This is a genomic window from Dyadobacter sp. CY261, from assembly GCF_021440085.1.
Taxonomy (GTDB): domain Bacteria; phylum Bacteroidota; class Bacteroidia; order Cytophagales; family Spirosomataceae; genus Dyadobacter.
On the sequence record NZ_JAKCPW010000025.1, the window covers coordinates 1 to 40,955 of the forward strand.

The following is a 40,955-nucleotide window of genomic DNA, read 5'->3' on the forward strand; positions in this document are numbered from 1 at the left end:
TTTATACTACCGCCGTCTTGCAAGGGACACCCTTGACCCTGGGATTAAATATGGACAAAACAGATAAGAAAGCATCCATCCGGATTGACCTGCTGCAAAGCGTTAAAGACCGGATTATAGAGAAACAGCGTCAGGCTGGTTTTAAGAGCTATTCAGAGTACATGCTGTTCATGAGCTTGGGTGATGCACCCAGACGTAAAGCCCCCACTCCTGAGCGTGTGGCGTTGATTAAAGCACTATCCAACCTGGGACATATTCTGACAGAGCTGAAAGCCCGTCCAGAGGATACCAGCGCGATTGAGACACAGGTGACGTTTATAGCAAACAAGATCCACGAAGAATTCGGCTATGATAGTTAAAGGAAAGTCACGGGGTGATGCTGTCCAGTTGGCTAACTACCTATTGGATAAACGGGATAATGACCAAGTTCGCTTATTGGGTATTCGCGGAACTGCTACACCTAATGACTTAAAGCGTTCCCTGATTGAGATGGAGCTGACCGTTGAGCTAACCGATGGTAAGCTTGGTTTACATCATGGTCAGATTGCCCCTCGTGCCCATGAATCCCTTACAATGACAGACGATGATTGGTGGAAATGCGTTGAAATCTATGCAAAACACAACGATTTAGAAGGGCAGAAAGTTGCCGTAGAATTACACCAAAAGAACGGGGCATGGCACGCTCACACAGTCTTTGAAAGATATGATCATACGACTGGAAGCTTACGGCGGGATAGCTATAATTATTACTCCAACAATCAAGCCAGGGCTGAGATGGAAAAGCACTTTGGCCATGAACCAACACCTTGGCGGCGGGATAAAACACACGAGGTCGATCATAAGAAAACACTGTCAGAGATTTGGGACTTTTCTAAGAATGGCATTGAGTTCATAGAGCATGCCGAAGCCTTAGGATACGAGGTTGCAAAGGGTCTGGATCGTCGGCCTTATAAGGTGATCACCCCTGACCGCAAGAGCCTGGATCTAGTCAAGCAGCTGGAAGGTGCGAAGACAGCGGATGTGCGCCGGCAGATTGGAGATATTGACCTCCAAACCGAGGCCGAAGCTCTCCGGAAGGTTGCTGTTGAAAAAAGGGATGAGATCGATAGAAAGCGTCAGGAATTTATCGATAACTTTAAGAGCAACGAGGATAGACATCCAGAAAAAAAGCCTTCCAGTGATCTCGACGATATTGCAGCCGAGATGGAAAGGCTACTGAAAGAAGCCCGTGAAAGGGAAGGTCGGGATCGCAGATATAGATACTAATGGACTGGGATAATCAGGACTTTAAGGATGAATTAACTCGCCAGATCGACGCTATGAAAGCGGAATTCGATTGGCTCAGGATGCGCCATCCATTCTCCGAAAAAACTGCTGAAATGTATTACAGCCTGTATAACAGCTATCAGGAAAAGGCATTCAGAGACCCCGAGGATATTGAAACATCCAACCCCATTGAAGAAGAAGTCGCCCAAGAGGCTGAGAAGATATTTAATACCCTAAAAAGTTCCGTCATTATGGATACAATTGATGAAATCCGGAAACGCCAGGAGGAAGAAATTGGCGAAATGCTAGAGGAGCAATATAAAATCTGGCAAGATTTAAGAGCCACTCATAATGGTACTGTTCCAGACGATGTAGCAGATGAATACAGAAAGGCTTCCCGCTTAGAAACCTTTGCTCTTGAAGAACGACATGTTGAAGAACGCGAGGCTATCCCATTTTACGGAAAGGTTTTAGCGACAGAAAGAGCCCTGGTAACAGCAATGAGAGGAGTACATGATAGTATTGAGATGCATATTCAAACAACAAAAGATGCCCTGGAAGACCAGGAGGAGATTGACGATATGCAGGATGAATTAGAGAGACTGCTCCAGGCATCTAGGAACCGCGGGTTAAGCCCAACCCAAAAACCTTCTTAGTGAGGTTTGGTTGTCGCAGGTCTCTGCCATTTTTATTTTGTTTCAGATAAGGGGTTTTAGCTAATCTCGCAGGTTTTCCCATTCCGCGTACCTCAAGGATTATATCATCAAAACCTCCTACTTCATCTGGGCGCAAAAGTGGCTTTTCTATATACCTTGGAGATCCGTCGGAATTATTACCGATAAATACTGTGGTAATCGGCATACGCTCAGATACATATTTTCGTGTCATGTTGTCATCGTTTGCAAACCAGTGCTTTACCTGGCAGTTTGCGACGATACTTTCCCATGCCTCATAGATATGACTGAGTGACTTTAGATCCTGAACAACTGCCCATATTGTTGCGTATTGCGCACCTATTGTAAAAAAATCTTCCGCTTCACTCAGATATCCAAGTCTTACAAACTCATCCAGTAGCACTATTACCCTTCTTTTGTGGTAATAGCTTTCCATCAATTCCCTGAGCATCGTTCCAAAAAATATTCGCAACCACGGTGCGTTTTTTTTGATTGCTTTGGTGGGCATACACAGGAATATTGCCACTTTCTGTTCACTTAGACCCGTTAAATCGAAGTCAGAGCCTGATAAGGATTGTGATAGCCTCTTTCTGCCAAACATTGTCATGGCTGTCTGGGCTGTTCTGGCAATTGAACCCCATGTGTCGGTTCCTTTCTGTCCAGCTACTGAAAGAGCATATCTTGCTATGACACCATCAAAGGATTTGTTGGCCACCATCTTTCTCAATAGCTTCTCTAGCTCATCTCCCGTTGCCAAAGAATAGAAATAAAGTGTCCTAAAGGTTATTGGGTCTTCTGTCTGCGTTATAAGATGCCTCAGATAGTTAAGAAGCAAATCCCTTCCCGCTTCGTCAAAAAACTTGTTTTTATGTTCAGAAAGCGGGATTAACGAATAAGCGATTGTATCCAGGATTTCATCGATATCGTCGTCAAGAGGGTCGAGATTTTCCAGTGGGTTAAATCTAGCTTGCCCAAATTCCTCTAAATCACGTATATCATAAGGATTTATACAGTGCACTTTATACCCTGCTGACCTTAAATATGCGCCCGAAATTCTAATATTTTCACCCTTGGGATCAAGCACGACGAATGAAGGCGCATTTCTGTCGCGGAGCTTATCATCAGTTAAAGCGGCATTAATAATATAAAATCCCTTCCCGCTTCTTGTTGGTGCGCATGTTAATATATGGCCCTCACCGTCCCAGATGTGGCCATTTCCAATATTGATACCTGCCATTATTTAAGAGATTTTTTTATTTCGTCATCACCTGCCCAACCCTTATCATTATGCGCTTCCTGGATTTGCTTCTTGGCTTTCTGATCGTCCAGATACCACTTCACTGAAGCTTCTGCGTTGGTGTACATTCCGATTAAACCAAAGCAAAGCGTTATTGGAATCCCCCAAGCCCAATACTCGAATAATCGGTGATAAAAGCTGTAATAATTGTATTTTCTTGAGATGTAGCCAAATGTCTCGTAAAAATACTTACCGAGTGGCCATGCCAATATGAAGAATACTATTACAAAAAAAATTACAGGAATTCTGGTTTTGACAGAGACCCGAGCCAGCCAAATACCACCAAAATAAGCGATTAAACCAATCAGGCCGAGATTAATAAAAATAAATATCAAGTAATTAATAAATGGTCTACTGAGATCCATAGAGATAGGTTTTGCATGTATCCTAAATTACTATTTTGGCTTGGTTCTACAATGAGATGGTAGGTAACTTTTGGAGAACTTATCCAACGGCTTTAAGTGGGGTATGGCGTGTCTGCCGTGATTTCTCGGTGTTTTTACCGTGTTTGTGCCGTGCACATCCCGTGCATTCTCCGTGAAAGCCCGTTCTGGCCCGATTTTTACAGTTTCATTTACAATTTTATTTACAATTTTTTTGTTAATATTGCAGACAACCGAAAAAGCTAATAGAGATGAAGACCAAAGAAGACGAAAAAACTTTTTCCAGCACCCCGCTAGTATTTGGCGCAGGGACTGGCCTTGTTTTGGGCGCAATCACTGGTCCTATTGGTGCTGCAATCGGATCAATTGGTGGGGCAATTTTTGGTGTTTGGTATGACAGTACTGGTAGACTTGTTACTTCCAATAAGAAGAAAAAAATCAGAAAAAGCAAAACTTTCTTCCACCAACACTAGCCACTGCATAATCTGCTGATGATGGATTTCTCAATCGGGTTCCTTAAGGGGCCTATATTTCCCATAGGTATGGCACTTTTGGGCGCATTCGCCTATGCGATATTTACTTGGATCAGATTTGGCTTCAACAGGATCAATGAGAAAGAATTCATATTGATGATGTTTGATATTGGCGCTCTCATCTCAGCGGTAAAAATTATCTTCTTATCCATAGATGACACGGTGCCACTGGACACTTTTTTTGACAGGACTTATTTAGCTGTAGCAGGTGGGGTGACTGTTGTTATAGTTATAAAAGATATAATCTCTAAATTTTAACGTTGCATCTCTGTTCACGAGTTAGGTCATGCTGTAATATTTGCCGCTTGGTTTCGGTTGTATCGTCCTGATGTGCAGTGATATATCTCGTCCACTGACAACCGGTGTCAACGATCCGTGTCTGAGCGCATCCACCCACCAGAACGCAAGCCAGCGTCAACATTAGCATTAGAAAGATTACGTGTTTCATTCTCAACCTTCTCCCGCAGGGATTGTGATTTAATGGCTTCCTTGGCTCCTGTGACAGCCTGAGCAGCTTGTTCAGAAGCCTTTCCTGCCGATTGGCCACGGTGGTAACCCACCTGATAGCTAATAAGAATGGCAAGAATTCCACCAAAAAAGTAAAGTAATAGCTTTAAAAAATGAGGCATAATTCCCTCTCTTTTTCTCTGCGTTTAACCAGCCCCGGCAGCTTAACACCACGGGCATAGACCCATTTTGGCAGCTCATTACAAGCACCGATTGTATCACCGGCATTCAGTTTTTTAAGCAGTGTCGAGCGACGGAAATTTTCAATACCGACGTTGTACGTAAAGCTGATCAGGGCAGCCTCACGAGGATGAGCCATTGGCACCTTCACCACCTTATGAACCGCATCAGCATATATTTTCAACTCAGTCTCGAGGAGTTTTTGACATTCTTCCTTGCTCTTATATTGTCCCAGGTGAACACGGGATGTACTGCCATAGCAGATTGTTGGAATGCCTACCGGGTCCAAATAGGCATATTGGCGTAATCCCTCAAAATTGGCTACCAAACCAGTTGCCAAAGCAATAGAGACAGAACTGCCAATTAACCTACTTTTTATAGACACATAACCATCCTTTAATTGTCTGAATTACACGTGGTAACAGTAGTATAGTCTGTAATCCCGTGTAAAGTATAGCTATTATTGCAGCCCATTCATTAAGCGTTATGCCCCAAATTGTGACCAGCGTAGCCCCCATTGTCGCCCTAGCGACTTCGACCTTGGTATTTACAGCTTCCATATCCATTCTACACCGATTTCTTAAACTACCGTTTGAAAGTTGTTTGATATTACAATATGACCGGAAGAATTAGGGTGCAGGCCATCTGGTAATAAATGTGAAGCGGGATTTATGGTCGCATGATTATCAACCTTGACAATGTTTAATCCGTCTGTCGTGAATTCAGAGATCAGATCGTCAATAATGACATTGTATTGATCCACAATTGCATCACTTGAACCGCTGGCTGTATAACCAGCTACTGACTGACGGATTACATTACTCAGGGCTATTTTAGGAGTGGATACCTGGTCAGATCCAGCTACATAGTCCACAAAGAGCGTCTTTCCGTTTGGTGAGACAACCTTAATATTTACTGTATGGGAACCGGGTGCAAGACCATCAAACCGTGAGCAACCCATAGCCCACTGAGCGCCGTTCATGGTATTCACAGGAGCGGTGTTTCCATCGGACGATATTGTTCCAACAAGAACCCCATCAACACGAACTTCAGCCTGACTAACAGATCCTACGTGGTTCTGAATGATGTAGCCAATATAGATACTTTCACCTGAAACTGTAAATTCAGCCGTTGAATTCTGTGTCTGTGAAAACTTGCCATATGCATTTACGCTTGTGTTACTCCAGGAGCCGGTGTAGACCACGCCAGGATCACGAGCTTTAACTTTTGTAGGTAAAACCAACCAGGCAATACAAGCACGCAATAAATTCTTGAAATGAGCCTGCTTAGCAATAGCACCTTTATAAGTGCGGTGGTCATTGGCACCAATCATCATGGCATAGACCGTAGACGGGTCAGGAACAACGGCAGATCCACCACTAACCCCATGAATGAGGTTAGACATATCGCCAGCCATATCACCATTTCGAGCAGAGTTTATAGGTGTCATAAGACCAACCCAACCCTGACCAGATGGTACGCCATACCCGTTAGGTATACTGTCCCCGAACGTTTTTAACATTATAATTCCTCTCTAATTTCTATTTTAAAGTTCATATGAAATACTGACAGAGCCTCCATCAAAAGTGTCTGCTCCAGCCTGGGTTGTTAAACGAACACGATCCAATACAGATGATAATGCTTTTGATCCTGCGGTATAATAAACAAATGCGGCATTAGAACCGCCCAACAAACCACATGCAGTCCATGTATTTGTCGAAGCATCTAATAAATTAAAGACAATAGATCCACTAACAATATTTGCAGCGGTACCACCACCAAATCCAAATCCAGTCGTAAAAGGTCCGTTTGCTGAAGTTTGAAATCCAGAGCCGAGATAACCAGTTGTCTCTACACCACCACTATCTCCAAGCTGTAAATATAAACTACTCGAACCGTTGGTTGAAACGCTGTTCAGCATCATAGTAATACGCTTAACACCAGGGGGAATGCTATTAAAATCAACACTCGTACCGGAAGTGGTTGCAATCGGTGTTCGTAAGGTTATACCACCCACAGTTTTATAGGTTCCATCATCTGCAAGGAAGTTTGTGCCACCACCTGCCGCAGTTGGTGTGACACCATTAACGGACTTATTTGTAAGAGCTTGCGCCCCTGTTAATGTGGCTACTACGGTTGTATCAACATTCCAAATGTTACCACCACCAGATACGATGATATCACCTTTATCACCATCACTGATAGCTGGGCCCTGTACACCACGCTCACCAGATAAAGCGATTGTCCAGCTTGCTTGTGTACCAGATCCGCCAATGGTAATCACATTAACATTTAGTGCGCCTGTTCCACTATTGTATGACGTGACCTGTCCCCACATGTAATTTGCAGGTGAAACAGAGTAAGCAACCGTTATAAACTCACCTACAACAAAGTTCTTACCGGTCTGTGTCGTAAAGGATTTAGCACCAGTTCCAATTGTTACGCTAGTTGTGGATGTTCCAATAAAGCTGGCCGCTTGATTAGCGGCAGTTACAGCACTAGCAGCAGCGGCAACCTCACTGGCAGCAGCATTCACCGCGCTCAGGTTAGCAGCGTCAGCGAAACCTTCAGCAGCAGCCGCAGACGATGCAGCAGCACCAACCAGCGTAGATGGCGCAAATACCATGATGTTATTTGTACCAGTGGCAGGAGCAGCAATGAAGGTTAAGGACGTACCGCTAAGTGTATACGTATTCGGGTTCTGGATCTCGAAGCCCTTACCAATGGTCGTTCCGGTCAGGATAGGATTTTTAAACACAAGAACCGCATTACTGACCGCGCCAGGGGAGACAGTCAGTGTTAATGTCGTACCGCTAATCGTAAAATCAGTAACCGGACGCTTGATATCATAACCCTTAGCACCGTCCAGCACGTACACGCTGATTGCAGCCGGATCGGTGCCTAAGTTCTGGGCAACCGTGAATACCGTTTGAGCTGCAATACTGTTGAATGACTGGAAAAACGGCGTGTTTCCGACTGTATTGCTACCCCCTTGGTCAATAAAGACCATGATAGAGTTTTCATCCGTACCAAGATCAGTAGAAAGGGTAAATACTGTCTGAGATCCGTTACCAGAAAATGACTGGAAATATGAGTTACTAGCAGCAGCCGTGGCATTGAAGCTGGTCACATTATCCACTGTGCGAATGATGTTGTCAGCGCTATCGGTAATAACAAACTTGTAAGATCCTGAAATCCAGATAACCGCCCGGCCAGCCGCATCCAAAATGATCGGGTTAGGCAATTGAACCGTTTCAGTGCTATCCGTAAAGGCCGCTTTTGGGTCAGACGTGCCAGCGGCGTAAGTAAATACCTTACCGCCCGTTAAAGGGAGGCCATCAGCGTCTTGAAATTCCAGATATGGAGGGGTCATTAAAACGGCCATTATTTACCTCTTTTCAATAGTTTTTGAGCTTCAGCAGGTGGAAGCTTCATGATATCTTCAATGGATATTCCTGTATCATCGGCTATCATACGGGCGACTTTTGCAGCTTTGCCAACTTGCATTTTTGTAGCAGCGCCACGGGAGGCCATAGATCCAGCCTGAGCCAGTGCAGCAGCCCCTAAACCACCACCGGAAGCACCAGCAATGACAGGAATTAATCGGCTGCCAAGAGTTCTTAGAGTGTCAGTAATGATACCGCTATCGGCAGCTTTATTAATTGCCTTACGTTGTTCAGGAGTAAAACCACGCATACGCTTCTCATTCAGGGCAAGATTTCTAAAACCTGTTTTAATCGCAGTTGCTGGGTTATCTGTCATTTCCGCACGGGCAATAATCTTTTCAATATCACGTAATTTGGCCTGAGCAGACCATAAACGACGACCTTCTTTTAGGCTCTCAAAACCTTCTTTGCCACCAGCAATCATTGTTTCATCAGCACTATCAACGAGGTTTCTAAGCGTGTCCTGAATATCCAGCACCTTGCGGCCCTCTTTGGTTAATCGGCCAGCGTCCATTAGATCATCAACCTTGTTACCCAGGAACTCATCAATGGCCTGCAGGTTTTGAAGGGTCAGTGGCTTATCCTGAATGATCTGGTTAAGCTCACTGATAATCTTGGTTGATGGATTATTTTTAGCCAGGGCAATGCCGATCTCATCTTTTGGCAAGATATCAGAAAGGCTTTGTGTGAATTTATTAGTGAAATTAGGTGTCAGGATACCACCAACATCATCGGCCAGCTTGTATGCTTCCGATGATTTAGCCTTAATCATATCAGAGGTAATGGATGGTTTGGATTTTAAAGAACCAGCCGCAGCACCAACAGCAGGAACAGCGGCACCAACCACACCACCAAGAATGCTGCCGAGTTTGGCACCCTCGATGCGTTCTCCGTCATTGGCTGACCCTGCACCCACAACAGAACCGGATAGGGCACCAGTAACTGCACCCTTACCAATACGCGCTGCTGTGCTACCAGTCCGAATAAGATTGCCAACCGATTGTCCGGCTTTTGTTGTTGCACCTGCACCACCTGTTATCAGCCCACCAGCAAGGTTCGACGCGATTGACGTACCGGGGTTCTGGTCAAATTCCGCCCCTAACTGTTCTTTTGAGGACTGTCTGGCCTGATTATACAGATCGCCAAAGCTCTCGTCAACGAAAGGAGATACTGCACCAGCGGCCAGTGCGTCAGCAGCTTCATCAGCGAAACCGAAGGTTGCACCCTGCAATGCCTGATCGAAAACAGTACGGCCAATGCCAACCTCTTTTTGTGGTTGCTCACTGACCGCAAACTTCTCCCAAGGCTTCATTATTGAACCTTTTTCCAGTTGGATTGCTTGCCAGGATGTCCACCAGTGAACATATAGCCATCGACTAACGAACCTGGTTTAGGAGCTGATGAAGAAGAAGGGGAAGCTTGTTTTGTACCTGGTAATAACGGCATATCAGGAAGAACAGCAGCTATTGGATTGGTTGTATACTTGGAATTGATTGCACGGATTGCCGCAATGGCCGCGCGTTTGTCATCAGCCGGAACGGATGGATCAGACAGCTTTGCCGCCTGTTTACGGTATAACTCAACATCTTTATCAGATTGCGGCCCTTCCATTCGTGGGATATTAGAGATCAAACGACCTTCCAAAACACTTAATGCGGCATTGGCCTGTGTTGATTTATCGCTCTTACCAAAGATCTTCTTACCAGCAGCAACACCTGCGCCGATTGTACTACCAGTGGCATCATTCAATAATGGATCAGCTTCATCCAGGATACTCATAACGTCATTAGCCTGAACGCCCTTTTTATTTTGGACGGAACCAGCTTCGGCAGCTAATTGAGCCTGTTTTTCAAGACCAGCAATCTGAGGATTAGCGATAAGATCCACATTTTTAACGGCTAACTGTTTGGCACCAGCAACATCACCAGCAATAGATCCGACTGCATCACCATAACCACCCATAGCCATAGGATTACCATTAGCATCTTGAACAACACCACGGTCAAACAGCTTGGCAGATTGAACAATATCATTCAGTCGTTGCGTATCACCGGAAGCACGGGCTTTGGCAATCTCATTAGCAATTTGAACAGCCGCAGGAGTTTGACCCATTGACCGTTGTTGCAGCATTTGGCGGCGTAAAGCATGTTCTTCCGCTTCACGGTTGAAATCCGCTACCGTCTTAGCCTTGTGAAATACGTTATAATCCATTGGCATTGTTATTACCCAAAGACTGGTTGTTGTTTGTTGTAAATCGGTTGGCCTTTAGCGTCATAGCCAATGATCTCAGAGGCACCCGCACCGGATAAACCAGATAACAGACCGTTTAAGACGTTGGATTGAGCCACCCCGGCATTAGCTTGGGCATTACCCACATTGTCGTACACGCCAGTCATGGCACCGGCAGCAGATTGACCAGAGTTACCCAGGCTACCCAACTGACCATTTTGTTGCGCCCAGCGTGTGTAAGCATCGTTGTAGTACTGATTAGCCAGACCCTGACCATAGTCCTGAGAGGCTTTCAGAGCTTCACCAGAGAACATCTTGCCCTTAGCACCCAATGAGCGGTCAATGGCATTCTGACCTTGATTGAGCGAGAACTGGTAAGAAGGGTCATTCTGGTAATCACCAATATCAAAGCCAGCAGTTAGGCGATCAGACAAGCTTTGTTGAGCGTTTGCACCATTCTCCATAAACGGAGCCAAAGCAGCCTCAGATCGTTGTTGCTGAGCCAGTAAATCTTCTTCCGCTTGCTCTTGTGCTAGATAGCTATTAGCAGCACCACCGACCGTTGCGGCTGTATTCAATGCACTACCACCACCAAGGCTTAAAGAGCTACCGATACCATTAAGGCCACGGGTTAGTGAACCCAGTGCACCTGAACCTTGCGTGGCTGGCCCCATACCGCCCGCACCTAATCGGGAAGCATCACCGAGGCCAATTCCATCCAGTCCACCGCTTGTCAGCATACTACCGCCAGCACCGGCCAGACCACCTAAAAGAGCGCCTTTTAATCCACCAGATCCACCACCGGAAAGCGCGCCACCAATTCCCTTTGATGCAGCACTCAGGCCAGCACCAGATAAGCCGGTCGCATTAGCGATTGTATTTGATCCAAAACCAGCACCAACGGCACCACCAAGGCCACCCATTAAAGCACCCTTTAAGCCACCACCGGACAAAAGACCACTACCAGCGCCAATGGCACCAGCGGCTAAGGGACCGATACCAGGGATAAAACCAGCAGCAATCGGGGCAACGGTTCCAACAACTCGTCTAATAGCTCTACTCATTCTTCATACTCCATACTGTGTGTTCCGGCGCATATCCAAAACGGCGCAGGAGATTACCAATTCTTTCATTTTTGACCGCATAGCTGATTTCATTCACACCCATGCTAAAAAGCCTTTTTTGTGCATAAGCGAACATTTCACGACCAATCTTGCCGCGATATTCTTTATCCAGGTAAAGAGCTGTGTTCGATGCCTCGATCAAATGCTTATGGTTCGGATTTCCACCAATCGTAAAGACGGAGTAACCAACCAAATAGCCATCATCCTTAATTACCACCGCGAAGCATTGGCCAGCCATGCTAGATGCCATGTAATAATTCCAGTCAACATTAGCGTCGCCATAATATTCAACCTCTTGCTCATGGGATGTGACCTTTTCAGCTATTTGAAGCATCACATCATGGAAAGGAATAAAATCAAATTCGATCATACGGCTTCCACCAATCCAACAATGGTTAATGGAACCGTAACGGCAGACCAGCCAGCCGGGTAAATACGGTTTGTATCAACATCAAACTGACCGACATTACCGCCCAAGAGGCCAGAAACAATCATGTTGGCACCACTGGCCTGAGCTTTTAATGGGAAGTTATCAATGTAAGTTGTACCAGCGGTCGAGCTTGTAGACTGGCCAGGTGTAGGCGTGATCGTAACGGAATAATATGCAATCTTGCTCGATAATTGATAAAACTTGCCCGTGATCGTAGGCGGCGCTGTCTGGGTCAGATTGACGAAATTAGGTGTCCAGTTCTGTCCCTGGTCGCCAGTATAGATATTATTGAAAAATAAGATCCACGGCAGAGATGGTAACTGACCTTCCAGATCCTCTAAAATAGGCTGCGTGATCGGAGGGGCTGAGAGCTTCGTCATTCGAGCCAGCTCCCTGTAATCGTAACCTTGACAGGATCAGTAATGCGGATTTTAAAGGTCATTTGCTGGGCAATACCTAGTCGTCTGAACGATACTTTTGTCAGATACTGGCCAACCTTCCCAAGGGATGTTGTGAACCAATTCGACCACGTTCTTGCGCTATCACGACTAAGCTGCAACATAATCACCGGATCAACGCCCTGCCCACTTTGGAGGCCAACGCCTGTCTCACAGCCGATTACCAGAGTATTATACCTTATTCTTTTCAATTCATCAAGTAGATGTGTGTAGGTTCTCTCACGGCATAATGGCTCACCATCATCACTGTAATAATCGAGTGATTGCTCGTAAATCTTGCCATCGACACGGCTACCGACTAGGTGCTTATTGAAAGCAAACATATAGCAACAGCCCAAATGCTGCTCAAACAAACCCTGTTCATTCAGGTAAGCCCGTTCATGCCAGAGCTGGGTTGTCAGGTCATAGACAAGAGACGTTTCAAGGCTGCCACCTGTAATCACATAGAAGAAATGACCATCTTCCTGATAAGTATAAGCCCTTAATTGAGTGTAATCCGTAACAGATTGCAGCTTGATCTCAATGGGCGTGGTCGAAATACGCTTAGGTGTAAAGCCGTTGGCCCGGTAGACGATACCAACACCGTTCTTGTCCTGTCCTACCCAAACAATCGAGTTATCAATGGCAACTGCCGTATGGGGCGACATGATACCGACTTCCATCTTGGCACCAGAAATACGCTCAAATGGGAAGGCTGATGCACCTGTATTGGTGTAAACCTCAGAAGTACGGGCACCCAAGAGCCAGAGCTGGCCAAGAGCTGTTTGGACACGTAGCAGGTCATCCGGAGAGCTTTCAGCCGTGGCAAAGTCAAGCGCACCCCAATTCAAACCGTCATACAGGGCAGAGATGTAGAACTGACCGCTATTGTTCTTATTCCCAATGAAATAACCATCTAAAAAGGTAATCGTTGCAATCTTTGGCAAATCCGGATCAGTAACCTTGGCAAAGGCATTTGTCGCATAGGTCAGGATATAGATTGACCGGCCATCACAAATAGCCAACTGAAAGCCGTTTTCTTCGATGGAGACAATGCCGGCGTTAAAATCGAGGGTTCCACGGTCAGTTCCTGTACCATCACCATTAAGCTCGTAAAGCTTGGCACCACTGACAAAGAACGCACGGCCATTGGCAGCCGCGAACTCGCCACGGATCGGGCCAGATCCTACATTACCAAACAGTTTTAACCCTGGTGTGCTGTATAGTGAAACCTTCTCACTGGTGTACTCGTCAGGCACAGGAAAAAGGTTGACGGAACGTTGTGCGTCAAACGGCAAGGATCTTTGCTGGTAAGATGGTCCGGCTAACTGGATTTTCATTGATAGTAGCCACTCCAAATATTGAAGCCCTGGCCAACATTGTACGGACTGTCCATGCTACGCGCCTTTGTAACAGCACGAGCAACCAAGGCTTTGGCATCACGGGCAAGCTCTAACAGCTCAGGGGATACCTGTTGGCCGTAATCAGGGGCTAATTCGATAGCCAGGTTATAGATAATCATACGCTCCCAACCAGGCGGCAGATCAACTTCATCATCCAGCTCAAATTGGGTTAATGAGGCTTCCATCAAGAGGGTTAATTTATCGGCGGCGGCAGGGATAGGCCATAAACGGATCGTGCCAACCGGATAATTGTTATCGTAGTTCAGCATGGTTGGAACGCCTTGCTGGTTTGGGAGCGACTGGCTTTCTATAAATATCTCGTCAGAGACAATATTGATCGGAGAAAACACATCACCCGTAGAACTCATGGCATCGAGGATCTGGATCGGGCGCGGTGTGTTAAAGTTCTGGCCTGTGCCGATTGTATAAGCCCCTTGACCGGCCACCAGATTGAAGGTTTGCCGGTTACGGACATAGATCATCAGGCTTTCATTCGACCATGACAGCAATAGGGCATTTAACTGGTCGAGTGCATCATTTGTCTCATCAGCTTCCGGCTCCTGGTTACGTGTGATAACCCCGAGCTTTTGCATGGATTTCTTGATTATGTTACGTGCAGTAGCCATTTTATGCCCATATTCTTACAGGATGTTCAGGAAAAACTTCATAAGACACAAAATTGTCTGGTAGATCCCCCAGCCAATTCACATGCCACCCATCCAGAGTGATAGCTGGTTCTATAATTATCTCACCATTATACTTTGCGGGGATAGTAATTTGGCCAATAACGTCAATTGAATAGCCCTCACCACTACAAATAATACCTTCTTCATTTTTATAAGGCGTAAGAGCTTTATCCATTACCTGTTTTGTGGGGAAGCGGATGTAATGGCTCATGATGTTATGCTCATTAATTCGGAGTTAGAGCGCTGATATGGCCAATAGGCGAATTTGCGTATCCATATATTGGCATTCGCGCCACCACTTATATCAAATCCCAAGGTAACTCTCGCCACATTTGGCGGTGTTCCGTTGCTATCTACAACAGGAGTAGATCCGTTACGACTTCCGGCAAAATTGTTTAAACCATAAACATAACCCACCTTATACGTCGTCAACGTATTCACAGGCGTTGCGGTTATTGCAGCGACTGTCGCAGCAGCGGTAGCTGTCGCGGTCAAGGTTTGACCTGTACCAAGGTTAAGGAGGCGCATAACATGCCTGTTACTTGCAGTATTATCATCAAATCCAATAAGGGCAACGTGTGGACTTTGTGTTACACACGGATCAAATGTCTTCCCTTCAATCAGGATAGTGCCCTCGCTTTGATTATACCACGAGGAAATAGAGCTGCTTAATGCAATGTCCGCAGCTCTAATCACTTGAGAAGCGCCAGTCACAATCACTGATGTTGGGCAGGTTCCAACTTCTAACTGAGTATTGCCCATATACCAGTTGGCATTCGACAAGCGGAGGGTCGAGTTGTCTGCGTTAGACGAGATAATATAAGACCGGGCTGTCGTGTCAGAACCGTTTAAAATACCAGTAATGGAAATGCGGTATATGCCCGTTGCACTACAATACACGACGGAAGACGCTATTAGGGTTCCTGCACCCATCACAGAGGTTGTACCCCATGCCCCTGTGTCGAGATTAAACCATCCTCTAAATCCGTCTGCCCCACTAATCGAGCTGACCTGTATGCGCAGCCAGGAACCAGTAGTAGATTTTTTCACGTCAGCAGAAATAGTGAGAATTGCCCCTGCGCCAATTGTAACATCCTGTTGGACAAAAGCTGTACCGAGGTTTCCAATCTGGATTAAATCCATATCCTGAAGGCCACTAGCACCAATTCCCGCAGCTGTTGTAATGGTTGTGTCGGGTTTAGACCAGATAGCGTCATTAAAGTTATTGGACTGTAGGAACAGATTAGTCTTCTGCTGCTCCATCAGATAACCTTCAGGAGCCAATGTATTTGGATTGTAATCAAGACGTGGTTCATTTACGGCGGCTGTGACACGCAATCCAGAGGAATTGTAATACGTAGCTGTAGTGGAACGTGTCATCGGAATAGGTGAGCCAATCAGAGGTGACAGACTATTTGTGAAATCATAAGCCAGGGATGAGCCAGGGAATGTCCCGGCCATTTGAGCTTGCCAAAAAGCTAGTTTTGACTTATGAAGCATGAATTAATTCCAGAATACTGTAATAGACGGGGCACCCGAACAGGCTATATAACAGCCGTTTTTTAGCATGGCAGGAAATGCGTAATTAACGCCGGTAACTGGCGTAAAGGCGCTAACCACTACTGTACCAGCCGCACTTGTTCCGTCATAGATTGTCACCGTACCAACCGAAGACGCGCAAAAGATACCGCCTAAACGGACGGGATCAGCGCTAATCAACGTATTGGCATTAATGACGGTATATTTAAAAAGTTCATTGTCATTGCTTGACATGATAAATCTCCAAAGTGAGAAGAAAGGGCGGGGTTAGCCGCCCCCTCAATAGTTTACGAGAAGATACGGGTTGCCCACTCTGGACGTACAGCTGCGAAGCCGTACAGAACATCCAGACGCATAACCATCTTATCGGTCAACGGCAGGTAGTCACGGATCACACGAACGGTGATACCATCGACTGTTTCCTGAGCAATCATATCCAGACCATCAGGCTTGACCAGTGGCACGGATGCGAAGCGGAAGGCAGACTTGTGGAAGGTTACGTTGTTGGTGTAACCAGTAGAAGCAGCACCGACCAATGTCACAGCAGCACCAGGAGCAGGCAGAGCACTAATGTTCTGCAATGTCAGAGATGTAGCTGAGTAGAACGCAGGGCTAACCTGTACAGCGGTGTAAGCACCAGCAGCAGCCGTGTTATTAGCACGAACAACAAACTGTTGGAGCTGGTTTGTCACAACCTTAGTGATTGGGTGTACCTGGAAGACGTTAGCGATAGTAAACACGTCACCAACAACCAGCGTCTGAGTACCTGTACCAGTCAGGTTGATTGTGCTTGCACCTTCAGTTGGTGCGCCCGTTACTGTAATGGCACCGGTTGCAGTACCACGGGTGTGGACTGGCAGCAGGTTGTTTTCCAGGAACGTGTAGCCATCGGATTCACCCATATAACCACGTTTGTACTGCTTGCTGATTTCTTCCGAGGATTGGAACAAACCCTTACGAGCATTAACGGCAGAACGCATGGCGCTGGATTCCAGTAATGCTTTCAGTTCGTTATCGCTTGGGACAAGGTTTTTCATCAGCTTCTCACGGTTGGAGAGCATCAGATCGGTGTCGTACAGGGTTGAGCCAGGTGTACCGGTGGTATTGTAAACGCTGTTCTTAACATCTTGCAGAACTTCGCTTTCAATACCCTGAGCCAAACCAGACATGGCAGGTTCAAGGATACGCTTAGCCCATGACTTCAAGCCAAGATCGGTGGCGATCTCAGCAGATGACAGGTTGACAGCTACGTTACGCTGACGATTAAGTACCAGTGGTACTTTTTCTTCGACAACATCCTGGATCTGAGCAGTGATATCAGCGCCAGAGTTCATCTTAAAGCGGGCAGGCTTATTGATGTTGATGGTGTCACCAGGGTTATAACCATTGACCTGAGAGAAACTTTCGTCCGACTCCTTATCAATGGATTTGATGAATTGCATATTATCTGCAAGCATCTTTGCGGCCATCTTCGAGATGATGGTGCCCGCAGCTTTTACGGTTTGAATGTTATTAGGCATTCTTACTTACTCCTTACGAGTTTACCCATTTGACCAGATCGGTTGCGGACATTTGGGCTAGGTTTTTGGAACCAGGAGCCGCTCCTTTGGCAGATGCCATTGGAGCAGGAGCCTGAGTGATTTTCTTGATTGTTGGAGAAATCGACTGAGCGCGGGTAATTTCAGCAGCGGCCATGTGTGGGGACATATGAGCCAAGGCTTCAAGTTTCCCCTCTTTGGCAAGATTGTAAAATGCCAGCGGTGCGTTGGTTGCTTCCAAAAACAGGCGTTGGATTACAGGCGGGAAGTCATCAGCGATATCAGCGTGTTCAAGTACAATTGCTTCGAGGTCCGGGATCTCGGATTTAAGCTTGGCTGTTTGTTCAGCGATCGCTTGCGTCCGTTGGCCTTCCCATTGAGCATACTGTGTCTGTTGTGCGCTCTGCTGGTTTTCCTGCTGTTTGGATTGCGCTTGTTGGGCTTGTTTTTGCTCTAACTCAAAGAGAACCTTTTGTTCCAGGTAGTCGCCATAATTCTCAAAATCTTCCTGTTTAGGGGCTTTTGGAGCATCGGCTGTACCTTGGAGCTTAGCCACTGCTTCACGCAAGGATGCGAGTTCAGTAGCATAATTCTCATTGATAGCTTTGAGCTTCCCGATTTGTCGGTCGCGCCGGGACAGCGCATTTACTGCCTTTTTAGGGAAGTCGTCACCAGATGGCTTTTTATCACCTTCCGGCTGTTTAGCTTCGCCTTCATCAGCAGCTTCATCATTTACGGCTTCCGTTTCTGTAACCTCGGTGTCAGCAACTTGCTCGGCGGCTAAGGTTTCATCAACAATGCTATCAATGTGATCGTTTGTCATAGGTTTTTAGTCCTTGGTATTATCGTTGCCTGGATTGGCTAACGAATGCTGGAACTGTGCTGTGTCGAGTTCGACCCGTTGCTGGGCTTCCTTCTCACGCACGTCAATGTCTCTGGCTTTCAGGTGCAACTCAGCTTCCTTGATTTGAAGCTCTTTGGTTTTTACCTGATATTCAAGCATCATCTTTTCACGCTCAAACTGCTGCTTTTGCGCCTCTGTCTGGGCTTTAAGCTGCATTTCAGTGGTTTTATCGGCTAATTGCTGTTGGAGTGATGCAAGCTCTTGCTGACCGGCCTGAATGAGCTGTTTCATCTGCTCTTTCTCCGGATCGACCACATCCTGCTGAACTTCTTCACGGTCTTGCGGGTCAAGGAACTTCGGATCAACGACCTTCTTCATGCGATTGGCCATAGCAGGGGCACCGGCAAAGTCCATGTTCTTGAATAGCAGATCACCCATGACAGCCATAAGCTCAGGCTGACGGGTAACGATGTTTGTAAAGAACTCGGCTGCTTCCTGACGCTTGGTTGTATACGCAGCACCCGTTACGACCTTCACATCATACGTGCCTTGCGTAATGTCATAGAGGCGTTTCTGATCCTGGGCGACCTGACCGTTAACACCAACGATCTTCGGCTCATCTTCTTCACCAATAATCCGGATCAGGCGGGAGGCATCATAGATCTCAGGGATGGCAGCAACAATCACACGGCCAACATGGGTAATTGAGCGCACAAGGTTATCAGCAAAGTGATATGTCGCTACATCACCCTCTTGCTGACGGGCTTGGATAGCCTTACCGGATTGCTCATTTGAGCGCATACCAAGAGAGGCGTTATAGATACCCATAGTAGCCTTGATATCGTCCACGCTCTCACGGGCAGCATTGATAACACCAGCCGGGATAGATGGCGGCATAAGGCGTTGTGGTGGAGCAATTGGGTTGCCACGAGCATCTGTTGACTTGTAGCGCAGAACAGCGGCTTTGGATGGGTTCAACCAATCATCACGGTAATCATCAACCTGACCTTCAGCAGCGGCGAACGGTGCGATAGGCTGTTTCATCAGGACTTCGGTTTCAATCGACTTCCATAGATTAAACATACGCTGGGCGGATTTGGATTTGCGGATGAGAGAGAAAAGGTTACGCTCACCGTTATTCCAGGCTTCTTCGCCGTAAACAGGGATCAGAGGAATGTACTTGCCGGGGAATACAGTCTTATCAAGAACGTCAGCACCGGAGAGCTTGTAACGGTGAACAGTACGATCCTTTACCACGCGGGTCATGGCATACGGCATACCTTCAACGAAATCAAACACATTGCCCTGTTCATCATAGGCAATCGTGCGCTCATTTTCCTCGATAACGAAATACTCGCAGATCGTTACAAGGTCGTCATCCTTGATATTCTTACCGTTCTTAGGCTCATCAAAGCTTACAGGTTCCTTGCCCGGATACTTGGATTTGAACTCACGGACGCTAATTTGTTCAACGATAGAGCCACGCATGGCATCACGGCCATCACACTCAATCGAATTACTGTCAATCCAGCAGGACAGTGGGTTGACCACACGCTTGATACGCAGTTCCTGGTCAAAGCTCTTTTCATCGACATAGCCATGATCCACACGGATAAAGCCAATCGAGGACTTAATGGCATTCAGGGAAGCGGTGTCATAGGCATCATCAGCATTCGAGGCGTATTCAATGTTCCGGATCAAGCCTTGGATGATCTCAGCCGTTTCAACATCCCCATCATCACCCGGAATAACCCGAATAGACGGTGTGTTCATACGGATATCGTTAGCAACCTGGTGAATGAACTGGCCGAGCTGGTCAATAGTCAGAGCTGGGCGATTTGAACCAATGCGGTTCTCATAGTCTTTACGATCCCATTGGGCGTATGGATCGTCAGAGAGAAAGTCTAAATCTTCTTTTGCGCGGTCGTAAATACGTGACCAGTAATCCTGGTCTGCCTTAACATCATTACGGACTTTGGTGATGAATTCTAAGTCGTCTGTCACGTTTACTCAGGAAAACAAGAGGTTAGAGCATAAAGCGTCATTGCTTTTGCACCTCGCATTTCCTTGATGTGGCTAATCGTTCTGATTGCCTAATAGAAATTCTCATAAATTCTAACACTTATCCCCTATCTCGTCAAGCACTCATGAATGAGCCGTTACCGCCAACCTGGAATGATGGGGCGTAGATTGTGTTTCCTGCCTTTACCTGAGCCGCAGCTATGGCCGCATACCGGGCAGCATCAGCCGCATGGCTGGTCCAGTTATGTTGTGGCTTGGCTTTGAATATCCCTTTATCATCATCCCACTCATAGGCGTACTGTTCGAGGGCATCCAGGCCATCCCGGCATTTCTCGCTATCAAATACGGAATACGCTATGGTCTGGCGCAGCTGCTCAATCCCTGGGTTGATATCAGTCTCGCGCGTAAGCACCTGATTATCGACACCAAGGGCAAAGAGTTGGTTTGATACGCTATCACCCCGAATATTACCATGACCCCCATCGTGGGGCAGGAAATGGCCGTTACGGGCATAGTTATACGTTCTAGCCTTAATGACACCGGCATAGTGGTCAAGCTGGTGGCCTGAGTTCTCGTAATAATCAATCCAACGCAGCTCACGGCCTACCCATTGCATCCACCAAATGGCCGTACTGTCACCAAAGCCGAGATCCCATGCAGTGAACACTTCACACCCTGGATCATATGGCACACAGGTAATGCGTCCTTGCGCTCTGGCCTGCCCTAGCTGTTTGGCGTAGACCGCACCCGTAATAGCTGCATCAAAGTCGCATTCAAATTCCTGAGCGTATTCATTCTCGCTCATGAGAGCTTTAAGACGTCGTAGTTCCTCAGATGGGATAATGTTGGTATCAGAGGCTTTGAGGATTTGGAGAAACCACTCGTCAACGTCTGTTTGTGCTGTCTTAACCAATTCACCCAGCAGATTCCCCCACCCTTTCGGTGTACCGGATACATCGAGCCATCCCTGACGATCAGCCAGAGCAGGCAGGATAATGGTTGTCAGGACGCTCTTACGCATCCCCTGGCCTTCATCGATCACGATACCATCGAAGTACAGACCACGCATACGTTCAGCATTCTCAGCCCCGTACAGCTTGATAATAGCCCCATTGTGGCCAAATGTGACGGACAGCTCACTCTCGTTGATCTTACCCCCCACAGCGTCGATAATAGAGGCTGAATACTGTTTGAGGTATAGCCAGGCAATATCCTTTGCTTGGACCCAGTAGGGAGCCAGATAGCCAAATCGAGGTGTAGGCAGATTACAGGTGATAGCAGCCTTAATCAGGCGATTGATACGGGCAACAGTCTTGCCAGCGCGGCGGTGGGCTACTGTGACGCCAAACCGCTTATCGCTCTCATGGTAAGGAAGAAACGCATCGCGTGGCGTGTAATCAATCTCGACAAGCAATCAATTCCCCTCTTTGACGAGTAATCCGATATTAGATCCTGCTCTGACAGTACAGATGGCATAGCTCTCAACATCTGAGACAGTATGAACTTCACCGTTTATCTTAACCTCTTGTCCAACAAAAGGGCACTCACCCCGGTTGTATTCTACGGGATTTTTGACCACATAGGCATATCCACGGTCTTTCAGGTGATACTTTTCGTTACTGATGAATTCAAACATCACTCTTCCCCTTCCAGCTAAACTCGATCTTGGTATCCTGTTTAATTTCCTGCTTATCAGTGTTCTTGCCATACAAGCTATCCTGAATTTCCTTGATAGCCTGGATATCACCTTCCAATCCTTCCCGGATCAGCGAATGCATCAGGGCGGCTTCAACCGGCATTTCTTTTATCAGTCCGTGCATATCTTCACCAGATATAACTAAGTCCATCAATTCACGTAAGATTGTGGATCTGTGCTTACCAGGTGGCTTGCCAGCAGGGTTGCCAGACTGCCCCTCTTTCCACTGGGTTTCTTTCAAATGATCGGTAGGTGGATTAGGATTGGCCATTGGGTGATTTATGCCTGTAATTTGTATTAAATACTATCATCTTTTGGTGGGCTTGGCAAGGGCATCCAGTGGGTTGGGAAACAGTCACCATCGCCAGCATAAGATCCGCAGACTAGCAAATCCCAATTTCCCCATTTTTTATACCGGCATGTAAAACGGTTAACACCATCCCATCCAAGAACCTCAGTGCCATCCTTAGGAGCGGTCTCAATCGGTTGCCACATCACGCACCGCCTTTCAGGGCTTGGCGGATGGTTTCAATAATCTCTTTGGGTATGGTATATGGAATAATGAAAATATCACTCTGACCAGATACTGTTTGGCAGTTCCTATTAAGAAACTCGAAAGCCTTCAACCGGGCATCGTCTGTCTTGATATACATATCACGAGCAATGGCATCCTCTAAAGAATGGTCTGTCGTGTTAACATTATCCGGATTTTTTAACACGTCTTTAGAACCTGTCAGGTAATTATACATGTCTATCATTCCTTGTCGACGGGAATATATACCGTTTGGTGTTCCGTCATTCGGGTGTTCAAGTTCACTGAGTGCCTTATTGATGTCGATTAATACTGGGACATAATAGTAATATTTGGTCAGGCCATCATTACCGCCAACCTTGCGTTCACAGATATATAACTCACTCATACCCCATACCCCCTCAAAATAGTTAACACCTGGCTTAACCCATCACTCGGCGTGGTAGCCTTCACCACATGCACAGTGAACCCCAACATGGCCAGCTTTGGGTGACGCTCTTTCTGGCTGCCGGTCAGGACACCCTTCTTACGTTTCAGCTCGATCAGGCACATGCGGCCACCTGAGAGATAAAATTTCAGATCCGTGAAGCCATTACCCATACCCAGGGATTTTGCCTTCATGGCTGCGCGGGGCGTGAGCTTGATACCCTCCATACCGGCCTCGAACTCAAACACACCAGGTTCTTCTTCCTGCCAGTCCCTGAGGTTCTTGACTATCCAGGACTGAATATCGGCCTCCGACCAGTTAATGCTGTTGAGAGAGGGGGGATATCGGTGCCAGGCGAACTTGACGGGAGATGGTTTGCGCTTAAAGATCAAGTTTATTTGTCACCCACATTAAAAGGATCATGGAGCCACCGCAACCTAATAAGAAACCTGTGGTAGATAGAAAGCCCATAAAGAACAGCTCTAATGCCTTTTCAAACATCACTTCTTCCTTTTCCTGTATTGTTTCCGGCCAACAACCAGATCATGAACGCCCATGTAGTCTATTGGTAACGGGCTATCATCAACTAGCTCCTGGTACTGTGTCGCCCCGAAGTTCCAGACAGTAGGGCATTTGGTTACGCCATTCTTGGCAATGAAGGCAGCTTTGAGTTCTTCGTCATTTAGCAATTATTTACGCTTTCGGTGATAGGAACCGATTTGATATTTACACTATGCCCTATACGTTCAGGTAAGTCAACAACAGGAGTGACCCATGATAGCATATCTTGAATACGATTATCTCGACAGACCGGCTGTACCGAAGCATTGGAACGAGCCTCGTTATCGTAGACAGGCACGACCGGCCAAATGGGGACGTCGAGTTGTATCTCGTAGATAGATGGGACGAGCTGGTTCATTTGATTTCCGGTATTAGAAGTATTAATTCGGCATCATTCACTATTTCACGTGTATGTAAATCAACATTGCCAGACCCACATATGAATTTAACAAGCCTAACACCCATATATTTATCACGTACTAGAAATGGACGCATATAATCTTTTGGCCGCAGATGGTGTTCATATTTTACCCATTCACCCATCACACCACCCCCAACGCTACGGCATAGCTGTCAGTGGCATTGACAAAATCAGTACGCTTATCACTTGGCATGGCTCTCAGCTTCACAACCTCACGCATGGCCTTAACATCGTAGCCCTCGCTCTTGGCTTCACTGTACACGTCCGAAATATCCTGCCCGATAGCTTTCTTTTGCTCTGATAGGCTTTCAATTCGGGTGATGAACATAGCCAGGCGGGATTTACCGGCTTCGGATTGTTCTTCGGTCATTTATACTCTCCGTAGTTGTTTTTTAGCGATTGAAGAAAGTCTATTTTTTGCTAGGTCTTGCATACAGTGATGCCAGGCACGATTAGGTTCTGTGGAACTCTTTTGGCCATATCCCGCTGATAAATCTGCGAGCGCATCAATAGCCAGATCATGTCGTATTAGTAAATCGTCGTTGAAGTTTTTTAAAGCCTTAACTTCTCGTTCCAATCGATCAATGGTGTGCTGCTTGGTCATTGGTTATCTCCCAGGGTTGCAATAAATACGAAAGCATCTGTTATAGTCTTAGCCCAATCTTCGACAGCATGCAAGATCTCAGCAGTCTCCGGAAAGCCGCGCTTTTCACTTTCGGTCCGGATATCATCGATCCCGTGCCAGATGGCCAGATATGGGTAATCCTTCAAATCATTAGTGAGCTGTGTCAGCCGGTATTTAACCTGGCTCTGGTCAGCATCGAAGAACGGCTTTTCAACCATCAGCTGGGTCAGTAGCATCGTGATCAATCGTTTGTCCGCTGGCCGGATCGTCTCGATGAGTAATTGCCGGTATCCCTGTTCGCTCATTCCCTCCGGAAGGTCGTACGTCAAGCCCTGCACCGTAACCCCATTCGGGTAATCCGGGTGATCGTCCCTGTATGTCCATGTCACCTTCCTGCATAAGCTCAGCTGCCGCAGCGAGGACAGCACTGAACTGGCTGCCTCTTGCGTTAGGGGCTGACTGTGTGGCGTTTGAGCGTGGTTTAATTCCTCCGAGGTCATCTTCCCACCGGCCTTGGTTAAGCCACGTTGTAGGGTGTGGGATATACTGGCTTGGGGTGGCTGCTCGGCTATGGGCTGCTGCAAATTGGCCAGCGCGGTCAAGAAGGTACTCATGTGTTGCCTCATTGTTTTTCAATATACGTTGATAGATTTTGGACGCTTCTTTTTTAGCGACCTTGTTAGGGTACACAGACCAGAATTCAGAAAACTTTTGAGAATAAGGTTTTTGATCATTAATCTTTTCTGTCTCTGTCTCTGTCTCTGTCTCTGTCTCTGTCTCTGGGGTTACGGTTTCGTTACGGTTCTGTAACGGTTTCGTTACGGACTTGTCTGGATTTTGTAACTTACTGATAAAACCTGCTTTTTCTATCTCGTCAATGCCGGATTTCACGTCAGCTTCCTTCAATCGAAGTCGAAATGCAATTTCATCATTAGTTAAATTAATAATACCAGAGGTAGGGTCTTCATGCTCACTTGCCAATAGCCATAGCATAGGCAATAGAGCGCGAGCGTTGGCACTCATTCTCTGATAATCATAATTATCCAATAATGTTTTATGAAATCTAATCCAGGGAGGGCGACGATCTTTGTATGATTGGTAAGATGACCATTCTTTAACAGTATATCTATGCATTGTAATCACCTATACATAGTCTATCTTCAAGGATTTTAATACGATCTTGAAGGGAAACAGTTTCATAATGGTTGTCTATTAGACGCTCTTCGTAATGCGATATCCTGCGGTGAAAGTAGGTTGAATTATCTGTATGAAGATGTTCACAATAATACTCGAATTGATCATTATTAAAATAACTAAAATCCAACCCCTTACGCAAATCAAAGGCAAATAAGGTGTAAAGACAATAACCAGCAATATCGTAGTCATGCTGATCGTCAATATCATAATGCTTGACGGCTCCAAATAATTTGGGGCTGATATTTTTGCCTATCAAAAACGGAATAAATAGACGTTTGCCATCTTTATTATGGTTTGTGTTAAGGTAATTGGTGTAACGCATACATTGCACAAAAGCAGATTCATCCAATAAATCTCTTTTTAATTCGATGACGTAATACACTCCCTTTTTATAAGGGTGAGCGGCTACCACATCTATGATGCCAATAGGGGTTCTAACTTGATTTTTAAGGAATTTTAATCCCAGGAAATGCCTACAATCCCATATAAGGGCTTGCTCTATTTCTCGTTCTTCGCAATTAATAGTGAGTGTCGGTGCAGTTTTCATTATTATCCTCATGTTCTCCTCATGTATTGGGAGGAAGCGGCCCCGCCCATGAGGTAAGCGGGTTCGGGTGATCAAGCCCTACCGCATGAAAAGTATCTATCAGATTAGTTTTCTTGTCAACAGGTATTTTTCACCCTGATCCTTATGGTCGTAGCAATACCATTTAGGAGGCTCAGGCTTAACATGGTAACCCCATCCAGACGAACGTCTCCCGCAGATAGTGCATTCGTGGCTATCTAAGCCACCTTTGGGCTTCGGGCTGGTGTTAAAGAGGCTCGGCGTGTGGGAAGATTTACGTTTCATAGGGTGGACAGGTGCGTTTGGTTTAATACCCTCTGACCTTAAAGCGCTTACTTCGGTCGCGGTTCCCTGTCCATAAAGACTGTACCATGAGACTGAATGCAACGGGAATTATCTTGGTGCACATCCCGATTTCTTACTCACCGATACAGCCTTTAAAGAAAGGTGGCCGTTTAGGCAACAAAGCCTGGGAACATAGGAGAACAGGCGGAGCTTACAGGCAAAACGACCAAAGCCTGTATTTGTAGAATAACAAAGACTTGATAGGTTGTCAAGAGAAATATTCCATTACAAGAGAAATTATTTTTGATTTTGGTCAAAATAAAGCTTGACATGCTGTATATGGTTTGGTAATCTGATTTTAGGCAACAGCGAAGGAGCTAGTCATGAAACCATCTAATGATAATAATCCAATTCCAGTCCAGATACGCAAGTATTTGGCTCTACAAGCTCATATCAAACTGAGCCAGCAAGTCCTTTCCTTTTTAAAATCAATCTAACACACAGGAGTTATGAAGTGTCAAAATCAGTTGTCGCGTATAAGGTTTTTAATAACAAATGGCAGTGCCGTGATTTCCAGTTTGAAGTCGGTAAATCGTACAAGCATACCGGTGAAGTTAAGTTGTGCCAGGGTGGTTTCCACGCTTGCTCACAGCTAATTGATTGCTTTAATTATTACAGCTTTGACCCTGATAATAAGATTGCTGAAGTGGTCTTGTCTGGTAAAATCGACCACGGCAACGATAATGATAAAAGTGACAAGGTATGTGGTGAGAAAATTAAAATTGTGCGTGAGATTTCTTGGAATGAAGCCTTGACAATGGTCAACATTGGTAAGGCAAATTCCGGGAAAGGGAACACAGGCCACTGGAACACAGGCCACCGGAACACAGGCCACTGGAACACAGGCCACTGGAACACAGGCCACCGGAACACAGGCCACTGGAACACAGGCGACCAGAACACAGGCGACCGGAACACAGGCCACTGGAACACAGGCCACTGGAACACAGGCCACTGGAACACAGGCGACCGGAACACAGGCCACTGGAACACAGGCCACTGGAACACAGGCCATTTCAATACCGTGACCCCTGATACTGTTTTGGTATTTAATAAAACTTGTAAGCGCGATCGTTGGGAACAGGCTTATGTACCGTCATTCCTTTATTTCTCGCTGACACAATGGGTTTATGAGGGTGAAATGACCGATCAGGAGAAGAAGGAAAATCCTACATTCTTTACCACCGGTGGCTATTTGAAGCATTTCACCTATAAAGAAGCCTTCCAAAGAGCTTACAATAACGCTAGCCAGTCTGATAAGGATGCTATCAAGAAATTACCAAACTTCAATAAAAAGGTATTCTTTGACATCAGCGGAATTGAGGTGGTGTGATGGAGTGCGGTATTACACCTGAAAATATTACTCATCTTTATGATAATGAGGTCTTTGTTTTCGGCTCAAATCTAGCTGGTCATCATGGTGCTGGTGCGGCTAAAACAGCCTTGCAATGGGGAGCTATCCCCGGAAAGGGCGAAGGTTTATTCGGTCAAACCTATGCCCTACCAACAAAGGATTTCAACATTATAACCCGAGATATACCTGATATTTATAGTAGTGTAGTTTCATTACGTCAGTGTATCCAGGATAATCCAGACCACCACTTCCTTATCACCAAAGTTGGTTGTGGCTTGGCAGGATTGTCTATTGATGAAGTTGCTCTAATGTTCAGGGGATTTCTTGATATAATGAACTGTTCACTACCACAAGAATTCATTGACAAATTGGAGAGTAAATAATGTCAGATATTTTTAAACAGTTAAAAGATCCGTTTGATCCCAAATTGGTATCGTGGCGGGTGGGTTCAACCACCCAAGATAAAACCAAAGGACAGGCTTTAGCGTATATTGATGCCCGTGATGTTATGAAGCGTCTTGACGAAGTTGTCGGCCCGGAAAACTGGCAGGATGAGTACCACTATTTTGGAGAGACTGCTATATGCAGGTTATCGCTATATATACCTGGTACAGGCGGTACAGCTCCTACTTGGATTACTAAATCAGATGGTGCCGGTGACACTGCTGTTGAAGCTGAGAAAGGCCGTATCTCCGATGCTTTCAAACGCGCTGCTGTCAAGTGGGGTATTGGTCGCTATTTGTATGATCTGGATGCGCCGTGGGTACAACTGGACAACAAGCGTATTGCCAAACACGAGTTCGCAAAGCTTGAAGCCATTCTCAATGGTGTGAAACCACCAGATCCGAAGGGCATTCCCGGACGCATGGTTGATGACCCTGATATTCAGCAGGATATGAAAGACCTTGGATATGATGGAAAGAAGGTTTATGATCAGTTGCTCGGTGAATTGCATGCTTGTGATAGCACTATTGCGATTGGGGATTGGGCACAGAAAAACAAAGAACAACGCCGCACCAAAGGTCTGCCAAAAGTATTGTATGATGATCTCTTAACCCAATACTATGAGCAATTGGCCTACCATCAAGATTTAGAAAATGATCTGACCGGTGCAGCATTAGATATTAATTAACAGCCAGAACAGGAGTATAACCAATGGCAAAAGACGTAAACGAAATTACCATCGAGGGTGGCGTAACCAAGGACGCTAACGTTCGTAGCACACAGTCTGGTTTTACAGTCGTGTCGTTCACGGTAGCCACAAAGCGATCATGGAAAGACAAGGAAGGTAATTGGCAGGAAAAGAGCCAGTTCCACAATGTCGTAACGTCTGGCCGTGATTTACTCGATATTGCTTGTTCACTGAAAAAAGGTGATCGGGTCCGAATTGAGAATGGTCAGCTTGAAACCCGTGATTGGGCTAAGGATGATGGTTCGAAAGCCTACATCACAGAGATTGTCGTGCCGCCGTTTGGCAAGATCGAGAATTTAGGTAGCCAGCGTAAGGCTGCTGTTGATGATGACAGTTCTGAAATTCCGTTTTAAGGAGAAATGATATGGATTTTGAAACATTATGGGGTGGATTTTTAGCCGTCATCATTGGAGGGGCCTTGTTATTGTCATGTAGTGTAGGCATGGATGTTGGTAAAGAACAGGTTACGGATTGTGTATCAGTATATAAGCAAACACCTGAATTCTGTATCAAAAAATTCAAGCCAAAGTCTGATGATTGACCCAACACTTCACCATCGTAAATGAAAGGGTTCGGGCTAACTGCTTAGGTGCGGTTGCCCGGCTCCCTCTTGATCGGTTTGAAGTCACTATCAAGGTCAAGGGAAAGACACCACCACAACGTCGGTACTGGCACACCATCCTTTCTATTCTGGCTCCGTATACCGGTTATACCTTAGACCAAGTAAAGCACATGATTAAAGAGAAGGTGCTCGGCGTAGAGAAGTGGACGGGTAAGAACGGCAAGACATACGAAATGGTGAAATCGTCAGAGGATTGTGACGTGGAAGAATACAGCCGGTTGATTGATGCTACGCAACTGGCGGCAGATAAATTGGGTTGTAAACTGCCTGACCCATCGTTTTACGGTATGGATTTAAGGAGAGAGTAATGACCCTAGTTAGAAAGTACTTTAAGTTTCCAAACAATCGTGAGGAATGGTGTGTAACTGGAGAATATGGTAGCTTATCTTTTTGGGTTAGTGCTCATACTAGTGAATTATCATTATCGTGGGGAGAAACTCATTATGGCGGTGTAGAAAACCATTATAATGAAAAGTCAAAACCGAGTTATCTTGATGAAAGCGCAAAGCATACAGATTGTAATTATAATGGTGGATTATGTTACCACGATGGTAGTTCGTTATGGGCTGAAGAGCATTGGATACCATATATCTTACCAAGGGGTAATGAAGGAATTTGGCAGGAATTAGAACATTATTATGAAAGAAGATTGAAGCCAGAGCAGGAGAATAACGAATGACCAAGTACCAATTCAGCAAGGTTAAACCACTAAAACCCGTGCTTATCTATTCGGATAACGTCAAGAGCGCCAGACAACTAGCTTATCAGTATGCTCACCGGAAAAAGAAGGTTTGGAAGGTGGGGATGATACCAGGAATAGGGATCGTTGTTACGGAAATAAAATAATTTCAGTTTCATAAAAATAGTGCTTGACAGGGTGTAAAGGTTGGTGTAATATGATTTTAGGCAACAGCAAAGGAGTTACACAATGACTATCCCACAAGAAGAATACGGTTTTAAGGCTGATCTAAACCATTACGTTTCAGCAACATGCTTGGAAGAACTGACCACATGCTTACGCCGCATTGGTGAAGCTACCGATTACAAAGAGGCAATGGCAGCTTTGACAGAATTGGGTTATTACGCCCAATGGCATAGCGATAATCTGGATAACAATGAGGAGCCGCACCCTTGTCACAAAGATGGTCGCATGTATGCAGAAATGGTAGGTGCGTAATGCGATGGCCTTTCGTTTCCCGTAAGAAATACGACCGCCTGAAAGCCGAAGCCGAATGGTTAAGCAAGCTCTGTCACCACTATCACAAGGTGGTTGAGCGTCAGGACTTTGAACTTACACACAACCGGGGTGGTAAGGGTCTATTCGTTCCCAAATCCAACGTAGTCCGCTTTAAGGTGGTGAAATGAGTGAAACGGTGACCAAAACTACAACTTTTACAAAATACTTACCAGATGAAATCACGTCGGAAATATTAGATAATTATTGCACTCTGGTGTTTGATAATGGTTCGATTGAGAATGATGAAATGGCAGGCATCACAGACGGTAAAGTTTGGATATCGTCTTATAAGAACGGATTAATTGATTGGGATGGGAGTGAGTACGTACATTCCTATCATTGGTCCAAGGAACCATTCGGGCAATTGAAATATGTTTTAGTGGAGAATAACTAATGACCAGCTACGTAACACAACCCCGCCCGCGTACCTATGACAGACGCCGGATTTATCGCACCCTGCCAGTTGGTGAGAAGATCGTATATCACCTGTCTGAGCCTGGAGAAGCATTTTACAATGGTTGCGATATCACCCGTATTGCCATGTATCAGGAGTGTTTGACGGGTTATGGCTACCTTACACAACGCCGGACTAAACAGGGCGAGTATGCGTATATCTATACCCGTTCAAGCAAGCGGGATGATGGCAAATACCCTGTCCCTGATGACAATTATCAATGGAAGTGAATTTGATATGACCGAGTTTAAAGACGCTTTGGAATGGATGAACCATGAGTTTCGTGGTCGCACGATCTATCAAGGCCATCCGATACAGGTGATAGAGAAAGCCCTGCGTATCGCTGACAGGTTGATGCAGGAGCCGAGCCACGGCATGTTGGAAGAGGGCTATTCTGATGACGATGGCGAACCATATCGCTGTAACCGGGATATTTTCAAAGCCATGCGCGACCAGATGCTGGCCGAAATCGACAACGCTGACGGGGATGGTGTGTGATGAAACCTTATTTTAAAAACCCTCACAAAGATATTCCGCCGAAATGGTTCATGGCGCAACAAGTCGCAAAGAAGATACGCGAAAATATAGGAGACGGTGATGTGGCTGAAGCCAGCAACATTATTGCTGCTCATGGCCACTTGATAGCCTCTGTGTTGGAAACGTATGGCCGTGCGGGTGAACAGAATTACGCTAAGAAAACTTTTGGAGGCAGAAAATGACCACGCCCACAAAGAAGCCGTTCGATGCTGAGAGCCACCGTTTCGGGATGGCATACACGTTCAGAGAGTTTTTCGACAGTGAGCCAACGAGATACTATCCGCATTATGTTTGCGTGGAAGATGGCGCGATATTCGAGGAAGACGGTAATAACCCTTATGAATTAACCCGATCACCTGAACACGACCTGATCCCACGCAATGATGTTGATGCTCTGATCGAGGCTGTCAGAAACCTATACGGTCAACAAGATGGGCTTAGAAATCTTGAAACTGCGTATGACGAATTCATTGAAAAACACGGGAGCGCGAAATGAGTGATAATATTGTCCAACTCGTAATTCTCAATAAACCATTCGTTTTATCGAACGGACTTGAATTTACGACCAAAAATGAATTGAACGCATATATCAAGGGCATCGAGTTCGCTCAGGGTAATATCAATGCTCAGCTTGAAATTTTGAAAGAACGCGCATTATTTGCTTTGGAGGATAGCCATGACTGACGCCGAAACCCTGCTGCCTTGCCCTTTTTGCCCTGACAGCGAACTAAATGAGTTTGTGCATTATTTCATGTTCGGATCAAAAGCCGTTGATATGGTTCAATGCGAAAACTGTGATTGTACAGCACCTAAAAACAGGTGGCAAACCCGCGCCCAAGTCACAGCGCCTGTTGTGAGCCGGATGGAAGTGTTGCGCGCCAGAGCAGAGTGGGAAAACAGCGACCATCTGATTGGGCCAGACCTTCATTGGAAAACAAAGCAGGTGATTAGCACCCTACTGGAAGCCGCCGCAAAGGAGACTAATAATGGATAATCAAGATGCACAATGTTCCCATCTCAAAGTCACCTATAAGAAACGAGTGAATAAAGGCGTTACGTCTGGTTGGTGGTCATGTGATGATTGCTTCACTCAGTTCGCACCCGAACTCGCCCAGCAGAAAGCTCCAGAGCAGGATGTGCAAGCAGCGTTGGATGATCTGGAAGCGTTATGGATGCAAGAGGGTGTCTATAAATCTGTCACCCATGCAACACGGGGACGATATGACCGTATTCGTGCAGCCCTCACCCAACACCCACCCACCCCGACCGTCGGAGCACAGGTTGATATTGAAGCGTTGACCGTTCTTGTCAGCATGATGCTATGTGGCAATTGATTAGCGATGAACATATTGAAGCAATCATTAAGTGGGTAGCGTCCAAAGGGATCATACAGGGTGCGCAGAAACAGGCGGGGGATTTGTGATGCTTATATACAGAAAACCGAAAATTACTTTCGATACTGAAATAACGATAATGGCTATGGAGAAGGACAAGTTTTTCAGAGAGATTTTGCATGTCGAAAATATTTGCCGAAAAGCTGGTTTAAATAACTTAGCCAACATAATCCGTAAGTTCTATGAGGCCAATCAATGACCACCCCGACAGACGCGCAGGCTTTGCAGGATTTGAAGAAAGACTATTGCAATTGCGCTAATTGTAATGGCTGGAACGCCGCAATCGACCACCTCTATTCCACCAATCGTCTGGCGATGCCAGTCACCGACACGGATCGGGCGCAATGCTTGAGAGATATGCCGCAGATAGTCGGCACTCCCGATACAGGCGCGTACAAGAGATCGTTGGAAAAGCTTTTACGATGGTATGACCACTATTTCAAAACAATCCGCGCCTGTCTGTCAGCCCCGCAGCGTCAGGATATTCCACATGTCGCAGAAAATGCAACAACTGATGATTTATGGATTTGTGAACGTAAGATAGGTGGGACCACCAGCACAACTCAATATTATTATCACACGCCAATCCGGCCTTACGTCGAGCGTCAGGATAACGCCGAGATGCTGGCTACGGCTTTGGAGCACGTTGTAAAATCTATCAAAGGTGGTGGATGGGAAATACGAAGTCCTACTGTTTATGGAGGTGGTGATCCAGAATTTGGATATGAGATGTGGCCAGAGCATGATGAATGGTTACACCATGCCGACAAAGCCCTAACCGAATACGAACAATCAAAACAACAGGAGAAATGAATTGTCCCAAGATCTTCACACACAGATTACCGCTAAAATCGTCGCTCAACTCGAACAAGGAGCCGCCCCCTGGCATAAGCCCTGGCAGGAAGGTGATCGCAATGTATCCTTTGAACTTCCTGTCAACGTGGCCAGCGGCAAGCGTTACCGTGGTATCAACATTCCATTATTGTGGCTGGGAGAATTCCCGACCAACGAATTCGGCACATTCAAACAATGGTCAGAACGTAAAGAAGTTATACGGAAAGGCTCAAAAGGTACGACCGTCGTTTATTACGACTTCATTGAAAAGCAGAAGGAAGGCAAGGAAGAAATCGACAAGATCCCCTTCCTGAAAACATACAATGTCTTCAACCGCTCTCAACTGCAATCATATAAAGAGGAAGAACCCCTACCCCGCCCTACCGTCAGCTTTGAACAGATCCAGCACATCGACCAATTCATTGACAATACCGGCGCGGTTATAGAGTTCGGAGGTGATAAGGCTTACTACGGCTTTAAATCAGACAAAATCGTTATGCCTGATCGTAACCTGTTCACAGGCACACCGACACAGACGATCACGGAAAGCATTTATGCCACACTTGCCCATGAGCTGACACACTGGACGGGTCCGGAAAAGCGCCTTGGCCGGGACATGGGTAAACGTTTTGGCGATAAGAAATACGCCGGTGAAGAAATCGTAGCTGAAATGGGTTCAGCTTTTCTTTCTGCCGATTGGGGTATTGCAGATGCGCCACGTCCGGATCATGCGCAGTACATAGCTAACTGGTTACAGTTGCTGACTGATAACAAAAAGGCGATCTTTCAGGCGTCCAGTGAGGCCAGCAAGGCTTTTGAATACCTGCAAAACTTCCAGACGCAATCACGGAATAGTGCAGTCAACACACATGCAAATACTTTACACTAGAATAGGATAATTCAAGGTCATCTTAAAATCTGTTACATAATGAAAATTATGTTGAAGACGATAATTAGGTGCAAGGGTTAAGCTATAAATATTTTCAACAAGGAAAAGTACCAATGACCGAAGCAAACAATCACATGATTGGCGGCACACATTATAAGGATATGGCTATCGAACCGTGGGAGATTATTGAGAAGAATAATCTGGATTTTTGGGAAGGATCTGCCCTATCCTATTTGTTGCGCTGGCGTAAGAAGGGTGGAATAGCTGATATTGACAAGGCAATCCACTATCTGCAAAAGCTTAAAGAGATCAATCAACCTAGCCTCACCTTAACCATTGTCTCAGAAAAAGGTTTTACAAAAATCTCCGAGTAGGTTATACTAGCGAAAACCAATACAGGAGCGCCCTTCTTTGAGAGAGCATAAACACGATTGGACGAGCATTTACCGTCAGTACGGTGTCAGAAACATCACTCAATTGGTTAATAAGACAGGCGGCATCAGGGCAACTGGCCGCCTTCTTCATTTGAACGAAAGCACCATCCGGCATAAGATAGCATCCGAAGAAACGGACAGCTTAAATAAGCCTCAAACGATATTTTACTTTACAGATACTCACGTGCAGCCAAAACTCGAAACCGATCATTTGGGATGGATTGCCAAGCATATCAAAGAAATCAATCCCGATTACATTATCAATGGCGGGGACTTTGCAGACGCTGAAAGCCTTTGCTCCCATATCCTACCCCACACTCTTGATGCTAGACAAAAGCCATCCCTAAAATCAGATATCGCCTGCATGGAAGATGCCATGTTGATGATTAGCGAATTATCTGGTCGCCGTGATATTCATGTCACACTTGGCAACCATGAAGAACGGATCTGGACGATGGAAAAGAATAATCCGGATCTCGCCTACCTCTTACAGGAACGCTTTGACGGGGCTTATGAGAAGGCTGGATGGACATACACCAAGTTTGGCGTTTACCATACCTTATGCGGTGTAGACTTCACCCACGCCCCTATGATGATGAGTGGAAAGCCTGTTGGTGGTAAGTTGTCTGTGAATAACGTGGCCTCCAACTCAGTGGCTGACTGTGTTTACGGCCACACCCATATGAAAGCAGAGCTATCGGTTAAGAAGTTCGGTCCAGATCGTCAAACCACAGCTATCAACGGCGGCTGTTCAATGCCGATTGGTTATATTCCTAAATACGTGCAAGGCGGATCATCCGGCTGGTGGCATGGTGTAATTGAAATTGAGGTACAAAATGGTCGCATCCAAGACACCACCTTCATCTCGCTCGAAAAGCTCAAAAAGCTCTACGCCTAGATCACGGGTCGTCTTTGCTGACGAATACCGCACATTCGAGGAAACGCTGCATGTGTGTTTATCCTGTGTTCATGCTGAGTGGAAAACCACACCTGTTAAGCCTAATATTGACGAATACATGTTCTGTGAGGCTTGCCATGACGACAAGATGTTGGTTATACGTGGTGAGATATTAAGCGCCCAAGTGCTTGTCTCTGAGGCTGCTTGGCAGAAACTGCGCAAGAAAAAAACACCCAAGAAAAAGCAGTAAATTTAACGTCAAAAATAACACTTGATTTAGCTTTGAAAATAACGTTATATTTAACACAGCGGTAGGTAGCTCAATTGGACAGAGCAGGGATTGCGCAATATAAACTTTGACCTTGGCTGTGGGTTCAACTCCCACTCTACCGTTTTAACGTTAAATTCAGCGTTAATTAGAACATAATTTTAAACATATTTTATATATCAGATTAAAACGCTTATTTTAGCGTCAAATCCAATGTTTAAACAAACGTCTTATGGCAGTATTTACAACAGCCGGGGAAAAAGGTGGGAGTGGCCGCAGCACAATAGCCGAGCATTTTACCGTATGGCTATCTAAACAAGGCTTTGACGTGCTTTTTGTCGATGCCGACGAGCAGGGTACGGCCAGCGATTTCACCGCTTGGCGGGAGCAGACCCTTGACGGAAACGTGGGATACACGCTGGTACAACTGGTAGGGGCAAACCTGAGAAAACAGGTTGAAACTTTGAAGCCAAAGTATGACCACATTGTAATAGATACGGGCGGAAGGGACACCACAAGTCAGCGCTCAGCTTTATTCGTGTCTGACGTGGCTATCATACCGATCCAGCCCCGCAGCCATGATATCTGGACACTCGCCAAGTTTAGCGCGATCCTAGACGAGATACAGGCTACCAGAGCCACCCCGATAACAGCCTATACGTTCCTGAACCGCGCAGACATTACAAGCGCCGATAACAGGGAGAGTGCTGACGCTTTGGCATCCATCGAGCAAATGACATTCGTTGATTGTCCAGTCAAGAACCGTAAAGCATATCCTAACGCTGGATCGGCAGGGTTAACTGTATTTGAAATGGGGGAGAAGTCAGACCCCAAAGCCATTAACGAAATTACAGAACTGTTTAAACGCATCAGCCATGTCAATATCCCTGTCACCGCCTAAGAAGGTGGTATCCGAGAAGCAGATCGAAGCCGTGATTAATAAGGGTGGGAGGGCTACGGTTGAGACTGACCTGCCTGCTGATCCGTCGGCCACCAAGAGCATCAAGCTCATTATGACAGCCGAAGAAATGGACACTATCAAGAAGCTACGCGATAAGCGGCCACCAGTGAGCCGCAGCCGTAAGATTACGATATCGGTGCATGATTGGGTTGTGGAAGCTATTCAGGAGAAGATCGAGCGTGAGAGAAGGAAATATAGCGTTTAATTTAATGCAAATAATGACACTAAGTTTAACGTTAAATTAGGCGCTCAAATGGCATCAAAAAAAACATCTGAAAAAGCACCCAGACCAAAGCCGGACGGTACATCAAAAGTGGCCGTTCGGCGGTCAAAACTTATTTATGAAGCGTACCAGGAAGAGCCGGACGACCGTGAAATGCTCTTTCAAGCAGCGGCTATGTGTCAGGTATTCCTACCACGCCGTGAGCCAGCAACGCCTAGCGAGGTATGGGAGACGGATAGCGGTAAATTTACCATGACAGTGATCCCGTTGCCTGTCCTCAATCCAGCAACCCACAAGAACGAGTATCTGGGGCTGCCGTATGGCACCAAGGCACGGATTATCCTGGCTAACCTGAATGCAATCGCCGTACAGACCCAAAATCGGGTCATAGACGTGAGTTCTCATAACCTGACACAGTTTGTCAAGGAAATAGGAATGACGGACGGAGGGAGCCAAATATCGGGTGTACGCGACCAGATAGCCCGTCTATCCAACTCCATCATGAGATTGTCGTTCGACGGGGCAGAATGGCAGGACAATACCAACATGCCGATTGTAAGCCGTTTCACGGTATTCAAAGGAGCTGAGAGCCAACAACGCTGGCCAGAGCAAATCGAGTTGTCAGAGCAGTATTTCAAGAACCTTGTGGAACACGCCGTGCCCTTGCCAAAGCTGCACCTTGCCGCTCTGAGCAACAATGCCACCGCCATTGACCTGTATTGCTTCCTAGCGCACCGGTTGCACCGCATACCAAAGGGTAAGCCGCAATTTCTGGCATGGAAAACGCTCAAAGATCAGTTCGGCGGGGAGTATACGCGCATGACTGATTTTAGGACGAATTTCAAGCGCACCTGGGATCTGGTAAGAACCTTGTATACAGACGCTAAGATCGAACAAAAAGGTACTAGGGGATTGATGCTTTATAACAGCCCGACACCTATTCCGCAGCAATTAGTTTTGTTTAATAAATAGCTGTAATTCAGAGTATTGCATATAAAATGACGAGTGTTTCACGGTTTTACCGTGTTTAACTCGCAAAAACAAATTTAATTATCTATAAATCAGATAGTTATAACTAAAACAACGAGTATTTCACGGCAAAAATCATATTTTATGTGGATAAGTCTGTTTAAAAGCCTGTGGATAAGTAGGTTATACACCGTGATTTTATCGCTCAAAGCACCGTGATTTACTCGAGAAAGACACCGTGATTTTGTCGCTTAAACCTTTATAATAAAACAATTAAATAAAAAACTATTATTAATTCACGAAAATGTGGAAAACTGATGAGAAAGGAGGGGGGGACTGCCGTGAACTATGCTTTTAGTTATTGATTTTATCTATATGATGGTATTATGAAGGTTTCCGACGCTAAGCAGATCCCACTCGACCAGTTCTTAGAGAACCTGGGACACGCATGCGTCAAGGAAACTGGATCAACAAAGTGGTATAGGTCGCCCTGGCGTAACGAACGCACAGCTTCTTTCAAGCTATCCGCAGACAAACGCGCCTTTTATGACCACGGCGAAGGGATTGGCGGTAACATCATTGACCTGGCTATCCGGATTGGTGATCTATCAGACGTATCCGAAGCTCTGAAATTCATTGAAAAGACTGTCGGGTCCGGTTACACTATCCCCACAATCAGGCAGGAGTTACCACCCGTGCAATCAGAACCATATTACACACTCGTACACAAAAACTCATTCGAGGTGTATAGTGGCCGGTCAGTGTCAAAGGCTGGCCAGTACCTTCTCAGCCGGGGGATTGATCCGAAAGCCGTTGCCCCTTATTTGCACGATGTAACTTTCAGTGACAAAGGCGGAAAGCCTAAAAAGGGCTTCGGCATAGAGAACGTATCAGGCGGATTTGAGATCCGTAGGGCAGGGGATTGGGCTAAGATTGCAGTCGGCCATAAAGACGTATCCGTGTTCCTTGCAAGCCGTGACCACGCCCCTTGGCACACGTTTTACAGCATGATTGATTTTTGCACTTTTCTATGTTTGGACAAACCGCCGATTGGTACTTACAACTACCTAATCGTTAACGGTGATGGTCTGGTCGAGAAGGCCGAGAAGGTCATAGAAAGCCTGCCAGTGGGTACGATGATCCATTACCCACACAGTGACCTGTCAGGTCAAAAGGCTTACCAGCGGCTGTTACAGTTCGCCACAGACCTTGGATGGGGTGGGGGAGATCGCGCCCATCTGTATGAGGGCTTCAAGGACTGGACAGAGAAGCGTGAGAATGAGCTGGGGCTGGATCGTAAGGTTGTGGCTACACCGCAAGGAGTGCCGGGCTTTAAGCCAAGGTTAGGTTAATGTTCGGCTTGCTTTCCCAACCAACTCACCTAGGGGAAATCTAAGCTACGCAGAGCGTTTCACTTTCGATCATCAGGCTACCCATAAAGGGTGGTGAGCATTGAGTCCCAACTCTACCGAACTTGGGGACGTAGGCTATTAAGACAGTGACCTGTCCATAAGTACCGTGTGCAAGACAGCTTGAGGAGGTCACACGGTACATAAAGAAAGGGTAGGACAGATACATTGTTTAAACCGCTAGTCACCTACTCTTGCATTTCGGTGTAACCGTTGGAGTTCTCCGCACCGTATGGTACCTGTCCTATCCCAATATTCCCACACCCACCTAATCCTGTCAACTGAAATCTTGTTGCTATTTTGTTCTAAGGGTGTTATATTTGGTTACAGTAAGCAAGACATGCGCTACGTACAAATTTTAGCTTACAGCCTC

55 protein-coding genes and 1 pseudogene are annotated in these 40,955 nt (G+C 46.0%); 29 read left to right on the forward strand and 27 right to left on the reverse strand.

Annotated elements, in window-relative coordinates:
* The 3 genes from LZD49_RS33415 to LZD49_RS33425 all read left to right on the forward strand — a co-directional run.
* Positions 1–359 (forward strand): hypothetical protein (locus LZD49_RS33415; RefSeq protein ID WP_234672731.1); only part of this gene is annotated, 359 nt, incomplete at its 5' end.
* Entirely contained in the window at positions 349–1,266 is a 918-nt protein-coding gene (locus LZD49_RS33420; RefSeq protein WP_234672733.1) for a relaxase/mobilization nuclease domain-containing protein, read from the forward strand. The genes LZD49_RS33415 and LZD49_RS33420, both read left to right, overlap by 11 nt.
* A complete protein-coding gene (locus LZD49_RS33425; protein WP_234672735.1) occupies positions 1,266–1,922 on the forward strand; it encodes a hypothetical protein in 657 nt (218 codons plus the stop codon). Before LZD49_RS33420 ends, LZD49_RS33425 begins: the two co-directional genes overlap by 1 nt.
* On the opposite strand, the gene LZD49_RS33430 is transcribed toward LZD49_RS33425, so the two are convergent.
* The gene (locus LZD49_RS33430; protein WP_234672737.1) at positions 1,882–3,177 is read right to left on the reverse strand and encodes a type IV secretory system conjugative DNA transfer family protein; all 1,296 of its coding nucleotides are present in this window, start codon (positions 3,175–3,177) and stop codon (positions 1,882–1,884) included. The two genes, LZD49_RS33425 and LZD49_RS33430, sit on opposite strands and share 41 nt — an antisense overlap.
* Entirely contained in the window at positions 3,177–3,602 is a 426-nt protein-coding gene (locus LZD49_RS33435; RefSeq protein ID WP_234672740.1) for a hypothetical protein, read from the reverse strand. Before LZD49_RS33435 ends, LZD49_RS33430 begins: the two co-directional genes overlap by 1 nt.
* Positions 3,603–3,871: 269 nt before the next feature.
* On the opposite strand from LZD49_RS33435, the gene LZD49_RS33440 reads away from it, so the two are divergent.
* Positions 3,872–4,093, forward strand: a complete 222-nt coding sequence (locus tag LZD49_RS33440; protein WP_234672741.1) for a hypothetical protein — start codon at positions 3,872–3,874, stop codon at positions 4,091–4,093.
* 18 nt (positions 4,094–4,111) lie between these two features.
* On the forward strand, positions 4,112–4,411 hold the full coding sequence (locus LZD49_RS33445; RefSeq protein ID WP_234672743.1) for a hypothetical protein: 300 nt from the start codon (positions 4,112–4,114) through the stop codon (positions 4,409–4,411).
* A gap of 107 nt (positions 4,412–4,518) precedes the next feature.
* Here the strand turns inward: LZD49_RS33445 and LZD49_RS33450 are convergent, their stop codons facing one another.
* The 25 genes from LZD49_RS33450 to LZD49_RS33565 form a co-directional block, all read right to left on the reverse strand.
* Entirely contained in the window at positions 4,519–4,782 is a 264-nt protein-coding gene (locus LZD49_RS33450) for a DUF2681 domain-containing protein (RefSeq protein ID WP_234672745.1), read from the reverse strand.
* Positions 4,767–5,225 (reverse strand): lysozyme, encoded by a 459-nt coding sequence (locus LZD49_RS33455; protein ID WP_234672747.1) that lies wholly within the window; start codon positions 5,223–5,225, stop codon positions 4,767–4,769. Before LZD49_RS33455 ends, LZD49_RS33450 begins: the two co-directional genes overlap by 16 nt.
* A gap of 195 nt (positions 5,226–5,420) precedes the next feature.
* On the reverse strand, positions 5,421–6,362 hold the full coding sequence (locus LZD49_RS33460; RefSeq protein ID WP_234672749.1) for an SGNH/GDSL hydrolase family protein: 942 nt from the start codon (positions 6,360–6,362) through the stop codon (positions 5,421–5,423).
* 24 nt (positions 6,363–6,386) lie between these two features.
* Positions 6,387–8,225 (reverse strand): hypothetical protein, encoded by a 1,839-nt coding sequence (locus LZD49_RS33465; protein ID WP_234672751.1) that lies wholly within the window; start codon positions 8,223–8,225, stop codon positions 6,387–6,389.
* Positions 8,225–9,598, reverse strand: coding sequence for a hypothetical protein (locus LZD49_RS33470; RefSeq protein WP_234672752.1), 1,374 nt, complete (start codon positions 9,596–9,598; stop codon positions 8,225–8,227). Before LZD49_RS33470 ends, LZD49_RS33465 begins: the two co-directional genes overlap by 1 nt.
* Positions 9,598–10,497, reverse strand: a complete 900-nt coding sequence (locus tag LZD49_RS33475) for a hypothetical protein (protein ID WP_234672753.1) — start codon at positions 10,495–10,497, stop codon at positions 9,598–9,600. The genes LZD49_RS33470 and LZD49_RS33475 overlap by 1 nt, the downstream gene beginning before the upstream one ends.
* 11 nt (positions 10,498–10,508) lie before the next feature.
* Positions 10,509–11,579 (reverse strand): hypothetical protein, encoded by a 1,071-nt coding sequence (locus tag LZD49_RS33480; RefSeq protein ID WP_234672754.1) that lies wholly within the window; start codon positions 11,577–11,579, stop codon positions 10,509–10,511.
* The gene (locus tag LZD49_RS33485; RefSeq protein ID WP_234672755.1) at positions 11,572–12,009 is read right to left on the reverse strand and encodes a GNAT family N-acetyltransferase; all 438 of its coding nucleotides are present in this window, start codon (positions 12,007–12,009) and stop codon (positions 11,572–11,574) included. The genes LZD49_RS33480 and LZD49_RS33485 overlap by 8 nt, the downstream gene beginning before the upstream one ends.
* Positions 12,006–12,449 (reverse strand): hypothetical protein, encoded by a 444-nt coding sequence (locus tag LZD49_RS33490; RefSeq protein WP_234672756.1) that lies wholly within the window; start codon positions 12,447–12,449, stop codon positions 12,006–12,008. Before LZD49_RS33490 ends, LZD49_RS33485 begins: the two co-directional genes overlap by 4 nt.
* Positions 12,446–13,846: a packaged DNA stabilization protein gene (locus LZD49_RS33495; RefSeq protein ID WP_234672757.1), complete on the reverse strand. Its 1,401-nt coding sequence runs from the start codon at positions 13,844–13,846 to the stop codon at positions 12,446–12,448. Before LZD49_RS33495 ends, LZD49_RS33490 begins: the two co-directional genes overlap by 4 nt.
* A complete protein-coding gene (locus tag LZD49_RS33500) occupies positions 13,843–14,502 on the reverse strand; it encodes a packaged DNA stabilization gp4 family protein (RefSeq protein ID WP_234672758.1) in 660 nt (219 codons plus the stop codon). The genes LZD49_RS33495 and LZD49_RS33500 overlap by 4 nt, the downstream gene beginning before the upstream one ends.
* 34 nt (positions 14,503–14,536) lie before the next feature.
* A complete protein-coding gene (locus LZD49_RS33505; protein ID WP_234672759.1) occupies positions 14,537–14,806 on the reverse strand; it encodes a hypothetical protein in 270 nt (89 codons plus the stop codon).
* Positions 14,803–16,095 (reverse strand): hypothetical protein, encoded by a 1,293-nt coding sequence (locus LZD49_RS33510; RefSeq protein WP_234672761.1) that lies wholly within the window; start codon positions 16,093–16,095, stop codon positions 14,803–14,805. Before LZD49_RS33510 ends, LZD49_RS33505 begins: the two co-directional genes overlap by 4 nt.
* 326 nt (positions 16,096–16,421) lie before the next feature.
* Positions 16,422–17,654, reverse strand: a complete 1,233-nt coding sequence (locus LZD49_RS33515; protein ID WP_234672763.1) for a P22 phage major capsid protein family protein — start codon at positions 17,652–17,654, stop codon at positions 16,422–16,424.
* A gap of 13 nt (positions 17,655–17,667) precedes the next feature.
* The gene (locus LZD49_RS33520) at positions 17,668–18,495 is read right to left on the reverse strand and encodes a hypothetical protein (protein WP_234672765.1); all 828 of its coding nucleotides are present in this window, start codon (positions 18,493–18,495) and stop codon (positions 17,668–17,670) included.
* A 6-nt stretch (positions 18,496–18,501) separates the two neighbouring features.
* Positions 18,502–20,520 (reverse strand): portal protein, encoded by a 2,019-nt coding sequence (locus LZD49_RS33525; protein ID WP_234672766.1) that lies wholly within the window; start codon positions 20,518–20,520, stop codon positions 18,502–18,504.
* Positions 20,521–20,653: 133 nt separating this feature from the next.
* A complete protein-coding gene (locus LZD49_RS33530; protein WP_234672767.1) occupies positions 20,654–21,952 on the reverse strand; it encodes a hypothetical protein in 1,299 nt (432 codons plus the stop codon).
* 214 nt (positions 21,953–22,166) lie between these two features.
* The gene (locus LZD49_RS33535; protein WP_234672768.1) at positions 22,167–22,505 is read right to left on the reverse strand and encodes a DUF5681 domain-containing protein; all 339 of its coding nucleotides are present in this window, start codon (positions 22,503–22,505) and stop codon (positions 22,167–22,169) included.
* 26 nt (positions 22,506–22,531) lie between these two features.
* Positions 22,532–22,729, reverse strand: a complete 198-nt coding sequence (locus LZD49_RS36220) for a DUF551 domain-containing protein (RefSeq protein ID WP_409021373.1) — start codon at positions 22,727–22,729, stop codon at positions 22,532–22,534.
* Positions 22,729–23,154 carry a hypothetical protein gene (locus LZD49_RS33540; protein ID WP_234672769.1) on the reverse strand — a complete coding sequence of 142 codons (426 nt, stop codon included), beginning with the start codon at positions 23,152–23,154 and terminating at the stop codon, positions 22,729–22,731. Before LZD49_RS33540 ends, LZD49_RS36220 begins: the two co-directional genes overlap by 1 nt.
* Positions 23,151–23,585 carry a hypothetical protein gene (locus LZD49_RS33545; protein WP_234672770.1) on the reverse strand — a complete coding sequence of 145 codons (435 nt, stop codon included), beginning with the start codon at positions 23,583–23,585 and terminating at the stop codon, positions 23,151–23,153. The genes LZD49_RS33540 and LZD49_RS33545 overlap by 4 nt, the downstream gene beginning before the upstream one ends.
* Positions 23,586–24,296: 711 nt before the next feature.
* Complete coding sequence (locus LZD49_RS33550) at positions 24,297–24,545, reverse strand: DUF2312 domain-containing protein (RefSeq protein WP_234672771.1); 249 nt, start codon at positions 24,543–24,545, stop codon at positions 24,297–24,299.
* A 230-nt stretch (positions 24,546–24,775) separates the two neighbouring features.
* Complete coding sequence (locus LZD49_RS33555; protein WP_234672772.1) at positions 24,776–25,036, reverse strand: hypothetical protein; 261 nt, start codon at positions 25,034–25,036, stop codon at positions 24,776–24,778.
* The gene (locus LZD49_RS33560) at positions 25,011–25,934 is read right to left on the reverse strand and encodes a hypothetical protein (protein ID WP_234672774.1); all 924 of its coding nucleotides are present in this window, start codon (positions 25,932–25,934) and stop codon (positions 25,011–25,013) included. The genes LZD49_RS33555 and LZD49_RS33560 overlap by 26 nt, the downstream gene beginning before the upstream one ends.
* Positions 25,927–26,544: a hypothetical protein gene (locus LZD49_RS33565; protein ID WP_234672776.1), complete on the reverse strand. Its 618-nt coding sequence runs from the start codon at positions 26,542–26,544 to the stop codon at positions 25,927–25,929. Before LZD49_RS33565 ends, LZD49_RS33560 begins: the two co-directional genes overlap by 8 nt.
* A gap of 817 nt (positions 26,545–27,361) precedes the next feature.
* Here LZD49_RS33565 and LZD49_RS33570 point away from each other — a divergent pair.
* The 24 genes and pseudogenes from LZD49_RS33570 (at position 27,362) to LZD49_RS33685 (ending at position 40,525) form a co-directional block, all read left to right on the forward strand.
* Positions 27,362–28,240 carry a hypothetical protein gene (locus LZD49_RS33570; protein WP_234672778.1) on the forward strand — a complete coding sequence of 293 codons (879 nt, stop codon included), beginning with the start codon at positions 27,362–27,364 and terminating at the stop codon, positions 28,238–28,240.
* Entirely contained in the window at positions 28,240–28,644 is a 405-nt protein-coding gene (locus tag LZD49_RS33575; protein ID WP_234672780.1) for a hypothetical protein, read from the forward strand. The genes LZD49_RS33570 and LZD49_RS33575 overlap by 1 nt, the downstream gene beginning before the upstream one ends.
* Positions 28,644–29,393 carry a Rad52/Rad22 family DNA repair protein gene (locus LZD49_RS33580; protein ID WP_234672782.1) on the forward strand — a complete coding sequence of 250 codons (750 nt, stop codon included), beginning with the start codon at positions 28,644–28,646 and terminating at the stop codon, positions 29,391–29,393. The genes LZD49_RS33575 and LZD49_RS33580 overlap by 1 nt, the downstream gene beginning before the upstream one ends.
* Before the next feature lie 23 nt (positions 29,394–29,416).
* A complete protein-coding gene (locus LZD49_RS33585; RefSeq protein ID WP_234672784.1) occupies positions 29,417–29,806 on the forward strand; it encodes a single-stranded DNA-binding protein in 390 nt (129 codons plus the stop codon).
* 11 nt (positions 29,807–29,817) lie between these two features.
* Positions 29,818–29,994, forward strand: coding sequence for a hypothetical protein (locus LZD49_RS33590; protein ID WP_234672786.1), 177 nt, complete (start codon positions 29,818–29,820; stop codon positions 29,992–29,994).
* A gap of 191 nt (positions 29,995–30,185) precedes the next feature.
* Positions 30,186–30,383 (forward strand): hypothetical protein, encoded by a 198-nt coding sequence (locus LZD49_RS33595; RefSeq protein WP_234672787.1) that lies wholly within the window; start codon positions 30,186–30,188, stop codon positions 30,381–30,383.
* On the forward strand, positions 30,383–30,754 hold the full coding sequence (locus LZD49_RS33600; RefSeq protein ID WP_234672788.1) for a hypothetical protein: 372 nt from the start codon (positions 30,383–30,385) through the stop codon (positions 30,752–30,754). The genes LZD49_RS33595 and LZD49_RS33600 overlap by 1 nt, the downstream gene beginning before the upstream one ends.
* A 249-nt stretch (positions 30,755–31,003) precedes the next feature.
* Positions 31,004–31,252 (forward strand): hypothetical protein, encoded by a 249-nt coding sequence (locus tag LZD49_RS33605; RefSeq protein WP_234672789.1) that lies wholly within the window; start codon positions 31,004–31,006, stop codon positions 31,250–31,252.
* On the forward strand, positions 31,252–31,440 hold the full coding sequence (locus tag LZD49_RS33610; protein WP_234672790.1) for a hypothetical protein: 189 nt from the start codon (positions 31,252–31,254) through the stop codon (positions 31,438–31,440). The genes LZD49_RS33605 and LZD49_RS33610 overlap by 1 nt, the downstream gene beginning before the upstream one ends.
* 476 nt (positions 31,441–31,916) lie before the next feature.
* On the forward strand, positions 31,917–32,264 hold the full coding sequence (locus LZD49_RS33615; RefSeq protein ID WP_234672791.1) for a hypothetical protein: 348 nt from the start codon (positions 31,917–31,919) through the stop codon (positions 32,262–32,264).
* Positions 32,264–32,485, forward strand: coding sequence for a hypothetical protein (locus LZD49_RS33620; RefSeq protein ID WP_234672792.1), 222 nt, complete (start codon positions 32,264–32,266; stop codon positions 32,483–32,485). The genes LZD49_RS33615 and LZD49_RS33620 overlap by 1 nt, the downstream gene beginning before the upstream one ends.
* Positions 32,482–32,799 carry a hypothetical protein gene (locus LZD49_RS33625; protein ID WP_234672793.1) on the forward strand — a complete coding sequence of 106 codons (318 nt, stop codon included), beginning with the start codon at positions 32,482–32,484 and terminating at the stop codon, positions 32,797–32,799. The genes LZD49_RS33620 and LZD49_RS33625 overlap by 4 nt, the downstream gene beginning before the upstream one ends.
* Complete coding sequence (locus LZD49_RS33630; protein WP_234672794.1) at positions 32,796–32,987, forward strand: hypothetical protein; 192 nt, start codon at positions 32,796–32,798, stop codon at positions 32,985–32,987. Before LZD49_RS33625 ends, LZD49_RS33630 begins: the two co-directional genes overlap by 4 nt.
* On the forward strand, positions 32,980–33,297 hold the full coding sequence (locus LZD49_RS33635) for a hypothetical protein (protein ID WP_234672796.1): 318 nt from the start codon (positions 32,980–32,982) through the stop codon (positions 33,295–33,297). Before LZD49_RS33630 ends, LZD49_RS33635 begins: the two co-directional genes overlap by 8 nt.
* Positions 33,290–33,637 (forward strand): hypothetical protein, encoded by a 348-nt coding sequence (locus LZD49_RS33640; RefSeq protein ID WP_234672797.1) that lies wholly within the window; start codon positions 33,290–33,292, stop codon positions 33,635–33,637. Before LZD49_RS33635 ends, LZD49_RS33640 begins: the two co-directional genes overlap by 8 nt.
* 255 nt (positions 33,638–33,892) lie before the next feature.
* Positions 33,893–34,510, forward strand: coding sequence for a hypothetical protein (locus LZD49_RS33645; protein ID WP_234672799.1), 618 nt, complete (start codon positions 33,893–33,895; stop codon positions 34,508–34,510).
* Between the two features lies 1 nt (position 34,511).
* Positions 34,512–35,420, forward strand: a complete 909-nt coding sequence (locus LZD49_RS33650) for an ArdC family protein (RefSeq protein WP_234672801.1) — start codon at positions 34,512–34,514, stop codon at positions 35,418–35,420.
* Between the two features lie 113 nt (positions 35,421–35,533).
* Positions 35,534–35,794: a DUF3310 domain-containing protein gene (locus LZD49_RS33655; RefSeq protein ID WP_234672802.1), complete on the forward strand. Its 261-nt coding sequence runs from the start codon at positions 35,534–35,536 to the stop codon at positions 35,792–35,794.
* 37 nt (positions 35,795–35,831) lie between these two features.
* Positions 35,832–36,752, forward strand: a complete 921-nt coding sequence (locus LZD49_RS33660; RefSeq protein ID WP_234672804.1) for a metallophosphoesterase — start codon at positions 35,832–35,834, stop codon at positions 36,750–36,752.
* Positions 36,753–37,061: 309 nt separating this feature from the next.
* Positions 37,062–37,145 (forward strand): annotated as a pseudogene (locus tag LZD49_RS33665).
* 107 nt (positions 37,146–37,252) lie between these two features.
* Positions 37,253–37,921 carry an AAA family ATPase gene (locus tag LZD49_RS33670; protein WP_234672806.1) on the forward strand — a complete coding sequence of 223 codons (669 nt, stop codon included), beginning with the start codon at positions 37,253–37,255 and terminating at the stop codon, positions 37,919–37,921.
* Positions 37,896–38,186, forward strand: coding sequence for a hypothetical protein (locus LZD49_RS33675; RefSeq protein WP_234672809.1), 291 nt, complete (start codon positions 37,896–37,898; stop codon positions 38,184–38,186). The genes LZD49_RS33670 and LZD49_RS33675 overlap by 26 nt, the downstream gene beginning before the upstream one ends.
* Positions 38,187–38,234: 48 nt before the next feature.
* Positions 38,235–39,176 carry a replication protein RepA gene (locus tag LZD49_RS33680; protein ID WP_234672811.1) on the forward strand — a complete coding sequence of 314 codons (942 nt, stop codon included), beginning with the start codon at positions 38,235–38,237 and terminating at the stop codon, positions 39,174–39,176.
* A 692-nt stretch (positions 39,177–39,868) separates the two neighbouring features.
* Complete coding sequence (locus LZD49_RS33685) at positions 39,869–40,525, forward strand: hypothetical protein (protein ID WP_234672813.1); 657 nt, start codon at positions 39,869–39,871, stop codon at positions 40,523–40,525.
* Positions 40,526–40,955 lie beyond the last annotated feature (430 nt).

Bases quoted from the DNA above. Each gene is read 5' to 3' on its own strand.
- LZD49_RS33555 (WP_234672772.1), bottom strand. From the start codon at position 25,036: ATGCTACTGACCCAGCTGATGGTTGAAAAGCCGTTCTTCGATGCTGAC.
- LZD49_RS36220 (WP_409021373.1), bottom strand. From the start codon at position 22,729: ATGTGGCAACCGATTGAGACCGCTCCTAAGGATGGCACTGAGGTTCTT.
- LZD49_RS33655 (WP_234672802.1), top strand. From the start codon at position 35,534: ATGACCGAAGCAAACAATCACATGATTGGCGGCACACATTATAAGGAT.
- LZD49_RS33490 (WP_234672756.1), bottom strand. From the start codon at position 12,449: ATGACGAAGCTCTCAGCCCCTCCGATCACGCAGCCTATTTTAGAGGAT.
- LZD49_RS33675 (WP_234672809.1), top strand. From the start codon at position 37,896: ATGTCAATATCCCTGTCACCGCCTAAGAAGGTGGTATCCGAGAAGCAG.
- LZD49_RS33640 (WP_234672797.1), top strand. From the start codon at position 33,290: ATGGATAATCAAGATGCACAATGTTCCCATCTCAAAGTCACCTATAAG.
- LZD49_RS33460 (WP_234672749.1), bottom strand. From the start codon at position 6,362: ATGTTAAAAACGTTCGGGGACAGTATACCTAACGGGTATGGCGTACCA.
- LZD49_RS33420 (WP_234672733.1), top strand. From the start codon at position 349: ATGATAGTTAAAGGAAAGTCACGGGGTGATGCTGTCCAGTTGGCTAAC.
- LZD49_RS33565 (WP_234672776.1), bottom strand. From the start codon at position 26,544: ATGAAAACTGCACCGACACTCACTATTAATTGCGAAGAACGAGAAATA.
- LZD49_RS33620 (WP_234672792.1), top strand. From the start codon at position 32,264: ATGAAACCTTATTTTAAAAACCCTCACAAAGATATTCCGCCGAAATGG.
- LZD49_RS33505 (WP_234672759.1), bottom strand. From the start codon at position 14,806: ATGAGCCATTACATCCGCTTCCCCACAAAACAGGTAATGGATAAAGCT.
- LZD49_RS33450 (WP_234672745.1), bottom strand. From the start codon at position 4,782: ATGCCTCATTTTTTAAAGCTATTACTTTACTTTTTTGGTGGAATTCTT.
- LZD49_RS33580 (WP_234672782.1), top strand. From the start codon at position 28,644: ATGTCAGATATTTTTAAACAGTTAAAAGATCCGTTTGATCCCAAATTG.
- LZD49_RS33630 (WP_234672794.1), top strand. From the start codon at position 32,796: ATGAGTGATAATATTGTCCAACTCGTAATTCTCAATAAACCATTCGTT.
- LZD49_RS33635 (WP_234672796.1), top strand. From the start codon at position 32,980: ATGACTGACGCCGAAACCCTGCTGCCTTGCCCTTTTTGCCCTGACAGC.
- LZD49_RS33575 (WP_234672780.1), top strand. From the start codon at position 28,240: ATGGAGTGCGGTATTACACCTGAAAATATTACTCATCTTTATGATAAT.
- LZD49_RS33670 (WP_234672806.1), top strand. From the start codon at position 37,253: ATGGCAGTATTTACAACAGCCGGGGAAAAAGGTGGGAGTGGCCGCAGC.
- LZD49_RS33625 (WP_234672793.1), top strand. From the start codon at position 32,482: ATGACCACGCCCACAAAGAAGCCGTTCGATGCTGAGAGCCACCGTTTC.
- LZD49_RS33680 (WP_234672811.1), top strand. From the start codon at position 38,235: ATGGCATCAAAAAAAACATCTGAAAAAGCACCCAGACCAAAGCCGGAC.
- LZD49_RS33445 (WP_234672743.1), top strand. From the start codon at position 4,112: ATGATGGATTTCTCAATCGGGTTCCTTAAGGGGCCTATATTTCCCATA.
- LZD49_RS33495 (WP_234672757.1), bottom strand. From the start codon at position 13,846: ATGAAAATCCAGTTAGCCGGACCATCTTACCAGCAAAGATCCTTGCCG.
- LZD49_RS33585 (WP_234672784.1), top strand. From the start codon at position 29,417: ATGGCAAAAGACGTAAACGAAATTACCATCGAGGGTGGCGTAACCAAG.
- LZD49_RS33540 (WP_234672769.1), bottom strand. From the start codon at position 23,154: ATGAGTGAGTTATATATCTGTGAACGCAAGGTTGGCGGTAATGATGGC.
- LZD49_RS33605 (WP_234672789.1), top strand. From the start codon at position 31,004: ATGACTATCCCACAAGAAGAATACGGTTTTAAGGCTGATCTAAACCAT.
- LZD49_RS33590 (WP_234672786.1), top strand. From the start codon at position 29,818: ATGGATTTTGAAACATTATGGGGTGGATTTTTAGCCGTCATCATTGGA.
- LZD49_RS33485 (WP_234672755.1), bottom strand. From the start codon at position 12,009: ATGATCGAATTTGATTTTATTCCTTTCCATGATGTGATGCTTCAAATA.
- LZD49_RS33510 (WP_234672761.1), bottom strand. From the start codon at position 16,095: ATGCTTCATAAGTCAAAACTAGCTTTTTGGCAAGCTCAAATGGCCGGG.
- LZD49_RS33600 (WP_234672788.1), top strand. From the start codon at position 30,383: ATGACCCTAGTTAGAAAGTACTTTAAGTTTCCAAACAATCGTGAGGAA.
- LZD49_RS33475 (WP_234672753.1), bottom strand. From the start codon at position 10,497: ATGGATTATAACGTATTTCACAAGGCTAAGACGGTAGCGGATTTCAAC.
- LZD49_RS33430 (WP_234672737.1), bottom strand. From the start codon at position 3,177: ATGGCAGGTATCAATATTGGAAATGGCCACATCTGGGACGGTGAGGGC.
- LZD49_RS33610 (WP_234672790.1), top strand. From the start codon at position 31,252: ATGCGATGGCCTTTCGTTTCCCGTAAGAAATACGACCGCCTGAAAGCC.
- LZD49_RS33465 (WP_234672751.1), bottom strand. From the start codon at position 8,225: ATGGCCGTTTTAATGACCCCTCCATATCTGGAATTTCAAGACGCTGAT.
- LZD49_RS33560 (WP_234672774.1), bottom strand. From the start codon at position 25,934: ATGCATAGATATACTGTTAAAGAATGGTCATCTTACCAATCATACAAA.
- LZD49_RS33550 (WP_234672771.1), bottom strand. From the start codon at position 24,545: ATGACCGAAGAACAATCCGAAGCCGGTAAATCCCGCCTGGCTATGTTC.
- LZD49_RS33595 (WP_234672787.1), top strand. From the start codon at position 30,186: ATGATTAAAGAGAAGGTGCTCGGCGTAGAGAAGTGGACGGGTAAGAAC.
- LZD49_RS33480 (WP_234672754.1), bottom strand. From the start codon at position 11,579: ATGAGTAGAGCTATTAGACGAGTTGTTGGAACCGTTGCCCCGATTGCT.
- LZD49_RS33520 (WP_234672765.1), bottom strand. From the start codon at position 18,495: ATGACAAACGATCACATTGATAGCATTGTTGATGAAACCTTAGCCGCC.
- LZD49_RS33435 (WP_234672740.1), bottom strand. From the start codon at position 3,602: ATGGATCTCAGTAGACCATTTATTAATTACTTGATATTTATTTTTATT.
- LZD49_RS33515 (WP_234672763.1), bottom strand. From the start codon at position 17,654: ATGCCTAATAACATTCAAACCGTAAAAGCTGCGGGCACCATCATCTCG.
- LZD49_RS33535 (WP_234672768.1), bottom strand. From the start codon at position 22,505: ATGGCCAATCCTAATCCACCTACCGATCATTTGAAAGAAACCCAGTGG.
- LZD49_RS33615 (WP_234672791.1), top strand. From the start codon at position 31,917: ATGCGTATATCTATACCCGTTCAAGCAAGCGGGATGATGGCAAATACC.
- LZD49_RS33470 (WP_234672752.1), bottom strand. From the start codon at position 9,598: ATGAAGCCTTGGGAGAAGTTTGCGGTCAGTGAGCAACCACAAAAAGAG.
- LZD49_RS33500 (WP_234672758.1), bottom strand. From the start codon at position 14,502: ATGCAAAAGCTCGGGGTTATCACACGTAACCAGGAGCCGGAAGCTGAT.
- LZD49_RS33425 (WP_234672735.1), top strand. From the start codon at position 1,266: ATGGACTGGGATAATCAGGACTTTAAGGATGAATTAACTCGCCAGATC.
- LZD49_RS33440 (WP_234672741.1), top strand. From the start codon at position 3,872: ATGAAGACCAAAGAAGACGAAAAAACTTTTTCCAGCACCCCGCTAGTA.
- LZD49_RS33645 (WP_234672799.1), top strand. From the start codon at position 33,893: ATGACCACCCCGACAGACGCGCAGGCTTTGCAGGATTTGAAGAAAGAC.